Here is a 57,671-nt window from a genome sequence, read left to right as displayed (position 1 = left end):
GTAGTTTCCTCTTCTGTCTAAGATCCAACCTCTTGTAGTATTCACCTGGCTTTTCAGCCATTTCGAGGAATTTTTTAATGACTTTTTTGTTGTTCGACTTTTTTGTTGGTATGCTGTTAAGCATGAGAGTTTTTTGCTCTATCGACTCTTTTATTTTGAGGCTGTGTTTTTGAAAGAACATGCAGTCGATGCGTTGTTGCTCGATATTCAAATGCCAGATATCACTGGAATAGAATTGCTGCAAACGCTCCTTCAACCACCCAAAGTCATTTTCACAACAGCTTATACAGAGTATGCCCTTCAAAGTTTTGATTTTGATCATGTCATAGATTACCTCAATAAGCCTATCCGACTACCACGATTCATCAAAGCAATGGAGCGGCTTAAAATTCAGCTTGATTTGGAATCAAATGCCGCTGAAGCTTCTTCACTCGTAGTGAATAACCAAAAAGTTGGAAAGCTTGAAACCCTTGTGGTAAAAGAGGATAAGGTCACTTATCGAATCCCTGTTCTTGAGATAGACTATATTCAGAGTTGGGGAAATTATGTTAAAATCTTCACTAATAACAATCAGGTTCGCCTTGCAAGAAAAACCATTACAGACCTTGAAAAGGAATTAAAAACCAATGGTTTTGAAAGGGTTCACAAATCATACTTAGTAAATAAGAAATCAGTAAAAGCCATTAACGGCAATCAGTTGATCTTGCAGGATCAAACGCTTCCGATAGGTGGAGCATATCGGTTGTTGGTAAAGGAAAGACTTTTGAAATGAGGCAGTTTCTAAAATTCGACGTGTGTTCTGATTAATAATTTAGAAATTCCAGTTGGAAGTCGTTGCAGAGAAGCTTTAAAAATGTATTTAAATAAAAATAAACTCCAATCATCGGCTCACTTCCTCTTGAGAAACAATCAAACTATATTTTTATACCAGCCGCTGAAATTGAGTTTATTTAGAACACAGCTAAATTATATTGATTGATTCATTCAATAGGTCATTCATATGGTATTGCTAAAATCACACGAAACTGAATTCCAGATGTTTACCAATTAAGTCTTATGTCTTTTATCTTATAGCGTAGCGGTCATAAATCTTAATTGGACAATATTGAAAATTTATCAAAAATGTGAATTATTGGGGGTTTTTATCCAATTCGCAAAAATTCACCAAAGACTCATAGAGGGCACAAAAAATTTTTGTGAACACTGTAACTTTTTGTGGCTTAAATGTTTAACTTTATCAAACCCTCAAAAGAATTAGCCTGTATAAACTAAATCCTATTCTCATCCTCGTTGAGGTATGAAAAAACATTAGTTCAAAATGAAAAAAAGCATCCTATTGGTTTTGTTGCTATTGCCTTTGGTTTTGCTTAGCCAATCTAAGGAGTTGCTGCCTTTGCAAGAAATGGAGAACGATTGGTATTTATTGGAAAATGGCTGGCATTATCAACAAGGCGATAATAAAGATTGGGCAAATCCAGCATTTTACGACTCAACGTGGCCCCAGCTTTCTTCTGGATATTTAAAAGCTCCAGACTCATCTACAAACAATAGCGAAGAAAATATTATTTGGTTTCGCTCAAAAATAGTTATAGATAGTACCTTTAACCAACAATTTGTAATGCGCATTTATCAAACCGGCGCTTCAGAAGTTTATCTAAACGGAAATCTGATACACTCATTGGGTAAAGTGAGTTCAAATCTTGATTCCGTTGTTTATTATAATCCCAGTCGGGAAATTCTTTCGTTTCCACTTGGTACGCAAACAGAGCAAGTACTCGCTATAAGATACGTTGACTCACCAGATCGTTTTCCACTGTATTCATCATCATCGGGCATGATAATTAGGCTGTCCACGCTTCACCATGCTACTGCCGATCCGCCGTTGCTCCAGTATAAAATTAGATACTACATTGTTTTTGGAGTTGCCATTTTTATGCTTATTCTCTTTTTGGCCTATTTTTTCTTTTTCCCGACTGAAAAAATAAACTTGTACTTCGCTATTTGGAGCCTTTTCTTCATCCTATTTATAATCGCTGTTTTAATTTTGTTAAACACCCATGAAAGACCGTTTTTGGCAGAATTTTCTATAGGCTTCTTTTTAACCTTCCAAGCATTTCTGATTCTTTTCTGTATCTACAAAATTTTAAAACAAAAATTCGGATTGCTATTTTGGTCTGTGGTTGTGTTGGCCGCTTTTTTAATAGGCTTACTTTTCTTTTTTGATTATTTGTTCATAACCCAAATTATAGGCACCATTGTTTTATTAGAAATATTGCGTGTGAGCATAAAATCCTTAAAAACAAATAAGCGTGCGGCGCTTATTTTCTTGATATTTTGCAGCATTAACATAGCTTTTTGGGCAGCTATTATCTTGGATCAACTGTCTATAATAGAAGTGCCTTCACTGTGGTTATACCAACCGTTTGCATTTTTATTGATGCCTTTGAGTTTGGCTATCTATCTTGGTTATACCTTCGGAAATAGAAGCAAATCGCTTATAACTAAACTGAAGGAAGTAGAGCAGCTTTCTGAAGAAAACCACCACATACTTTTTACCCAAAATGAAACGCTGGAAAGGCAAGTGAAAGAACGCACTTCAGCATTAAACACTTCTTTAGAAAATTTGAAATCTACCCAAAGCCAACTTATACAGGCCGAAAAAATGGCGAGTTTAGGAGAACTGACAGCTGGCATCGCACACGAAATACAAAATCCGTTAAACTTCATCAATAATTTTTCGGAAGTAAGCAACGAGCTTTTGGCTGAAATGAACGAGGAACTTGACAAAGGCAATATTGAAGAAGCAATGATCATTTCAAAAGATATTAAACAAAACCTCGAGAAAGTAGCGCACCACGGCAAGCGTGCCGATGGTATCGTAAAAGGAATGTTGCAACATTCTAGAAGCAGTTCCGGCATTAAGGAACCTACTGACATCAACAAACTGGCAGATGAATACTTGCGCCTGGCCTATCATGGTCTACGGGCAAAGGACAAATCTTTCAATGCTACCTTAGAAACAGATTTTGATGAAAACTTAGGTTTGGTAAATGTGATTCCACAAGATTTGGGACGCGTTATTTTGAATTTGATTACCAATGCTTTTTATGCAGTTAACGAAAAGGCTAAAGCCGACATCGAAGGCTACCAGCCTACTGTAACGGTTTCTTCCAAACGAACTCCCCTCCTTGGAGGGGCTGGGGGTGGGTCTCAAGTTTTGAAAATAGCTATCTCCGATAACGGAAACGGAATTCCTAAAGACATTGTAGACAAAATATTCCAGCCCTTTTTTACCACTAAACCCACGGGGCAAGGAACGGGTTTGGGATTAAGTTTGAGCTATGACATCATCAAAGCCCATGGTGGCGAATTAAAAGTGGAAACAGAAGAAGGTGAAGGCACAACATTTCGCATCGTGATTCCTGTTACCTAAATAAAATTAAAAACCTTATACCCTATAATTATGTCTAAAACAACCAAAGCAACTAAAAGCAATGAAAAGAAGGTTTCAGCTCTAGAAGAGGCCCTTCAATTATTGGAACAGCGCAATGCAGAATTAGCGGTCATTAGTAGTGTACAGAAAGGTTTGTCTGCCGAGATGGACATGCAGGGAATATACAACCTGGTGGGCGATAGAATCCGAGACCTTTTTGATGCGCAGGTTACCGGAATTTACTCATTTCACCACGATACAAAAATGGAACATTTCCATTATCTCTTCGAAGACGGGGATCGCCTGTACCCCGAGCCACGACCGCTCAATCCGCTGAGAAATTGGATTATTAAAAATCGGGATCTTTTGTTGGTCAACGAAAATGTTCAAAATAAAATATTCGAACTTACCGGAGAGCAAAATGTCGCAATTCCCGGAACCCGGTTACCGCAATCCATGCTTTTCGTACCGCTTATTTCGGGCACGGAAGTAAAGGGCTGCGTAAGTCTTCAGAATCTAGATAAAGAGCATGCTTTCAGTGATTCGGATGTACGGTTACTAAGCACACTTGCCAATAGCATGACGGTAGCCCTCGAAAATGCGCGTCTTTTTAATGAAACTACCCGCCTGCTGGCCGAAACCGAACAGCGCAATGCCGAACTTGCAGTTATCAACAGTGTGCAAGAAGGATTGGTGCGCGAAATGGACATGGAGTCTATTTACAGTTTGGTTGGTAATATAATTTGCAAAGTTTTAAATACCCAAACACTTATTATTCGGACGTTTGACCATAAAGTCGGCATTGAAAATTGGGAATTTGCCATTGAAAATGGAGTGCGTATGTATGTTGAGGCAAGGCCATTTATTTGGGCAAACAAACATCTCATAAAAACAAAAGAATCGCTACTTATCAATGACAATTATATTGAAACTGCTAAAGAATATGGAGATACCCTAGGAGGCGTTAGTAAAGGATTGGCACCAAAATCCGCCATTTTTGTGCCCATGTTACTTGGAGGCAATGTAATCGGCTCTATAAGTTTACAAAATGTGTTGGAAGAAAATGCCTTTACAGAATCTGATGTGCGCTTATTGAACACATTGACCAACAGCATGAGCGTCGCCTTAGAAAATGCACGCCTCTTTAATGAAACCACACGTCTGTTGGCCGAAACCGAGCAACGTGCTACGGAAATGCAAACGGTTAATAATATCAGTCGTGCCTTGGTATCGCAGCTGGAATTTGATGCCCTTATGAACCTTGTAGGTGAGCAAATGCGTGAAACCTTTAAAGCAGATATTGTATACTTAGCCATACACGACACTAAAACCAATATGTTGCATTTCCCATATTATTATGGCGATCAAGCCAAATCCAAACCTTTTGGAAATGGTATTACCGAAAAAATCATTCTCAGCAAAGAACCACTTTTAATCAATCATGACTTAGAAGAAGTGTTTGATAAAATAAAAGCTGAAAAAAGAGGTAAAATGGTGGAGTCCTATTTAGGTGTTCCTATAATCTCAGGGGGGAAATCAATTGGTGTCATCAGTGTTCAAAGTACCGAACAAGAAAACAGATTTACAGACAGCGATCTCAGACTGTTAAATACAATTGCGGCAAACATAGGTGTGGCCATGCAAAATGCTGAAGCCTATCAAAAACTACAGGCTGCACTGACCGATTTAACAGCCACACAACAACAGCTGATACAATCTGAAAAAATGGCTTCGCTTGGTGAACTGACTGCAGGCATTGCCCACGAAATTCAGAACCCGTTGAACTTCGTCAATAATTTCAGTGAAGTGAGCAACGAACTTTTGGAAGAAATGGAAGAAGAAATGGCTACCGGAGATTACGACGCAGCACAGGAAATCTTAAACGACATAAAACAAAACCTCGAAAAAATAACCCACCACGGCAAACGCGCAGACGGCATTGTAAAAGGAATGCTGCAGCACAGCCGAAAAAGTACAGCAGACAAAGAACCCATAAACGTCAATTCACTGGCAGACGAATATTTACGCCTTGCCTATCACGGTCTACGCGCCAGAGACAAAAATTTCAACGCAACTTTGGAGACCAATTTTGACGAAAACATCGGGCTTGTAAATGTTATTCCGCAGGATATGGGAAGAGTTGTTTTGAACCTAATTACCAATGCGTTTTATGCCGTATCGGAAAGGAAAAATATTTCAGAAGATCAAAACTATAAACCCACGGTTTCTGTTTTAACAAAAAAGAAGAAAAATACTTTAAGCATTTCAGTAAAAGATAATGGGAACGGAATTCCGAAACAAGTATTGGACAAAATATTCCAACCATTTTTCACCACAAAACCCACGGGGCAGGGAACGGGATTGGGCTTATCTTTAAGCTATGACATTGTTAAAGTACATGGTGGCGAATTAACCGTAATTACAAAAGAAGGCGAAGGAAGCGAATTCAGCATTAATTTACCAACAAAAAATAATGTTTAAGAAACCACACATACAAACAAAAAAGCAGATGCTTTTGGCACTAACTTTTTGCAGCCTTTTTGCGAGCAGCTTAATGGCACAGCAGCAAGTGGATGCAACTGAAAAGAAAGCCAATGCTTTAAAGGCACAGCTTAATCGGGCAACTTCAGATACATCCCGAGCACGCCTTGCAACCCAACTTTCTACCACATATCGTTTGCTTACTGAAATTGATAGCTCTAAAAAATACGCCTCCAACGCCATTGACCTTACGACCAATATCCTCACTAAAACGGACAATCGAGATTTCACTTTAAAATATAAAACGATACGAGCAAAAGCCATAGAAAATTTCGGTTCGGCACTTGCTTTTAAAAATGCCACAAAGGCATTGGACACCTTAAAGGTTGCCTTAGGTCTATGGAAGAAAATAGGAGACAAATCTGGAATCGCAATGGCCTATTTTTCCATCGCACAGGCCTATGGTTTCAAGAGCAATCAAATTGAAGCCATAGACTACTTTACCAAAAGCCTGAAATTATTCAAGGAAACAAAAAATAAAGAATTAGAAGCGACTACGTTGTATAGTATCAGCCTTGAAAAACGCTACTTGGGCATGTATGGCGATGCTTTGGAATATTCGATAAAATCATTGAAAGTTGCCGAAGAAATTAAGGACACCCTGTTAATTACCGATGCGCTACTTGGAAACAGCTTTAATTATATGCTGGCAAAAAATTATCCCGAGGCTTTGCAAGAACAGATAAAAGCATTGAAATTATTTGAAATGACAAAAGATTCCGTCGGGATTGCAAGGACATATAGTGATATGGGGGTAACCGATATGTTTGCAGGCAAGCTGGATGCCGCATTGATACAACACAAGAAAGCGCTCGAGATGCGCAAAAAACTTAAAGACGCCAACGCCATAGGCATCTCGCATAATTATGTTGCCACGATTTACAAAAGACAAGGCAAATTTAACGAGGCGTTAGCGACTGTAAAAGAAGGTATTCCGTACAACCTTCAGTTTGGCGATAGCAGATTCATTATAGATGCCTATGTTGAAGCTGGCGATATCTACCTGGAATTGAAGGACTATAAAAATGCCATAGCAAATTACAATCTGGCACTGGAAGTCGCCAAAAAGAACAATTCTCAGAACTATCAAGCTAAAACTCTAATGCTCATCGGAAACGCGAATAATAACACTGGAAATATTAGAGAAGCTTTAAATTCACTGCAAATGGCGGACAATATCGTTCTTTCGAATGACTATAAAACGAGGCGATTCATTTACAAAACATTAACGGAAACCTATATTACTAATGATGATTACAAAAGTGCCTATCAAAACCAGTTGAAATACAATCAAATGAACGATTCTGTCAACGCCACCGAGAAAGCTGATAAAATTACAAGACTTACCCAACAACTGGTCTATGAAAACAAGCGCGCACTTCAGAAAGCCAGTCAAGATAAGGAAATAACCATACAGCAATCCCAAATAAAACAACAAAAACTTATACGCAACATCAGCATTGGCGGCCTACTGATAGTCTTTGGGTTTGCTTTTGTGTTTTTTAAGAGGTTTAAGGAAAAAAGAAAACTGAACGTTGCGCTCGAAGAATCTCTTTTTGACCTTAAGGCTACCCAAAACCAGCTTATCCAGTCCGAAAAAATGGCAAGTCTGGGGGAACTCACTGCCGGCATCGCCCATGAAATTCAAAACCCATTGAACTTTGTCAATAATTTTTCTGAAATAAACATAGAACTTATTGAAGAACTACAAGCCGAATTAAAAAAAGGGGATTATGAGGAGGTTTTAACCATTTCTGAAGATGTCAAAGACAACCAGCAGAAAATTAACCACCACGGTAAACGAGCAGACGCCATTGTAAAAGGAATGCTCCAGCACAGCCGTAAAAGCACCGCTATAAAAGAACCTACAGATATCAATAAGCTGGCAGATGAATATTTGCGTCTGGCCTATCACGGGCTTCGTGCCAAGGATAAAAGTTTTAATGCGGAACTGGTAACCGATTTTGATGAATCCGTGGGTCTGCTCAACGTGGTACCGCAAGATATTGGAAGGGTTATCTTGAATTTGATTACCAATGCCTTTTATGCTGTAAACGAGAAAAAGTCGGTGGTCGATGAAGACCTTTTATACCAACCAACAGTTTCGGTTTCAACAAGAAAAATGAACAACAAAGTTAAAATTTCTGTAACAGACAACGCTAACGGCATTCCGCAGAAAGTTTTGGACAAAATATTTCAACCTTTTTTTACCACGAAACCAACGGGACAGGGAACGGGTTTGGGCTTAAGTATGAGTTATGATATTATTACTAAAGCTCACGGAGGCCAATTAACCGTAAAAACCAAAGAAGGCGAAGGCACTGAATTTATAATTCAACTGCCAGCAAATTAAAAAAATGTCCAAAAACGAAAAGAACGATATAGTACAATAAAGATGAAAACTAACATTACCATATTTCGGATTATTTATTTCAGCCTTACGGTAATGTTCGTCTTTTCGTGTAATTCAAACCATGCCAAAAGAGAACAAAGCATCTTTGAAAACCACGACACCATTGTCCCTCCCGTTGTCGTTCCTGCTGGAAAACCGATTGTCAATAAACTTTCCGATACCAAGGCAGCCGAAGTCATTTTGTTGTCCCAAAGACCTGCACCTGTGAAAACTTCATCTGGTTTTTATGTGGAAATGCAAAACTTCAATACCCAACAAGGCTTGGCGATGAGCAGTATACTTTGTGGCTACAAAGACAGTGTGGGTAATCTTTGGTTTGGAACATCAGGCAACGGGGTTAGCATGTACAACGGGAAGTCGTTTACCAATTTCACCTCAGCTCACGGGCTTATCCACAACCTCATCAACACTATAACTGAGGATAGCCAAGGGAATATTTGGTTTGGAGGTTATGGTGGGGTAAGCAAATACAATGGCAAATCATTCAAAAATTTTACCACAGAACAAGGCCTGACGGACAATGACGTTTTAAAAATAATTGAAGACAACAAAGGCACTCTTTGGTTCGCATCGCAAAGAGGGGTTTGTAGCTACAATCCAAATGATACAACTGTGGGGCAAAAGCCTTTCAAAAAAATGGAACTTTTAAAGGGCCAAGTGAACGACATTATGGAAGACAGCCACAACCAGTTGTGGTTCGCAGGTAGCGAAGGGGTTTGGAAAACATCTTCCGATGCCAATGACGAACTGATAAATGTTTCAGATAAATTCAATCTAAAAAACAACGTGGCAATGACCATTGCCGAAGATACCGAGGGAACAATTTGGATAGGCACAAACGTTGCCCTTTGCAGATTCAGGCCGGCTAGTTCTAATGTCACTGAAAAAACATTCGAGCCCCTAACCGAAGCTGATAGCTTGGTAAACAATTCCATTATGTGCATTACCGTGGATAGTCAAGGCACGGTATGGATTGGCACAAAGGGTGGCGTTTCCAAATACAACAAAAAAACAGGCAGCTTTATAAATTTCACAAAGGAACAGGGGCTTGCCTTCAATCGCGTAAATAGCATTACCGAAGATGCTGCTGGCAGCCTTTGGTTTGGCACACACGGTGGTGGGCTCAACAGGTACGATGGACCAGCCGTTTTGGAATTCACGAACAAACAGGGTCTTCCGGGTAATGCTGTTTATGCCACAACCCAAGATTACGACGGCAATATGTGGTTTGCCCCTTCCAACGCCGGCATCGTAAAATACATTGAAAATGATGGCACGCCCTACAGTGGTAGCTATATAAATTATACTTCTGAACAAGGACTTTTAAGCGATACCCAATTTGCTGCGACAAAAGATCATGAAGGCAATCTGTATTTTGGGAGTTACTCAGGGTTAAGCAAATTTGAAGGGAAGACTCTCGTAAATTATACGGAAAGCAATGGTTTGCCGGACACGGAAATCACCACCATTTATTGCGATAAAAAAAACCGTCTTTGGATTGGCACCTATAGCGATGGCATAAGCATATTTGACGGTAAGTCGTTCAAGAATTTGAATACGGAACAAGGTCTCGTGCACAAAACGATTTGGGGGTTTTGCGAAGATAGCCAAGGAAATATCTGGATTGCCACTCGTGGCGGCCTGAGCCGGTACGATGGTGAAAATTTTATGAATTTTACCAAAGACCAAGGTCTGCCGGACAATAAACTTTCATCGGTAATTGAGGACCAAAACGGAAACATAATAATAGGCAGTTGGGGAGGTGGTATTTCCATAATAAAAAAAGAACGGCTTGAAAAACTCAATTTGCCCAATGCCGATCAATTCGAACCCATTTTTGAAAATTTCAGCACTGCACAAGGCTTGGCGAACGATGTGGTATATCAAATTTTGGAAGACTTCAACAAAAACATTATTATTGGAACCAATGTGGGTTTTACGGTTTTAAAAGGCGGCATTTCTTCAGAAAAGGGAAAAATAGCAAAGTATGGCATAGAAAATTATAATGAAGATACCGGATACCCAATAAAAGACATTAGCAATAACCATAGCATGCACGAGGAAGGAAATAGCATAATCTGGGCCGGCACTGGCGATAAACTGCTGCGTTTTGATTATGGAAGCGTCCTTAGAAATACCGAATCGCCGAAGGTTATCCTTCAAAACATCAAAATAAACAACGAGTCCATAAGCTGGCGCAGCCTAGAATGGGCACGGAAAAAAGATACCATTTCATCAGAAAACAATAACAATACCCCTTCCTATATTACCGATGAAATGCTTACCTTCAAAAGAAAACTGCCTGTTAAAGTGCTGGACAGCATGGTACATTCATACCGCAATGTGCATTTCGACGGGGTTCAACCATTTTATGCCATTCCCGAAAATTTAGAACTTCCCTATTCCAAAAACGACATCGGTTTCAATTTTGTGGGGGTTCAGACCACGCGGCCGCAATTGGTGCGCTATCGCTATATGTTAGAAGGATATGACGAATACTGGAACCCTATAACGGAAAACACCACTGCCACTTTCGGCAACATCCGCGAAGGCAATTATACTTTTTTGGTAAAAGCCAAAAATGGAAGTGGGTCCTGGAGCGAACCGTTAAAATATGGGTTTTCTATCATGCCGCCCTGGTACCGCACTTGGTATGTGTACCTGTTCTATATTTTGTTGTTTTTCACTGGGCTGTTTTATTTGGACAAGTTTCAACGAAAACGGGTACTTTTCAAGGAGAGGCAAAAAGGAATACAAAGCGAACTGCAGCATGCCAAGGAAATTGAAAAGGCTTTTACCGAACTGAAATCAACACAAGCCCAACTCATCCAATCCGAGAAAATGGCCAGTTTAGGAGAATTGACAGCCGGCATCGCCCACGAAATTCAGAACCCATTGAACTTTGTTAATAATTTTTCTGAGGTCAGTAATGAGCTTTTGGCCGAAATGAACGAAGAATTGCTAAAAGGAAATATAGAAGAAGCCTTGGCGATTTCTGCGGATTTCAAACAAAACCTCGAAAAAATAAACCACCACGGAAAGCGCGCCGAAGGAATCGTAAAAGGAATGTTACAACATAGCCGAACAAGTAGCGGAAAGAAAGAGCCCACGGACATTAACACTTTATGCGATGAATACCTGCGACTGGCCTACCATGGGTTGCGGGCAAAGGACAAAGCTTTTAATGCGGAACTGGTAACTGATTTTGATAAATCCGTGGGTCTGGTAAATGTGATTCCACAAGATTTGGGACGCGTGATTTTGAACTTGATAACTAATGCTTTTTATGCTGTGAATGAGAAGAAGTCCGCTGGAGTTCATGCTGAGCGCAGTCGAGGTGCGAAAGCGAACTCAACCCAGGTTTATGTGCCAACGGTATCCATCATCACTAAAAAGGAAGATGATACCCTTCAAATAATGGTAAAAGACAACGGCAACGGAATGCCGAAGGAAATAGTAGATAAGATCTTTCAACCCTTTTTCACCACCAAACCTACTGGAGAAGGAACAGGACTGGGCTTGAGTATGAGTTATGATATTATTAAGGCACACGCAGGAGAATTGAAAGTTGAGACAGAAGAAGGAGAAGGCAGCACTTTTTCAATCGAACTACCTACTAAACAATAAAACGATAGCACCAATGACTATAAAAAAAGATGTTTTGCTCGCTAAAGTCTATAAAAATTGGATGGATCTAATGCTAAATGATTTTCCATTGGAACGCATAAAAGAGATTGTGAAAGATGATGTGATGGGTTACGGCACCACCTTGGATGAGAAAATACTTTCTATTGGGGGTCTTAAACAGCTAGTCAACAAGCAACGAGAACAAGGCGTAGGCTTAGATCTAAAATGGGATTTAGAGCCAGTTCTTAGAAAGCGAATTAATGAAAATACTGCTATTTATGTAGATGAGGCTTTAATCACCATGCATATGGAAGGGGTGAAAAATAAACTCTCTGTTAGGCTAAGTACTGTTTTTGGTTTTTCGGCAGATTTATGGAAAGTTACTCATTGGCATGGTTCAGTTGCCGTTCCAATAGAAGGAGATACATGGCACAAGGATGAGCTGAAACTTAAAAATGAAGCCCTTGAAAAATTAGTTGAAGAAAAAACGGCTGACTTGATGGTGAAAAATCGGGAGCTTGAAATTGAAATAGCACTTGAAAGAGTAAGAGCAAGAACTATTTCAATGCAGCATAGCGATGAGTTATCAGAAATTTCTTCTTTATTAGATAGACAAATAAGGGAACTGGGTATTAAAACGAGAGGCTGTGCATTTAATATCTATGATGAAAAAGAGTCCACAGAGTGGTTTAGCTCTGAGGAAGGAACATTACCATCTTATAAAACACCTAGAGAAAATGTGTTCCTCCGCTATTATGATGCTGGCCAAAGAGGTGAATCTTTATATATTGAAGAGTTTGCAGGTGAAGCATGTGCCGCTCATTATGATTACCTCATGTCATTGCCGGTTACAGGTGAGGGTCTCAAGCAGTTCAAAGATAATGGGGGTTCCTTTCCTGCGCGGCAAATAGACCATGCTGCCTTTTTTAAGTATGGTTATTTGTTGTTTATTACATTAGAGCCGGTACCTGAAGCACATACTATATTCAAACGTTTTGCTCTGGTTTTCGAACAGACCTACACCCGTTTCCTTGATCTTAAAAAAGCGGAAGCACAGACAAGGGAAGCGCAAATTGAAGCGGCCCTAGAAAAAATACGATCAAGTTCCTTAGCAATGCACAAGACAGATGACCTAGGGGATGTAGTCAGTGTATTATTTGAACAGTTGCAAAGACTTGATGTCGATATGGATTTTGGCTCGGTGAGCATCTTTGTATTTCAGGAAGATTCCAGAGATTTGACTCAATGGATTCAGTTGCCTGAAGAGGTCGTTCCCATCTCTGTTCCTTACTTTGAGCACCCAATTCTGTCGGATTTCTTCGATGCCAAAGAACAAAACAAAGATTATTTTGAAAAAGTATATACTGTAGAAGAAAAGAATTCTTGGGCCGAAATGGGTTTTGAATTTACAGATTACAAAAATCTTCCTGCTGCATTCAAAACAGCCGTAATGGAGGCTCCTGGTTATGCTATGTCCATAGCTCTAAAAAAGAATTCTGGGATCTGTATTCCCAGTTTTGTGGGTAAATTACCGCCCAAAGAGAATATTGACATTATGAAAAGGGTGAGTATGGTCTTTGAGCAGGCTTATATTCGATTTCTCGACTTGAAAAAAGCGGAGCTACAAGCTCAACAAGCCACAGAAAATTTAAAGATCATTAAAGGGGCAAGAGCCAAAGCAGAAAAAGCGCTCAAGGAACTAAAGGCTGCTCAATCACAACTCATTCAATCCGAAAAAATGGCAAGTTTGGGAGAATTGACAGCTGGAATAGCCCATGAAATCCAGAACCCTTTAAACTTTGTAAACAATTTCTCAGAAGTCAGTAACGAGCTCATTGATGAAATGAATGAAGAACTTGATAAGGGAGATATCGAAGAAGCAAAAGCTATTTCTAAGGATATCAAACAAAATCTTGAAAAAATAAACCACCACGGTAAACGTGCTGATGGTATTGTAAAAGGGATGTTGCAACATAGTCGTAAAAGCACCGCTATAAAAGAACCTACGGACATCAACAAACTGGCAGATGAGTACTTACGTCTTGCCTACCACGGGCTTCGGGCAAAGGACAAATCTTTCAACGCTACTTTAGAGACAGACTTTGACGAAAACCTCGGATTGGTAAACGTGATTCCACAAGATTTGGGACGCGTGATTTTAAACTTAATCACAAATGCTTTTTATGCTGTGAATGAAAAGAGGACCGCTGAAGTTCATGCTGAGCGCAGTCGAGGTGCGAAAGCGGAAAAAGAATACATTCCAACGGTATCCATCATCACTAAAAAGGAAGGTGATACCCTTCAAATAATTGTAAAAGACAATGGTAATGGAATGCCGAAGGAAATAGTAGAAAAGATCTTCCAACCTTTTTTTACTACAAAACCTACCGGAGAAGGAACTGGACTGGGCTTGAGTATGAGTTATGATATTATTAAGGCACACGCAGGAGAATTGAAAGTTGAGACTGATGCCGGGAAAGGGAGCACGTTTAAAATCTTGTTACCAATCAAGGACTAGGTACTAATATGTTATAAATTAATCATGAAATCAAAATCAATTTTAGGAAAATCAATCGAAGTTATTAAAGCCGAATTGCATAAAGCAATGGGAGACGGCTTTAAACCTACACTTGCCATTATTTTTACGTCTGTTGCCTTAGACAGGGCTGCAATTTCAAGACTTTTTGATGCAAACGATATAACTGTTTTTGGTGTCACTACTAATGGCGAATTTATTGACGAACAAACAGAAAAAAAGTCTGCTGCCATTCTTTTAATGGATATGAAAACCGAGCATTTTCAGCTCTACTTTGAAGATATTTCTAATAAAAATTACAGAGAAGTTGCAACCGCTGTTGCTAAAAAAGCAAAAAAGCAGTTCAAAAAACCAGCGTTTTTTATTGGTTTGAGCAACTCTCATACTGATGGTGAAGAAATCCTCCACGGCTTTGAAGATGTCATAGGCAATGATGTCAATATATTCGGCGGTTTGGCCGGTGATGATTACGCGTTTATTGAAACCTTTGTTTTTACGAATACTATTGAAAGTAATCACGGTTTATTATGCCTCGCCTTTGACGAAGATAAAATTGAAATTAATGGGGTTGCCACTTGTGGATGGAAACCAGTGGGAACAGAAAAAATAGTCACCAAAAGTGAAGGCAATCATGTATACACAGTGGATAATATTCCGGTGCTCGACCTTACTGCCAAATATGGCGGTATTGAAAACGTAACGCCAGAGAATAATAGTTTATTGATAGAAATAGCTGCTAATTTTCCTTTGCAATTGCAACGGGAAAAAGGAGATCCTGTCATGCGGCCTGGTCTTATGGTTGATTGGACTGACCGATCCTTTTACACCAGTGGTTCTGTGCCACAAGGTTCCAAAGTACGCTTCTCCCTCCCACCTGATTTTGATGTGATGGAAAAAGTGATTAAGGGATTAGAAAATTTAAAAGCAACCGAAATGCCTGAAGCAGATGCGCTTGTCGTTTTCAGTTGTGCCGGCAGAATACTTTCGCTTGGTCCATTAATGTCACAAGAATTAGAAGGGATAAAAAATGTGTGGAATGTACCAATGGCTGGTATGTTCTCTAATGCAGAATTAGGCAGAGCTACAGGTGGCGATCTCGAAATGCATAATCTAACCACTTGCTGTGTAGCATTAAGAGAGAAATAATATGAAAGCAAAAACGATTAGTGGCGCTTCTACTTTAGAAATTTTAAAGGCATTGGAGAACGCCATGGAAGATGGATATACGCCTACTTTGGCATTGGTATTCATATCAATAAAACAAGATAGGAAAGCAATTCGTGATTTACTATCTTCTAAAGATATTGATGTGGTGGGAGCCACATCGAGCGTAGAGTTTATTGCTGGTCAACAGAGCGATGGAGAAATTGTACTCATGCTGCTTGATGTCAATAAAAATGATTATTGTATTTTATTTGAAGCTATAGAAGAACGAGCATTAAGTGAAGCAGCAACACAGCTGGCACAAAATGCTTTACAGAAATTTGAAGCACCTGCCTTTATTTTATGCACTACTTCAATCACAGAAAGCGGCGAGATGTTAGACGGTGAAAAAATAATAGAAAGTATAGCCCATGTTATTGACGCAGATACGCCAGTATTTGGCGGGATGGCGGGTGATGACTTAACTTTTACAGGCAGCTATGTTTTTACAAATTTACAAGAGACAGATTACGGCTTAACTTCGGTAGTGTTCAATGCCAGGAAAATAGACTTATACGGTGTTGCACTTTCGGGATGGAAACCTTTAGGGCTTAGCAAAACGATTACAAAAAGTGAAGGCAACTTAGTATATACATTTGATGACAAGCCTGCACTGGAAGTGTACTTGCGATATTTAGGAAAAGAAAATGCCGCAACACTTCATCACCTTGAGTTTTTTGATGAGGTTGGGGTGCATTATCCTATGCAAATAGAGAGAACTGGGAGAGATCCTAAGATGTGCAATCCTATAGGGTATGATAAAGAAAAGGAAGCGCTTATTTTTGAATCTGAAGTCCTACAGGGTTCTAAATTTAGATTTTCAACACCGCCAGACTTTGATATTGTAGATACGGTTGTGGCCTCTGCAACTGCGATTAAAAAAGAATCGAATACAGAAGCAGATGCTGTATTAATATTTTCTTGCGCAGGAAGGTTAAGCGCATTGGGGCCGCTGGCAGAACAAGAAAATGACGGGTTAGCTGCCGTATGGAACTCACCAATGGCAGGTTTTTATACTTACGGAGAATTTGGAAAATCGCCCAGCGGGAGGCATGAGTTTCATTCAACAACCTGCAGTTGGGTTGCTTTAAAAGAAAAATAGATATATTACAGGTACATATAAACACTATAATGAACGGTAACCATAAAATAATACTTGACTACATTCTTGCATCGGAGCATATTTCTGAGGAAGAAAAAACGGACTTAATTAAAGTAGTGAATGCAGCAGATAAAGCCTTGGTGGTTTCAGAATTTAAGTTGGAGCGCACTGAAAAAGTGAAGCGAACCACTGCCATTTTACTGGAAGAAACCATTGAAGAATTAGAGTTAAAGCGCAAGGATATCCAGGAGTCCCACGAGGCGCTAAGCAAAACCTTAGAAGACTTAAAAGCCACACAATCACAACTCATACAATCTGAAAAAATGGCGAGCCTAGGAGAACTTACTGCTGGCATTGCCCATGAGATTCAAAACCCGCTAAACTTTGTCAATAATTTTTCAGAGGTCAGTAATGAGTTGATTGATGAAATGAATATCGAGATTGAAAAAGGAGATATGGATGAGGTGAAATTCATCGCAAAAGACATCAAGCAAAACCTCGATAAAATCAACCACCATGGCAAACGCGCCGATGCCATTGTTAAAGGCATGCTGCAACATAGCCGAACCAGTACTGGCATCAAAGAACCGACTGAGATCAATAAACTGGCAGATGAATATTTGCGTCTGGCTTATCATGGGTTGCGGGCAAAGGACAAATCTTTCAATGCTATCTTAGAAACAGATTTTGATGAAAACCTCGGATTGGTAAACGTGATACCACAGGATCTAGGACGTGTGATCTTGAATTTGATAACAAATGCGTTTTATGCGATGAATGAGCAGAAGACCGCTGGAGTTCATGCTGAGCGCAGTCGAGGTGCGAAAGCGAACAAGGAGTATGCACCTACGGTATCAGTCATCACTAAAAAGGAGGGTGATACCATCCAGATAATTGTAAAAGACAACGGTAATGGAATGCCTAAAGAAATAGTACAAAAGATATTCCAACCCTTTTTCACAACTAAACCTACTGGAGAAGGAACCGGACTGGGCTTGAGTATGAGTTATGATATTGTTACAAAAGGTCATGGGGGTGAATTGAAAGTTAAAACAAAAGAAGGCGAAGGCACAACCTTCACTATAATAATACCAAAATAACGATAGCATGAAAATTTTAGTAGTAGATGACGAACAAGACGTAAAAACCCTTTTCCTGCAACGTTTCCGAAAGGAAATAAAAACAGGTGCAATGGATTTTGACTTTGCATTTTCTGGCGAAGAAGCGTTGACCTATCTAAATCAAAATTTAAAAGAGGCTGTATTGATTCTATCAGACATCAATATGCCCGGAATGAGCGGTTTAGACCTGTTGAAACACATCAAACAAGAATTCCGTAAACCGCCGCCAACTGTAATGATGATAACCGCTTATGGCGACGATGAAAATTTCAACACCGCAAAAAGGCTGGGCGCAGATGATTTTTTGACCAAACCTGTGGATTTTAAAGTACTGAAAGAGAAATTATTGCAAAGATGATGCGCCTTAATTATAAAGACAGCATAAAATTAAATATTATGGCAAAGATACTTGTAGTTGACGACGAAGCTGATTTGGAAACGCTCATAAAACAGAAATTCCGAAAGCAGATACGCGAAAAGGAGTATGAATTCTTTTTCGCCATTAACGGCGTGGATGCTCTGGAAAAACTTAAGATGGAACCTGAAGTGGACATCGTTTTGAGCGACATCAATATGCCTGAAATGGACGGGCTTACACTCTTGACCAAACTGAGCGAGCTGAAGCCACTGCTGAAATCTGTTATCGTTTCGGCCTATGGTGATATGGAAAATATTAGAACGGCAATGAACCGTGGCGCATTTGACTTTATTACAAAACCAATAAATTTTGAAGATCTCATCATTACCGTTGAAAAAACGATAAAGCACAGCAACCAAATAAAACAAACATTACAAGCTATTAAAGAAAATAATATTTTAAAAATGTACGTGGACGAAAACGTATTGAATTTTATGGGAAGCCGAGAATATGAAACCACCATTATGGCAAACGAAACCATTGAGGCGACAGTTATGTTTATAGATCTTTGCGGGTTTACAAAAATCAGCGAGACCACTCCAGCCGATACTGTTGTAAGTATGATAAATACTTATTTTGATGTTATGGTACAAGAAATAATGGAACAGCAGGGCTTCATAGATAAATTTATTGGCGATGCGGTCATGGCAGTTTTTCGGGGCGATTATCACTTGGATAGAGCCATTGATGCGGCACTTGCCGTTCGGAACAAAATTAACAGCATTGCAAAAATTGAAGGTTTATCAGATTTTGAACCAAAAGTTTCCATCGGCATTAAAAGCGGTGAAATGATTTCCGGAAACATTGGCTCTGCAAATTTGAAACGACTGGATTATACCGTAATCGGAGACACTGTAAATACAGCTGCCCGCTTGCAGGATGAAGCAAAACCAAATCAAATAATCATTGGCGAAAGCTGCTATAATACGGTAAAAGAAGCCTTCAAATGTAAAAAACTTGACAGCATAAAGGTAAAAAACAAAGCCGAACCTTTAACAGTCTATGAAGTCTTGGAATAAATGGAACACTGAATAAAGGACATCGGCTAAATCAAAATTATAACGAACCATTTCAGGGTAAAAGAACAATCTTATGGAACAACAAGAAAAACAACCAAACTCTCCAATCAAGAACAAACATACTGACGATTTAGTAGACCACTATTGGGGGAGTATAAACTACGTTGCAAGTTTAATAAAAGCTTCCGAATTGAAAGCTGGACTTATCCTTTCGTTTTATGGAATTTTGCTGAATTTTATCTTTCAAAGTATTGACAAATTGTTAGCTACGGTTTCAAATGATATTCCGCTATATATATTTATAGGTCTTTGGTTTTTGGTAACTGCGCTATCAATATTTTTCAGCATACGCTGCTTTATTCCGAAAATCGAAGGAAATTACAGTAAAAATGTATTTTTCTTTGGGGATGTTATAAGCAAGTTTGGCGATGTAAAACAGTTCTCAAATACCTTTTATGAGATTAGTCAGAACGAGGAAGATCTTTTTGAGCAATTGGGGGAGCAGATCTATATTATTTCTACCATCGCCGCGTGGAAATTTAAAAATGTAAAAAAGTCTATTCTTTTTTTGGCAGTAGGCTTGGCATTACTTTTTATAACAGCGGTTTATTATAGTATTCTCTTAGTGATCTGAAACTCTCCAAAAAAAGAATAGACTAGATGTACCACGATTTTTTCAATATGAAACTAGATTAGGATTTTCAACATTTTCGGATAATTTTTAGCTTGGCATATTATTATACAAACTATTTTATTTTGAAAAAATACAGATAGATAAGGACATTTTTTAAAGAAAGTCAAATTATATTAATCAAAAACAAGAACTAATGAAAGAAGGAAAAGAGGATTTAGAATTTGTAAAAGAGGAGAAGGATAAAAAACGAAACTATCTGTTTCAAAAAAATAAATTGACAAAAGTTGGTTTCTATATTATTCTAATTGTAATAGTTGTTTCCTTCTTAGTATTCATTATAACTTCTGCCGACCTATTTTAGAATAGTAAAAATGATAAAAAAAAAATCTTAAAATGACGTAAAAGATGCAATCCAAAATGCTCGATATAATCACAGAGTGTGAAAAGGGTCGTATAATGCTGATGGATAAAATCCATAAAAAAATAATGAAAAAGGAAATGAAAACAACGATGATGTAAATGATGAATGAAAAGAAACCAGAAATCAATATTAAAATTTTAAAAGGATTGTTATGAATTGGTATAACCATTTTTTAGAAAAATCAAATTATTGAAATGAATAAATTTCTTATGAAAACTAACAGACTTTCGGACAAGCTCATAGCGGCATTAAATGAGCAAATGACAAAATAAGAAAATGGGTAGGAGATTTTGGATGGTTTGGACCGTTGATGCTTGTATTATTTATGGTAGCTCAAATGTTCTTGATTATCATACCCTCTGTAGCATTAATGGTGGTTTCAATTTTAGTCTACTGCCCAATATAAGGTAGTATAATTGTCTTTATCTCCATCTTTACCGCTTCCTCAATTGGGTGATGGATAGGCCGTTATTTCGGACCTGTGATCGTAGAGAAATTAATTGGACATAAATCTGAAAAGAAGATCGCTAGTTTTTTGGAAGACTACAGCTTTTGGGTTTATAAACTTGATCTGCAAGTTTTTTTTGGTTGTCATTCAATTATTTAACCCCAAGAACCGAAATATATGTTTCATCATTTGATAGACTTGATTTTGCCAATGCAAAACAGTGTTAGAGTAGCTTATTAGCTACGGCGTTTAAGTCTTGCCTTCATGTCTTGCCTTTGTTCACAATACGCTTGCAGAGCTCTCTACAGGCCTTACGGTGTTTACAGGCGTTAAAAATACACATGGATAATCTGTTACTCAGTTTTTAATTTCCTATTTTATTGATGGTGCTACGTCCATTTAAACTACTTCCACTTGTAAAACGATTAAAGCTATCTGTCAAGATAACCAACATTACAGCTGCTTTATTCCCAATCTCTAATATCGTTTTTAGGTGCATTAAAACCTATTGATGCTCTTGTTTGACTAATACTAATAGGTCGTATTCCAAAGATTTCATCTCCTTTTGAAATTGTTTTAAACTGTTTTCCAAATAGGGGAAGACCTTTATTCAAGTAGTTATTGTTAAAAATAATTACAGATACGAAGATGACGAAAACCTGCGTTTACCTTACAAGGAAAAAGATAAGCGAGTAGTGTTGGTATACATTCGTTGAGTTAGAATCTTGGATGCACTATTTTGATTGTTTAATTAAAAGTCCCTTGGATAAAGTATACAAAAGTGTTAGTTTAGTTGAAAATAAAAACATTATGTTTAATATATATCTTATCCTGAAGATTTGAATAGGACTAATGCTAGCCTTAATTTGAACTAAACTATCAACAGTATAAAACATTATCAAATCAGATAAATTAAAATTAATAACTAAAACTAAATATTTTATTAGAAATCAAACTTAAGATGTATAAAAAATAGGGTAAGTGTATGTTAAACTAAATGGCAAAGGCACTTTTGCAAGAACACCAAATTTTTATCCCGACCATTGGGAGGCTTATTGAAAAAAAATAAACATTTAACTCCGAATTATAGTGATGGATCCTTTTATACTCTTGGTTATATACACAAGCACTTTACAGGTAATTTTAACTAATCAAAAACAAAAACAAAAACAATGAAACAATTAATTATTTTATTTATTACAATTATTTTTCTAGTCCCCCAAAATTCAAAGGCTCAAGATGACGGTGCTATTATAGCCGCCGCCGGAGGTCTACTAGCAATTGGCTCTGGAATTGCTGCAGTACAGCAAATGAAAGAACAAGCCGAACTCACTGCTACCGAATGGTTTTTGACTAATTATCCTAATCAAAATAGATTTTCTCTAAAAACATTGGATTTCGATGGAAAAAAACTTAAAGATATATCTGCGACGTCTGTAATTAGTTTTAAAATACAAGAATTTGATATAGTCGATAATAATCCAGAATTAGGTAAAAAATATGTTTTATTTGGCTTTACTAGTTTTGGCTGGATTAATGAATATGGGATCAATTTCGATAAAGTCATATGGATTTTAATTGATGGTGACGAATGGATGAATATGATGACTTCCTATTCAAAAGTTGCATCTGGCGAAAAAAATGAAGAAATTATTAGAGAAGCACTTAAGGAGGGAAAAGTAGTCAATAGAGGTATCAGAGCGAAAAAAGGGAAGGACATTGACTTTTACAAAATTGAAGGAGATATGTACTTGGTAACTGATTATTCTCCTGACATGAAATTCATTTATAATGAAAGGTCATTTGGAATATATTTAAAAGAAACTATGAATTTAATTCAAATTGGTCGAGGAGATTTAATAGAAATTCATGAGTATTTTTTCGATGAATAGTATCCATGAAAATAACGACGGATATGAAGATGACAAAAACCTATGTATCCCTTATAAGTAAAAAGATCAATGAGTAGTATTTGCAGACCTTCGTTAGGTTATAATCCTGAATGCAGCATTTTTAGCGGTTAATTAAAAGTTCCTTGGATAAAATACACAAAAGTGTTAGTTTAGTTGAAAATAAAAACATTATGTTTAATATATATCTTATCCTGAAGATTTGAATAGGGTCTATATGGATGTTATAGGCAACCCCAATGAACGACCGTGCAAACTTAAACAGACAGTAAAACAGACAAAAAGCCAAGATCACCCACCACCCGAAATATAGAAAATGGACAATAATAATATATCAATTAAATCAATCAACGATTTACTAAAATCTAATTTCTTTATACCATCATATCAAAGAGGTTATCGTTGGACAGAAACACAAGTAACAGACTTATTGAATGACATTAATGTATTTTCGCCAAAAGAAATTCCAAATTCAAATGAAAAAACTTGGTATTGTTTACAACCAATTGTAGTAAAACAAAAAAATGAAAACGAATGGGATGTAATTGACGGACAACAACGCCTTACAACAGCATTCTTAATTTTGCACTACTTAAATCAGGGTTATATTGAAAATCGCCAAAAAAAATTATTTAGCTTAAAATACGAAACGAGAGAAAATTCAGCAGAATATTTACAAAAAGAATTGAACGGGGAAACTATAAATGACCAAAACATTGACTATCATTTTATTTCTTCTGCGTATAAAATAATTTGCGATTGGTTCAAAAATAGAGGAGAACAATTTGATGTAAATACATTTGAATCAAAATTCAACTTTTCTACAAAAGTTATTTGGTATGAAACCTCAAAAGGCGAAGATTCCATTGACATTTTCACAAGAATAAACAGCGGAAAAATTCCGCTAACGAATGCGGAATTGATAAAGGCTTTGTTTTTGAATTGTTCAAATTTTGCAAATTCAGATACAGAAAAGCTTCGTTTAAAACAATTAGAAATAGCTTCAGAATGGGACAGAATTGAATATGCTTCACAAGATGATTCATTTTGGTACTTCATCAACAAAAATGAAAATAACTTGGCAACGAGAATTGAATATATTTTCAATTTAATGTATGAAGTAGCTCAGGCAGAAGACGTAGAAGTTGAAGAACGAAAGAAGCTAAGGATAAAATCCAAAGAAAAAATTGAGGAAAGAAAAAAAGAACATCAGACAATTTCAGAAAGATTTGGAAATGATGAGTATTCCACATTTCGTTTCTTCAATGAAAAATTTAAGGCCAAATCAGAAAAAGAAATAAATGATAATTGGCAGGAAATCAAAAAGTATTCGCAAACACTTGAAGAATGGTATAATAACAGAGAATTGTATCACAAAATTGGCTATTTGATTGCAATAGGAACTAACATCAAAAACATTCTCAAAGGGAAAGAAGAAAAGTCCAAAACAGAATTTGCAAATTGGCTAAAACAAGAAATGGAATCCAAATTTAAAAATACGAATTTGGAAGAAGTAGAATACAACGGAAAAAATGTTCGTGAAATTTTACTGCTTCACAACATACAAACAATACTCAACAACGAAAACGAAACTAATCGCTTTCCTTTTGACCGATACAAAAAAGAATCTTGGGATGTTGAACATATCCACGCTATTGCAACAGAAGTTAAAGTTAAAAAGGAAAATCAAATTGATTGGCTGAATAATAACTTCATCAAAACATACAATCATCATGACAAAAATATAAATAATCAAATTGGACAAATAATAAAATCGGGTAACCAAATTGACGAAAATGAATTTGACGACATTATTGATTATGTGTTGGGAGAAGAAGACAACAGCATACGAAACCTTTGTTTGTTAGACAGTGGAACAAATCGCTCTTACAAAAACGATTCTTTCAAAGTAAAAAGAAAAAAAATAATTGAAAGAGAAATTGAAGGAACTTTTATTCCAATTTGCACTAAAAATGTTTTTATGAAATATTATTCTGCTAATGTAAAAGATATAGAAGTTTGGAATGAAAATGATAGGACATCGTATCTTGAAAAGATACAAAAAGTAATTAATCAGTATTTACCTCAAACAGAATTAGCAGAGAATGAGCAATAATCCGACATCAGAAAAATTAACTTTTCGTGAGTTAATTAGTAAACATAGTATTGAAATTCCAATTATCCAAAGAGATTACGCTCAGGGCCGAGAAGGAAAAACAGACATTAGAACTAATTTTTTGAATGCATTACTTGAAGTTTCCAATGGAAAAATATTAGAGTTGGATTTTGTTTACGGGAGCGTGAAAGACAATGTTTTTCAACCGCTTGATGGGCAACAAAGATTAACCACTTTATTTTTGTTGCATTGGTTTGTTGCAATAAAAGAGGGTAAATTAGACTCTAATTTTAAAGAACTCTTGACAAAGTTCACTTATGAAACAAGAACCAGTTCAAGGGATTTTTGTCGAGAATTAATAAACAAAGGAATTGATTTTAATAATCTAATAGAAACGGATTATTTTGACAAAGAAAACACTAAGCCCAAGAACAATGGATTATCTAAAACTATCATTGACAGTTCTTGGTTTTTCCTAACCTGGAAAAGAGACCCAACAATAAAATCAATGCTTATAATGCTTGATTCTATTTATCATACTTTTATAGATAAACTTGAACTTTTGGAAAAGTTAGATAATATTAGTTTTCATTACATAGAATTACAAAACTTCGGACTTTCCGATGATTTATATATCAAAATGAATGCAAGAGGTAAGCATCTTACCGATTTTGAAAATTTCAAAGCGAAGTTTGAACAGTACATAACAAAAATTAAATACAAAATCGATGATAATGGAAATGCGATTTTAGAAAATGGCAACAAAATTATATTAAAGGACAATTGGGAAAAAGATATTATAGATCCAAAAGAAACATTTTCACATCAAATTGATACACTTTGGACAGATCTATTTTGGAACTACCGTAATTACGGAAATATTTTTGACGAACAGTTTTTGAATTTTTTCAGAACAATGGCTGTGGTAAATTACACGCTTAAAGCAAACGACAAAGATGATAAGTTCAGAAAGAATCTTGATGTATTAAGAGGAAACCAAACACTTTCATTCAATAAATATTTGGAGTTAGAATGTTTTGACAGCAATTATTTTAAAACATTAAAATCCGTTTTAAATAAAATATCTGATAAAAATGGATTGAAAACATTTTTATCTGACACGACTTATGTAAACGAAAAAGAAAATTTTAATGGTGTTATCAAAAACAACTTAGGTTACGCTGAATTATTAAAGCTTTTTGCTTTATACCAATACTTAGGTTGTGAAAATGATATTGACAAAACAAATCTACAAAATTGGATGAGAATAGTCCGTAACCTTTTAGAGGCACACAGATTGTATTATGACAACGCAAACACATTTGCAGATTCATTGTTGTTTTTCTCCAAACTTATTCCACATAGAAACAACATTATTGAATATTTTAAAGATTCCGTAAATCCAGAAGACAAAGGCTTTCCAAAATTTATAATTGAAGAAGAAAAAACAAAAGCGAATCTCATTTTACAAAACGATGATTGGAAAATGGCAATTGTTAAAATTGAAAATCACGGTTATTTTAATGGACAAATCGGTTTTTTATTAGATTGGTGTAAAGACGAAAATGGATTACATAGTTTAAATAACTTCATAAAATACGCAGAAAAAACAAAAGCAATATTTAGCGATGAAGGATTGAAAAACTTTGATAATTTCCTTTTCGAAAGAGCATTATTAGCAACAGGAAATTATTTATTAAGCAAAGGAAGAAATCGTAGTTTCTTAATTAGTAAAGGGCGTGATTTACGTGACATTAGTTGGAAAAGACTATTAAGAGATGACAATGAACAACGTAAAGTTTTAAAATCACTCTTTGATAAAATCAAGCTAACAACTTTAAATCAAGATTTAGAAAATATCATTACAGATTTTTCGGACAAAAATGATTGGCGTTATTATTTCATTAAACAATTTGAAATGATAGATACTTGTGGGGAGCAAAAACTTATACGGATAGACGATAGCAGATTTGACATACTTTTGTTAGGTTCAACTATGACGAGTGGATTTCACAAAGAATATTATTCATACTCTCTTTTTGAAGAATTATCAAACAAACTCTCATTAGAAAAGAGTTCATACAAAGACCAAAAATCAGTAGATCTTAGGAAATATTTTGAATTAAACGGACAGCGAATCGCTTTTGATTGTAAGACGAAAAAATACGTTTGGTCACAAAACGAAGAATGGGATAATAAACAAGAATTTGAAAACAGAAACAAGGCAATTTTAGAACTTACAAAAACGTAATCACAAACATGACAAGAGACAGAAAAGAGGCAGCCTATAACACTGTATAAGCGTAATGCTGGATTTATTGATAAACTGAAAATTTCGTCACTTAATAAAATTTGGGATAAAATGAATATATCGTCTTCGAAAACCCGCACTACACTTATACTTGCCGTTAGTTACGAGCTAAAAAACAAAGATTATGGAAACACACCCAATAATTAATGGATTTATCCCAGAGAAATCTAAAACAATAATAGTTGGAACTTTTCCACCAAAATCTGAATACGAAAATAAACCTGAATTTTTCTTCTATTCTTCTGTTAGAAATCATCTTTGGAATAGAATGGAAAATATATTTCCTCAATATCATCTAAAAAAAACTTCAACAAAACTGAAAAATATTTCTACTGAAGAAAATAAGATGCACAAACAAATTTTTTGCTCAGACAAGAAAATCGGGTTTTTAGATGTTTTTACAAAAATTGAAAGGAAAGTTAACGACAGTTCAAATGACTCTGATATAATTCCAAAAGAAAATATTATAGATAATGGAATATTATTTGAACATTTAGACAACAACAAAAATATCTCGCGAATATGTTGCACGTATAAACTTGCATATGATTATCTTCTTTGTGGAATCAACAAAACACAACTTCAGTTTAAAACAAATGAGCTAACAGCTAATAAAGAAGAATATATATTTACCTACAACTCGCGCAAAATAAGTATTCTCTTATTATACCCAGCAACTAGAAGCCGACAAAAAGGAGAAATCAAAGATGAACAATATAGAAAATTAATTTTCAGTATATAAATAGTAGCTGTCAACAAACCACTCTAACAAAAAACATTAATCTTCACTAAATGAACTTTACGGCCAGAAGTATAAATCAGTGCTTTATTTTATCTCCCAATCAACTCAGCCCAAATTAATTTTTTGGTTCATGTGCAGTTTTAGTGTAGCCAAATCTTCCACTATAGAAGAAAGGATGAATTCTAATCCTGATATTTTTTTAGTTTTCTAAATTGAAATTAACTTATTCTTCGATGAATCTTTTATTCTCACTTCTTGCTCATCAGTAAGTTTAATCACAAGTTATCTCATATCAGTCGGTTAGTTTAATAGTTTTTCAGTTTCTTTCTTAAACACATCATACGGGGTTCTATGTTCATGATCGTATGTTGTGAGTTTAATATTGGGTTTGTTCTCAATAATTTCAATTGTTTTCCTAGGCTCAATGACGTTATCATTTTCTCCAACAATTATTTGGATAGATGGATCATTTTCAGAATGAATCAAACCAGTCATATCAGGTTCGAAGGTTCTCGAATGTAATGCAGGATTGAATAAGAGGGCAGAGATGTTAAGTTCTTTTGCAATATGATAGGCAAAATAACCTCCCATTGAAGAGCCAATGATCAGTTCTGGTTGAAACTCCTCTATTTCAGTTTTTAACTTAGTGTAGATGTTCTCTTCCTTATAATCGATTAAGGGGTCGTAAACAGTAGCTACCGTTCTCAACCAATCATTTTTCTTCCCTGTGTTATTGGATTCTAGACCATGTAGATAAGCAATTTTTATACTCATTTGAATTGTATTTGATGTTTTCTAAACTAATTAAATAATACCGATCCTAAAAAAGTTTCGCAATAAATTTTTCTGTTGTATTAAAATTATATATTTGTATTTAAGTAAAGTAATTTATAATCGGCATTGCCGAAGCATGTTATATGTTTCAAAGTGCCCTAATTACTTTATTTAATGATTACTCTTCAAGAAGTTACTCCAAGGCGTTACGTGTTTCACGTTACTTACAAATTTAATCGAGATTCAATAGTATCCACTGGCCTAAAAGCCAATACTGCTTTAGGGAATAAGGCTGTATTTGCTCACAATAGTAGTGTACCACAACTTTTTTGGTACCCTATTATATTAGATGAATTTGAAGGGATGACATCTAGTAATTATAATGTAAAATTTGAGTCTAACTATGATTATTTTAAAATGAAGTGTATCCAATATGGATATGACTTTTGGCAAATTGACACTTATAAATTATCTGGAAAATGGTATCGTGATAATTTAGGGATGAGTGATTTTATGCCTGATTGTAATTATCCGTTTTTTATATTTTACAAAGGAGATATTCCTTGTAAGGCTATAAAACTTTTTAACTTTTTTGAGTACCCAAAAGTTAGAATTGAAAGAGGTGTATCACATATTATGAGTGACTTTAGGGAAGTAGCCTAAAGCTTTATGTTTAGTTGTGAATAGTGTTTTTAATCCATTAGTTTAAATCGACTATGTATTTTAGTGTGGAATAGTTTTAAAACAGAAGCCTAATCCCCTTAAAGATATAGCTTGTCCAATACTAAAATAGTGGCTTGCTTTTAATTTAGGGGTTTGTTGGTGTATTGTGTTATTTATAAAGAAAGTATTGCATCAGCGTATTATAAGTATATATCTTCAGTACTGTTAGCTTTGGCTAAAAGAAAGTTGCCAGAAGAAGCAATTGAACTGATTTAAAAAGTTCAAAAAGAGGAGCTTTGGTAAATAAGTTAATAAAAGCGATTAAGAATAAAACTTTATAACATGGACAAACCAATAGTTTTTATTGACATGGATGGTGTATTAGCCGATCTTGGTGCGGGTGCAAAGGCCAGTCCATTATTCTTAGAAGATCAATATAAAAATGATCCAGATGATATTCCCGATATTTTCGAAAATTTACCACCGATAAAGGCTTCAATTGAAGCCGTAAACAAGCTGCATGACACGAAACGATTTGACTTATTTATACTAACTACAGCGCCATGGGATAATCCCAGTGCTTGGATGCACAAAAGAACTTGGATCGAAAAACACTTCGGTGATAGGTTTTACCAAAAAATAATAATCACACATCGTAAAGATCTACTAATTGGGGATTATCTTATAGATGATCGTATGGCGAGGGGTGCTGCAGAATTTAAGGGAAAACACATTCATTTTGGTTGGGACTATGTGAATCAAAAAAACAATGAGTTTCCTAATTGGAAGTCTGTTTTGGAGTTTTTTGATTGTAATTGAAAACAGAGTCTTTTGCTTAAAATTAAGCAGTATAGTTTTTAGATATCGGTTAGACTTTAATAAAATTAAATCCTATATTTAAATAATCTCAGTAACGACCTATTTAATTCAGGTTTAAGGTGGAAGGTTATTCTATAAATAGAAATACAGTACCTTTATATAAACGTTCACTGCTTTTTATTCGTGAAATTCACAACAAACCTATTAAGTATGACATGCTTTGGCGTTGTGATACTTTTAATTTGTTGTATTAATAAAAAAAACCAAGAAAAAATGAATGAACTTGATTTGAAGTATAACCAACTTTTGCTGGAGGTTGCCGATTTTAAAAACGAACTTATCTCTTCTGATATATTCGAAACAATGAAAGACAAATTTATAAATTGATATAAAATGAAAAATTTTGATGAAGAAATAAAGAAAGTAGGGAGACATTTTGATAGGCCTGTAATATTTGATGGTATTGTAAATGAAATTGAATATAACAAATCAGATATTAAAATTTTATGGATTTTAAAAGAAGCCAATAGTACAGGTGAAAATGAATCTTGGGATATGCGAGATCATATTAATGAAAAATTGAAAACAGAGACAGGAATCCGTAAGGGTTGGAGCCAAACCTTTAAAAAAATAATCTATGTTACAAACGGTATTTTAAACCACTTATCTTGGTGTGACGAACTATATCATCCTTCCTACAAACCAGAAGTAATAGATGAATTAAAAAAAGTTGCTTACATAAATGTCAAAAAAACAGGTGGAGGAGCTAAAGCAAATCCAAATGAAATAAGTGATTACTATAAATTTTCTAAAACTCTACTCTTTAATCAAATAGAGGAATTTAAACCAAATATTATAATTTTTGGCGGCACTTATAAATTTTTTAAAAATGATTTAAATTTGAAATTTAATGATTTTGGGAGTTGTGTGTCTGCACTTGAAAAGGGCACTTTATATATTGATGCATACCATCCAATGTATACTATTAAAGAAGAAACTTATTTCAATGATATTTTAGAGACTGTTAATCTTAGTAAATCTAAGTTATAACAGATTTTTAATCTTCTCATTAGAAAATGAATTTATAAACCAATAAATTTTAATCACCCTATCACTAAATGATAGACCGCTATATTTAATTTGTACAAAATTAAATAACCATGGATTTATCTAAATATACCGAAGTGGAAGGCTTATTGACAAGAGCAAAAAGTCTGGCTGAAAAATTTGAAATGTTACCAATCTTTAAGCTGAGCCTTGACAAAAAGGCCTACGCTGAGAGCAAGTTGAAAATAATTTGGGTACAACAAGACAAATCAGTAAGCGATTGCTCAACTAGTTTACTAACCAATAAAAACGAATTAAGTAATAAGACTAAAGTGTGGCGTGCTTTAAATACCGATAGTACAGAAGCTAATAAAACGGGATCCAGCATACAGAAAGAAACACCTGTAATATGTATATCAGACCTAGAGAACCAAAATCCTCCTGTCAAGAGGCATCCTTTAGAATATTATAAAAAGTCAAAGCATCTGATTGTTCAAATTTTAGAAGCTCTTAAACCTGATGTGGTGATATTCGGTGAAACTTATCCGTTTTTTGAAAGTGAACTCAAACTAAACCAAATGAACCGCTTTGGTACTTGTTACGCCACTGCAAAATCTGGAAGGATTTATATAAATGCTAATCATCCAAATACAAGGATGAGCGGTCAAGACTATTTTGAAGATTTTTTAAAAGGATACACCGCTTTTAAAAAGCAAATTGATAATAGTTATCCAGATGCGTTATATAAGAATGATCTCGAAATTTTAAAAAATAAGATTTGTGATTCTTTAAACCAAATAGAAAAAATAGAAGCCAGCTTATTAAAAACTTTACATTATGAGAGGCTTGTGGAGATTAAGCCAATTAAAGATAATTTGGAACAAGCTCTAATCGATATTAATAAAAAACCAAAACAATAATGATAAAAAAAGAAGAAGAATTATTTGACGAATGGAAAAAAGAACGACCAGGCTTTGTAAGTGATGGCATAGTCCAACTAGATAATTATTCAGAATCTGATTTTAAAATTCTTTACTTATTAAAAGAGGTAAATGGCGGGAAAAATTGGGATTTACGGGATTTACTAAAAAAAGGAGGAAGAAAGCAAACTTGGGATAATATTGCACTTTGGACATTTGGTATAAATAATTTGAGTAAAAATTATTTGTGGGCTGAATTGAAAGAATTAAGATCTAAAGAATTTAGAATTGAACAACTGCTTAAAATTGCAGCGATTAATTTAAAAAAGGAGTCGGGGAGTCATACCGCCAACAATAAAATCATATGGGGATATGCTAAAGAAGATCAGCTTTTTTTAAAAAAACAAATTGAATTATACGATCCTAAGATTATCGTTTGCTGCGGGACACCTACAGGTGATATTCTAAAAAAGTTTAACCTAGTTGAAGAATTTTACAAATGGAAACTGTCCTTTTGGGGTGTGCGGTACCATGTTTCTGAACAAAATATAATCATAATTAGCTATTGTCATCCTGAAGCAAGGATTGACGATAATTTTAAATATTTTCCATTAATAAACACGATAAGGGAAATAAAAAAAAGCCTGAAATAGTCACTGAATTAAAATTGTCATTCCGACAGAGAAGCCTTTTTGCTTCGACGAGGAATCTGTTTAAGTTATATTCTGTGTTTTACTATTTTAATTGCTCTTTCTTTTTTGCATCGCCCAAAAAAGAAACAAAAAAGACTAGGCTTACGAACTTCAGTCTAAAATTTACATTTGATGTCTAAATTTTAGAAACTCAACCTCCTAAAGTCGGTCTCAGACAGTCTAAAATTTCACGACATCTTCACTTTAATTTTTACGACCTCTTTTCGTAGGCCGTTTTCTAACTATCAAGTAGCTTGTGTGCAAGGCGATAGCCGCGATGCGGAATCTTTTTAATTGATGTTCTTAATATTGAAGAAATCTACCTCAACGTGGCTTCGATACACCCCGCAAAAAAAAAGCGGGTCACTCAGCCACCAATTCATAATTGTCATTCCGTGCAAGGTGATAGCCGCGATGCGGAATCTGTTTAAGTGATGTTTTTAGGCTTAAAGTTTCACTCCTTATTTAAGCTACAGAAAGAATTAATGTTTTCATTCATTTTTTCCATTGATGAAAAAACGAATCAAAAAAATCTAGGCTTATTTTTATGCCTTTGAAAACTACAAAAGTGAATCCTCCACGCAAAGCAAACCGTTTCACTAGCGCTTTGCTCCTTTGTCCTTTCTTCATCACTTTTTTGTTTTCTAATCTCCATAAAAAATAGGCCGTTTTTTAATTATCGTGAAGCTTGCCACCTTGAGGCTGTCACTTCGAGTGATTTTCGATAGAAAATTGTATCGAGAAGTAGTTTGAAATTATGAGCTAAAAAGTTCTCGATACAAATTTCACCTTTTTCAAAAGTAAAATTCACTTGAACTGACAGAGTCTAGATATTTGTCACCTTGAACTTGTTTCAAGGTCTAAGCCTAAGTTAGTGAAGATGCTGAAATGAATTCAGCATGACAAAGCTCATGACTCTCCTCTCACGACTAGTGACTCCTCCACGCAAAGCAAACCGTTTCACTAGCGCTTTGCTCCTTTGTCCTTTCTTCATCACTTTTTTGTTTTCTAATCTCCATAAAAAGTAGGCCGTTTTCAAACTATCGTAAAGCTTGTCACCTCGAGGCTGTCGCTTCGAGTGATTTTCGATAGAAAATCGTATCGAGAAGTAGTTTTAAGTTAATGAAGATGCTGAAATGATACTGGAGCCACTTATAGAACGACAAAGCTTTATGAGGTGTCAAATTCAGCCTATCTCTGTCATCTTGAGGGAAACGCAGTGACGAAAGATCTTTCTCAACGTGGCTTCGATACACCCCGCTATAAAAAAGCGGGTCACTCAGCCACCAATTCATAATTGTTATTCCGTGCAAGGCGATAGCCGCGATACGGAATCTGTTTAAGTGATGTTCTGAGTTTGAAAATGTGATATTTTACTTAGGATTTAGCTATACTTAATGCTTTCATTCATTTTTTCCATTGATGAAAAAACGAATCAAAAAAATCTAGGCTGACGAACTTCAGTCTAAAATTTACGTTTGATGTCTAAATTTTAGAAACTCAACCTCCTAAAGTCGGTCTCAGACAGTCTAAAATTTTACGACACCTTCACTTTAATTTTTACGACCTCTTTTCGTAGGCCGTTTTCTAACTATTGTAAAATTTGTCACCTCTAGGCTGTAACTTCGAGGCTGTCACTTCGAGTGATTTACGATAGAAAATCGTATCGAGAAGTAGTTTGAAATTATGAGCTAAAAAGTTCTCGATACAAATTTCACCTTTTTCAAAAGTAAAATTCACTCGAACTGACAGAGTCTAGATATTTGTCACCTTGAACTTGTTTCAAGGTCTAAGACTAAGTTAGTGAAGATGCTGAAATGAATTCAGCATGACAAAGCTCATGACTCTCCTCTCACGACTAGTGACTCCTCCACGCAAAGCAAACCGTTTCACTAGCGCTTTGCTCCTTTGTCCTTTCTTCATCACTTTTTTGTTTTCTAATCTCCATAAAAAATAGGCCGTTTTCTAACTATCGTGAAGCTTGCCACCTTGAGGCTGTCACTTCGAGTGATTTTCGATAGAAAATCGTATCGAGAAGTAGCTTTAAGTCATCGCAGATACTGAAATGATCCCGAAACCACTTAGAGAGCATAAAAAATATTAATGGGTCACTACGAGCCTTCTTGAATCTCTTGGTAGACAGGTGATTTTCGATAGAAAATCGTATCGAGAGCTTGATTTAATTCAAAATTCTTAATTAAAAATTCAAAATTAGTTTGACAAACCTTTTAACTATGACACATTTTGGCAAGGGGATGCTTTTATTTTGCAGCATAAAACAGAAAAAAACTAAATGATGAAGGAGCCGTTTGTGGATAGTGTACAAGACCTAGTGGCCGACTTTTTATATTTAAATAGTTTAGAAACTATTCCGGAATTGGATACTAGCCCAATACAATATGAAGATTTGGGTTTCGATCTTGAATGCCAAGGACAGGTGTCCAATCATTTAATACGGTTTACGGAACATTTAAGCGCGCACTCAGGAGCAAACCAGCAGTACAATTTGTTGCCTACCTCACAAGTAGGGCCTTGTTTTGAGTTGTTAATTGGCATTGCGAGTCTAGGTTTCGATGCCAAGTATTATCCTAAAAAAAAAGGCGGCTGGTTTTAAATACGTTATGTTAAGCGCCATAAGGACTTGGTTTTATTGTTCTGGCACCAACACTAAAAATTTGATCATCACCGCAGACTGGAATCCCCAAAAGTTTGAAACCCTTTACAAACCTATTATTGATTCCTATTGCCTAAGATTTGATACGGAAGTTCAAATCTACGAGCAAAGCACGCGGGGTTTATGGTTGAGGTACCCGTACTAAGTGTGAAAACTATTTAGGAGTAAAATTCTTTCGTTAAATTCCATATTATCTTGATAGTTCACCTTACAAATTAAGATATTTTTATAATTTAGAGCTATGTATAATATGAGTGCGATTTAGGTGATAAAGATGTTGGAACAGAAAGTAATTATGCAAATTTGTTTGGTGAAAAACTAGGAAAGAGCTACAACATGTTAAGCTCCTACCTTCAGAACAGACAGTAGCCTAGATTAGAAATATTGATGGAGATAGCAATCATACTAGAACATTGATGCAAAAGAATTAATCATCTCAAATAAAGAGGATAAAAGAAATTAAATGAATAATAAATCACACAACCAAATAGTAAGTTTCATCTGGGGAATAGCGGATGATGTGTTAAGAGATGTTTTTGTAAGGGGTAAATACCGTGACATTATACTGCCGTTTACGGTACTGAGAAGATTAGACGCGTTGCTCGTTCCAACTAAAGACAAGGTTTTAGAGACAGTAGAGTTTTTGAAAAAGGAAAATATTGATGACAAATCTGCCTTAAAATCGGTAACTGGTTTTCCTTTTTGGAATACTTCAAAATATACTTTCGAAAGGCTGCTTGATGATGCAGACAATATTGACAGCAATTTAGCTTCATATTTATACGGCTACAGCCCAAACGTGCAAGAAATCATAAGCAAGTTCAAACTGAGGAATCAGTTGGAAACCATGAAGGAAAGTGAGGTTACTTATTTATTGATTGAAAAACTTTCTTCTAAAGAAGTAAATCTAAGTCCAGAAGAAGCACTAAATGGGAAAGGCGAAAAAATGCCTCCTTTGACCAATCTTGGAATGGGCTATGTTTTTGAAGAACTGATTCGAAAATTCAACGAAGAAAACAACGAAGAAGCAGGAGAACATTTTACACCAAGAGAGATCATTAAACTGATGACTCATATTTTATTTACGCCTGTTAAAGACAAAATCAATAAAGGAACACACTTGATATATGACCCTGCTTGTGGTAGTGGCGGTATGTTAACAGAAGCGGAACATTATGCTCATGAATTAACAGAAAAAAAAGCCTCTTTTTTACTCTACGGACAAGAAGTAAATCCAGAGACTTATGCCATATGTACTTCGGATATGCTTATCAAAGGTGAAAAGCCTGAAAACATTGCTTTTGGTTCTACGCTTTCTAAAGATGGTTTCCCAAGTCTAAATTTCGACTTTATGCTTTCTAATCCTCCTTATGGTAAAACATGGAAGTTAGATGAAAATGCCATTGTGGATGATAGAGGTAAAAAAGGAAAACAAAATATAAAAGACTCACGCTTTGAAGTAGGCCTGCCTTCTATTTCTGACGGTCAATTATTGTTCTTATCAAACATGGTAAACAAGATGAAACACGATACAGAACTGGGTAGTAGAATTGCTACGGTTCACAATGGTTCAGCTTTGTTTACAGGAGATGCAGGTGGAGGTGAAAGTGAAATCCGCAGAAACATTATAGAAAACGATTGGTTAGAATGCATTATCGCATTGCCTAAAAACATCTTTTACAACACAGGAATCCCGACCTATGTATGGATTGTGAGCAATAGAAAAACAGCTAATCGAAAAGGGAAAGTACAGTTGATTAATGCAATGGAACTGTATGTGAAATTGCGTAAGAATTTGGGAGACAAAAATTGTGAATTGACAGGAGAACATATCGACCAAATCACAAAGTTGTACATGGATTTTGAAGAAAGTGATATTTCCAAAATCTATCCGAATGAACATTTTGGTTACAATAAAATAACAGTTGAACGCCCATTGCGTTTATCTGCTCAGTTTACAGAAGAAAGAATAGCACCATTGCGATTTGATAAAAAAATATTGGATGAAATGACTTGGGCGTATGAAAAATTTGGAGAAGATGTTTACACAAAGTTGAATGAACTCAAACCTCAAATAGAAGCTCATTTAAAAAAGCATGATGTTAAACTTAAAGCCTCTCAAAAGAATGATTTATTCAGTCAAAAAACTTGGACACAGCAATTGGCACTTTTGAATGAGACGAAAAAGTTGATGGCTGAAATTGGTTCAGACGAACATAATGATTTCAATACGTTCAAAGTACTAGTTGAATCCACCATTAAGAAAGAGAAACTAAAGCTAGACGCTAAGGCCCAAAAACATATTTTTGATGCCATTACTTGGAAAAACGAAGATGCAGAACGTGTCATTAAGAAAAAAGAAAAGGATGGCACCCATGTTTACGAAGCAGATTCGGATTTAAGAGATACTGAGAATGTACCCTTAAATGAGGAAATCCAAACCTATTTTGAGCGGGAGGTATTGCAGCATATACCTGATGCTTGGGTAGATCACAGTAAAACCACCAAAGGCTACGAAATTTCTTTTACCCGTTATTTCTACAACTATGTGCCACCTCGTAGCATAGAAGAAATTACAGCGGAAATTCTGCAACTGGAAAAAGAGACAGACGGCATATTAAACGAAATTGTGAACAACTGATATGAGTAAATTAAAACCATACGAAAAGTATCAGCCTGTTCAATACGATTATGTGGCTGTAATACCTGAAGGCTGGCAGCTGCTTCCAAATATTGCTGTTTTTAAAGAGCGTATTGAAAGAGGTTTTGTAGATGAAGAGTTGCTGTCTGTCACCATTGGTAGAGGTGTAATTCGCCAAACTGATGTTGCTATAAAAAAAGATAGTAGTAATGAAGATAAAAGTAAATACAAGCTTATCAAAATTGGTGACATTGCGTACAATCGTATGCGAATGTGGCAAGGTGCATTAGGTTATAGTGATTACAGAGGAATTACGAGCCCTGCGTATGTAATACTAAAACCTAAGATAAAAATCAATCAAAGGTTTTTCCATTACATGTTCCGTACAGGTTTTTATACTAATTATAGTAAACGTTTTTCTTATGGAATTGTTGATGACCAGCTGAGTTTACGCTATGTAGACTTTAAAAGGATGTACAGCATCTTACCTCCGCTTGAAACCCAAGATACAATAGTTAAATATCTCGACTGTAAAACCAAAAAAATACAGCAGCTTATTCAAAAAAAAGAACGCTTGATTGACACGTTAGTCGAAAACGTCAACTACGTGGTCAATGATGATAGGAATTGGAAGATTGAAAAGGCAAAATGGCTATTTGATGAAGTGAAAATTAAAAATCAAGTAAATGAAGAGCTTTTGGCTGTTACTCAAGACAGAGGGGTAATTCCTAAAAGACTATGTGAAGAAAATTTTGTTTCTCCAAATTCATATGAAGGTCTTAAGTTAGTTGAAGTTGATGATTTTGTTATCAGTTTACGTTCTTTTCAAGGAGGCATCGAATTTTCAGAATACAGAGGTATTGTAAGCCCTGCATACAACATTATCCGTCTAAAATACAAGTTCAACAATTTAATCTATAGACGTTTTTTTAGATACTATTTTAAGTCACCCAAATTAATTTTATTGCTAAACACAGTAATAAGTGGAATTAGAGATGGGCAAAATATTAATTGGAATGACTTTAAAAATTTGGTTCTGCCAATTCCTTCTGAAGAAGAAATAAGACCAATGTTAAAGGATTTTGACAAACTTGAAAAGTTAAAACTTACATACAAAGTTGAGAGAAAAAAAATTCAAGAATATCAAAACGCACTCATTACACCATTAGTAACAGGGGAAATTAGAGTGCCCACAGAAAAAGTAATGAATTAATATTATGGCATTTACAGATACATCAGAAAAAGGTTTTCAAAAAAAAATTGTCAAAGAACTCGTAGAAAAAAACCGATTTGTAGAAAGTGTTTCCACAGATTTTGACAAAGAATTTTGCATCAACCCTAATCAGCTCTGGGAGTTCATTAAAAACAGTCAACCTGATGCGTATGAAATGATTCAACGCAAAGGCAAACGTAGCTTTTTAGTTCGTTTGGATGAAAAACTTCGTAAATTGGGAGTGATAGAGGTATTGCGTAAAGGCGTAAAACACTTTGATAAAACGATAGAACTGTTTTACCGTCAGCCAGCTTCATCTTACAATGCCAAAGACAAAAAGAAATACGATTCTAATATTTTTTCTGTCACCCAAGAGTTGGTTTATAGTAACGACAATCCCAATCGTTTAGACCTTACGATATTTGTAAGTGGCCTTCCAATTATTACTTGTGAGCTAAAAAATCCATTAAGCGGTCAAACGGTTCATAACGGTATTCGCCAATACCAAAACGACCGAGATCCAAAAGAAAAAATATTCTCTTTTTCTCGCTGTATGGTGCATTTTGCTGCCGATACTGAGTTGGTGTTTATGACAACCCAACTAAATAAGAAGAAGACCTTTTTCATGCCTTTCAATAAAGGATTAAACGAAGGTAGACCATCTGGCAATTTTGGTGCGGGCAACCCTATAAACCCTGATGGCTTAAAAACACATTACCTATGGGAAGAAATCTTAACGAAAGATTCTCTTGCTAACATCATAGACAAGTTTGCACAAGTAGTCGAAGAAACAGACGAAGACACTAAGAAGACCAAACGAATGATGATATTCCCTAGGTATCATCAAATTACTGCTGTTCGTCAAATCTTGGCTCATGCCAAAAAGAATGGCGTAGGCAATAAATACCTTATTCAGCATTCGGCAGGTTCAGGCAAATCAAAATCCATTGCATGGTTGGCACATCAACTGCACGGTTTGTTTGACACATCAGGAGAAAACCATTTATTCGATTCAGTAATTGTAATTACCGACAGAATTGTATTGGATAAACAATTAAGTGAGGACATTAAACAGTTTTCGCCTAAAAGAGGAATTGTGGAACACATCACTAGTGATGGTGGTAGTAAGACTAGTAATTTACAAGAGGCCCTAGCCAATCGTAAAAAGGTCATTATTTGTACTGTTCAAACGTTCCCCTTTCTATTAAATGAAATGGGTGAAATGCCTGTCATGAATTTCGGAATCATCATTGATGAAGCTCATAGCGGACAAAGTGGCCAGACATCTTCAAAAATGAATGCTGTACTAGCAGACAAGGATGAAGAAGATGAGGACATTCCTCAAGAAAAATCTTTAGAGGACAAAATCAATGACTTGATTGAAAGCCGTAAAATGATTACCAATGGTTCTTACTTTGCCTTTACGGCTACACCAAAAAACAAGACCTTGGAAACTTTTGGTGTAAAATCAGATGAAACATATGAAGATGAAAACGGAGAGGTAAAGTCGAAATTCTACGCTTACCATGTTTACAGCATGAAACAAGCCATTGAGGAAGAGTTTATTTTAGATGTGTTAAAGAATTACACCACTTACAGTTCTTTTTACAAACTCATCAAAGCCGTTGAAGACAATCCAGAATTCGACACCAAACAAGCTCAAAAGAAATTGCGTGCATATGTAGAAGGTCATGAATTTGCTATTGCTGAAAAATCTAAAATTATGCTTGACCATTTTCACAGAGATGTGAAGCAACTCATTAATGGAGAAGCTAAAGCAATGGTCGTTACTAAAAGCATTATTTCAGCTATCAAATACAAGCAAGCTTTTGATGATTATTTGAAAGAAATAAAATCGCCATACAAGTCAGTTTTAGCTTTTTCTGGCAAAAAAGTATACAAGGGTGTTGAATATGATGAAGTGAGCATGAACAGCTTTAGTTCATACAAAACGGATATACCAAAGAACTTTAATAAAAGTGAAAACCGTTTTTTAATTGTTGCTGATAAATACCAAACAGGTTTTGACCAACCGCTATTGCATACTATGTATGTAGATAAAAAATTGTCAGACGTTCAGGCTGTTCAGACTTTATCAAGATTGAATCGAGCAAAGAAACCCTATAAAAAAGACACCTTTGTTTTAGACTTCTTCAACAAAACTGAAGACATTCAAGAAGCTTTTAAGCCATATTACACTGCGACCATTCTAAGTGAAGAAACCAATCCAAACAAACTCAACGACTTGGTGGACAACCTTGAAACTTTTGATGTATATAATGAATATAATGTTGAAGATTTCTTTGGAAAATATGTTGACGGAGCAGAACGAACGCAACTAGATCCGATCATTGACCGTTCGGGAGAATTCTTTAAAAATGACTTGACCAAAGACCAACAAATTGAATTTAAAAACAATGCCAAATCGTTTTTAAGAGTTTATAGCTACTTAGGGAAAATACTAGACTTCAAGAATCAAGATTGGGAAAAATTATTCTGGTATTTAAAATACCTTGTTCCAAAACTATTCATAGAGCGATCAGAGGATTTGGCAGATGGTATTTTGGAAAGTATTGACATGGACAGTTATCGCCCATCAAAAGAAGGCACTGAAAACATCGATTTGGTTGCCGAACCAGGAGAGGTTAGAGGAATTCCTGTTGAAGTTGGTGGTGGACAATCAGAACCCGAATTAGATACGCTAGAGAACATATTAGGAGCATTTAACCAACGATTTGGTGATATTGATTGGACAGACACAGACAAAGTTCGTCAGATATTAACAGAGCAACTTCCTGCTGAAATGAAAGCGAATAAAGAAATAATGGATGCAATACAACATTCAGATAAACAAAACGCTAAAATTTCATCAGATAAGAAACTTGAAGAATTGATGCAACAATACTTGTTTAGTCAAACTGAAATATTCAAGAAATTCACGACAGACAAAGACTTCCAAAGACGTTATAAGGAGTTCGTTTTTGACACTTTGATTGATGCGAACAAACAAACTGGGATTAATCCATAGGCCGTATGATTGAAAGTTATACAAATAAGAGGGCTCTCATGGTTGTTAATGGTTCGAATTGTCTAGAAACTAGTTAATCATTTATTTGGGGGATTCGTCTGCAAGATTTGTTAAAGGGTGAGGTTCGGGTTAGTGTAGATTAGAAATATATAAAAAAAGAATTATGAAAAAACCAATTACAATTCACACCACTTTTCATGATTATAGTAATACTTACAATGGCGAGTATTTTGATTATTTTCAAATACATATTTATAGTATGGCTCAGGTTATTTCTACTTATTACCATCCAGAATTTGCAACTATAAAAACAGTAACAAATGCTGCTGAGATAATTTTAGAGACTATTAGAGAACGAAGTGACAGAAGAAATAAAATTACACTATTTCAAAAAAAGGGTAAGTTCTTAATTGCAGAAGATTCTGAGCTTATAGATCAAGGAGAAGTTTTAGTCTTTGATGCAAAACGCATGTGTTATGAGTATTCAGATGAATATGTTGATAGCCAATATTTTTTAAGCAATATAAAAATAGATGATTTTTTAAAAAATAGCTTTTTAACTATTGGTGCAGAACATCTCTTTGAAGTGGTTGCACCTTTTGCCAAAAAGATGAGAAAAAACAATGATGACTTGGAACTTAGAAATGAGGAGTTAAGACTGCTTAATGCTTCTGATCCTAATTTCACATTAGAGATTTATACTATTGAAAAAAATTACAAGCCAGTTTTAAAATCATCTTTTCTACTACACAGCGAAGAAGGGCTATATTTGCCAGAATATTTTTCAATAATTCATTCTAATGAACGTATTACTTATTTACTTAAAGAAATAGCAACTGGTAAGGTAATAGATGGTAATTTGAAAGAAGATATAGAAAGTATTAAATACTTCAAATGGCAACGAAAAAATCCTTCTATTATAGATTTAGAAGCTTTAAATCGCATGGAATTAGATAGCGATGATCCAGATTTTATAAGTTATGATGATTATGTCGCTAATGAAGATGAGTATGAAGAAGGTGATGATGAGTATAGTCCAAGATTTTAGTTGTAGAAAGTTAGGGTAATAAAGAAGAATGAAAATTTGTGTTGCTACAAAAGCTTTGAGTGTTGTGGTTGGGGTTGTTGTGTGTTGAAAAATAGAAATAAAATATGGAAGGAGAAAAAATATTAGCGTTCGTAGATTTACTAGGATTCAGTAGAATGGTTAGTCTTGATAAGGCAAAAGCAAGAACGGTTTTAAGTGATTTCTATAATATTTCATGGAAAAATATTCGAAATAACCAATTGGTTAAAGGGACACTAATGTCAGACAGTCTCTTAATTTATAGTGATAATAGAACATCAATTTTAAACTGTCTTTCTGATATTTACAGAGAATGCTTTAAGAAGAATGATACATATGAAAATCTAGGCAAAGATTTTTTCTTGTTATTACGAGGGGCAGTTAGTGAAGGGTTTGTTCAATTAGAAGATAGAACCACATCTCCTAATTTAAATAAAAATTTTATAATAAGTCCTGCATTAGTTCATTCAGCTAAATTAGAGTCATTAATTAAGGGTTCTCGTTTGTTAGTAGCTGTGAATAATGATTCTGAAGAGCAAAATAAAGAATACAAGTGGAACAACGATTTGAAAAGTTCGCTATATCCTGCTTCTTCTATTAAATACATGGAAGATTATAAATATACAGATGCTTTATGGTTTAGAGATGAGAGTAAAGAGTTGGATCTGCAAAGAACAGAAGTTAAAGATTTATTAACCATCGCTTTTAAACTAGTGAAAGAAAATGCTACAAATCCCAAAGTAATAGAACAACACATACAAACGCTACGGATAGGACTTTTAAGCTATATTAAATTTTTAGATAGAGATAATGATCCTATTTTAAAAGAGTTACTTGATAACTACACTTCAAGTCAATATTGGTTACTCTGGATAACGATGATGGAAATGATTACTGGAGGATTTGATTCTTGGTGTTATGAAGGTTCAAAAGAAATAGTGAATTTTTATACTAAAGCATCCTTAGAAACAGGATGGATAGAAGTAATTAAAGAACTTAATAAAGAGGAGCAAAAACACCTTAAAGGTACTTTTAAAAGGTTTTTGAAAATGCTTGAAATACATTAAAAATAATAATATGAGTCAATTAGTAAATATCTATACTTTTTTAATTACAAATCGTAAACATCTTCGACAATCATGGCGAAATGAATATGAAGATATTGTAACAAGAGTAGCAAGTTTAAGAGCAGAATTAGCTAAAGATGGTAGCTATGATTTAAACAGTCCAGAAATTTATATCACAGCTACTTTTAATGACAAAGAAGATTTGTTTAATCGCCTGTTTGCAAATACAGGCAATGGTGTTTCTAGTAATGGACGATCAATTTTTAGTGGAAATAACAGAAGTAATTTGATAAATGACCCTGGATTCTTACTTGCGCTCAAAAACTTAATTGTTGACCCCAGTTTTAAAAACCATAATGATTTCGAGATTATTTGGAATCAAAAATTAGGTCAAAACAATCCTGTACTAACAAACCGTACTACAGCAGCTTGTACGATAGATGTAACCAGTACAGTAGACTCTGGTAAGTTTAATCAAGTATTTAATTGGCTTATTCAAAAAAACTTAATTGCATATTCAGGTGGAAATACTTGGTATGAAAAAAACAAGTTCGTGGTTGCTGAAATAAGGAAAGTCCTTACTAATGAAAAACACTACGATGTATTTTGGTGTAATATCTTTTATTGGGAGATGTATGAGAATCTAGCAAATCCTTTCAATTTAAAAAAACAATTGGTTAAATATGGTGCGCCTGGTACAGGTAAAACATATATAGCTAAAGAAGTGTCTAAATTGCAATTTGATATTTGGAAAACAGAACACGCTACAAATAAAGAGACGTATGATGATGTGCATAAAGTGGTACAGTTTCATCCATCATATTCGTATGAAGATTTTATCGAAGGTTTACGTCCTGTGCTAGATGCTAATAACCAAGCTCAATTACAATTGGTAAATGGAATTTTTAAAACCATGTGTATTGCTGCTGGTAAGTGGGAGGTAGATGTTGCGGGATTAACAACTGTTGGTAAACTGCATAAAACATGGGAGCAATTAACAGTTAATGATTTACTTCCGTTTAAAGAAGAATTAAAAAAGTCACATTGGGATTACATATTTAATATTTCTAATAAAACAATTAAAGTAACAGAAGCAATACCTCCTTATTTTATAATCATAGACGAGATAAATAGAGCTGAATTAAGTCGTGTTTTTGGAGAATTAATGTATTGTTTAGAGTATAGAGGTGTTAATGGTGCTATTGAGACACAATATAATCAACTAAATACAAAGCAAACAGGAATGATAAAATTAGGTGGAACATATAAGTTTTTTGTTCCTAATAATTTATATGTTATAGGTACAATGAATACCGTAGATAGAAGTGTAGAAAGTTTTGATTTTGCTTTGCGTCGTCGTTTTAGATGGGAAGAAGTTAAACCAAGTATTGGTTTATTAAAATACCATTTACAAAGCAATAGGCCTAATTGGATAGGATTAGCCGAAAATCTTAGTAAACTCAATGAAGCAATTAGAAAAGAACCTTTATTAGGTAAAGACTTTTGTATTGGACACGCTTATCTAATGGATTTAGGATACGCAACAGATACTACCATTACAGAAGTGCGTAAATTAGTGTGGGAAGATAGCATTTCACCTTTATTAGAAGAGTACGTTAGAGGAACAGGAAGAGAAAGCGAAATTTTAGAAACGTTTGTTAAAAATTTTGGAGTCTAGTTTATGGAGAATTGGATTTCAAATATAATTAAGAATGGAACTTTGGTTGACAATCAACAGTACTTTGTGCGTGATGGTCTATTAATGTCTACTGGATATAATTCTGAAATAAGATTAAAAGCAAAAGCACCAGGAGAGCACAAAAAATCTTGGAATGATAATGAAAGTGTTTGGTGGTTTTTAATAGAAAAGACACAAGCTATAAATACCCAACTTTCCGAAGATAAAGAATCAAAACTTGTGTTTTTTAATGAAAAAGAATATGAGCATAATAGTGATAATGATTTTTTAAGTGTTTCAGGATATAATCCTTATAATTTCACTGCACGTTCTGGTAATATTATAGGTTATGTTAAAAACAATAATTATTCCTTAAAGATAAGTTCACGTTTTGGTGATCAATTTTTAAAATACATTATAGCTGATGCAGATGGTTTTTTAGAAATTGAAAATTATGGAGGTCAAGAAAACAATGAAGGCTTTGAGTGGCTGTTAATTTATCTCTGGAAAATTAAATTGAAAAGAGCATTGAGATTAGGTTTGCCTAAGCATTATGTTTCAAAGACTCAAACTTTAAGTAAAGTTAAAGGAACAGTGGTTACGGTAGATTATTTCTTAACAAAGGAGCAGGCAAAATATAAATGTACATATCGGGAACATAGCTATAATAACTTAACCGTACGTTTAATAGCTTCAGTTTTTGAGTTATTAAAAGGAAATTCACTTGTAAGCGATATGCATCAGATACGAAGTTCGTTTTTAATTGCTACAGAAGGTAAAAGAACAAATATAAAGGAATTGTTGGCGACCAAAAAGGAATCAAATCCTTTTTATCAAGAGTATAATGAGGTCATTTCGCTCTCTAAACGTATAATCAAAAATGATGTAGCGACTTTTGGGGAACTATCAAGTACCAGTGCTTTCTTATTTGATGTTTCTATGCTCTTTGAATATTTCATTAAAAAACTTCTTACAAGGAACAATTTCAAGATGCTTTCAAAATTCAATAGTGCTTTATCTATTGAAACAGGAGCATATGAAAGAAAGTTGCAGCCAGACTTGTTATTTGAAGATGCTAATGGGTTTTATGTTTTTGACGTAAAATATAAAGCTTTTGATGAAAGATATGGAGTAAAGAGGGAAGACCTGTTTCAATTACATACCTATATTGGCCAGTATGGTAATAATAATAAAGTTAGTGGTTGTGGCTTTATTTATCCTTCACGAGAAAAAGAAAACAAAATAATAACGAAAACAATAAATACGATGGGCATAGGCATTCCTTTTCATATTTGTTTATTAGCAATTCCTGATGAAAAAGATGGAACTAATTTTAATAAGTTTTTTAAATTAAAGTGCGAAGAATTCGTTATTTCATTAAAGGAAAAATTGAATACGATATAATATGGCAGAATGCAAAAATGTAGAAAAGCCCTTTTCAGAAAAGTTAAAAGCCCTCAATTGGCGTTTGATACGCTAAGGTAGTTTTCGTATTCCAGAAGATCCTGGCAAAAGTTTACGCAGTAATTTTAAAGAAGACACTCTTAAGAAAGAGTTTATAAAAGCAACAAAAAAAATAAATGTAGTTGATAGTGTGGCTAAACTATAATCAGTTAGAAGACCTATAAACTGAAACCATAGCTACTGAAAAAGCAAACCTATCGCTTTTAGATGCCAACAAACAAGTTTTGAAAAACTCATAGGCGTTACTAAAACCACAGTAGCAATGAATGAAGTTACAGGAAAAGAAACCCATTAGTAAAACTGATTGATTTTAAAAACTGGGTTAACAATAAGTTTATAGCTATAAACCAGTTTAAAATTTAACTCCTGATGAACCACGAGAAAGGATTATTCCAGATATTGTAATATTTTTAAAGAGAAATTAAATAGTAAAATTCATCCAATAATCGAAAGATATAAAAACCAATTAGGAGTAAATCCGAATCAGATTAAGGTAATGGAATTACAGAACCGTTGGGCATCGTGCACACCAAGCGGCAATGTAAATTTTCATTGGAAATGTGCAATGGAGCCTATTGACGTATTACACTATATGGTGGTTCATGAGTTAGCACATCTCATACATAATAATCATACCCAAGCCTTTTGGAATGAAGTAGATAAAATATTACCTAATTATAACGAGCAAGTAAATTGGTTAAAGATTAATGGATCTGGTATGGATTTATAGGTAATATAGTAAAGTCTGTTTTTAAGAGTATTCATTTAGTCCAAAGAAATTAGTTTACCTGTGTTTAGAAGATCTTTTTTGATTTTCAAACTCTCTCCTTCACCTAAAAGTCTCAATTAAATCCTAGGTCTATCATCTTTTGACACACCCTGTCTATTACTTTGTATCCTAATCAAAAAGATATGGAACAAACCTCAAAATTTAAACTACTTGACAGCATTGGTCAGCTGTACGAAAAGTCTAAAAAATGCAAACTGAAGGAGGTGTTTTTTATAGAAAAAGACACTGAGTTAAGCACTCTTTCTGACTATTTCAAAACTTCTAAAAGTCAATCCTTATTTATCGCTACTATTTTTGCCCTCAACTATAAAGGAGATTCTGTAGACTTAAATGATCTCATTAAGCACTTCGATTGTAATCCAATGAAAATTCTGGAGTTTAATAAAGATTTTGCCGATTTACATACTAAAGGTATTTTAAATAAAAAAAAATCGACCCATAGAGTTAAAGTCGCTGGTGCCAACGACCAATTTACTGTAAACGAAAGTGTGTGTGAAGCCATCTTAAACAACGACCCAATGCCAGAAATTCAAGATGAGATTACAGATATTTTTGAATTGCTGGATGAGGTTTATCAACTAGGACAAAAACGCGATGATAATGATATAAGCACCTTGCAGCTTTATTATTACACAGAACAATTGCTAGAACAATACGGTGAGTTTATACTTCTCCAAAAGATTAAGGACTTTGAACTTTCTATAAACGATAAGCTCCTGTATCTATATTTAATTTGGAAAACAGTAACAAACAAAGAAACCGAAGTCTCAAGAGCTTTAGAAGGGTTTATGGATAGAGCCACCAAGCGGGTGAATTATATGCAGGATTTGTTGGTTGGTAAAAACGCGCTACTTCAACAACAACTTATAGAATTGGTTCCTTCCAGTTTCTTAAACGACACCATAATAAAACTCACCAGTGTTTCTAATGATCTGTTGAAGGAAAGTGGTGTTGCTATTTTCAATAAAGAAAAACGCAAAGAGAACATCATATTTCCTAAGGATATTATAGCTCGAAAATTGGTGTTTAGCCCTTCAGAAATGAAGCAGCTCTATTTATTAAAAGACGTGCTTCAACCTATTCAATTTCAACAAACACAAAAGCGCTTACAAGAAAAAAACTTGCCTAAAGGCATAGCTGCTTTATTACATGGAGCACCTGGAACTGGTAAAACAGAAGTAGTAAAACAAATTGCCAAGGAGACCAATAGAGAACTTATGAAAGTGGATATAAGCCAATCTAAATCGATGTGGTTTGGGGAAAGTGAGAAGGTGGTAAAAAAAATATTTACAGACTATAAAAGCTTTATGGAAGGTAGCGAAGAAACTCCTATCTTGTTTTTAAATGAGGCAGATGCCATTATTTCCAAACGTGGGGCTGTCGATAAATCGAATACTCGACAAACTGAAAATGCTATTCAAAACATTATTTTAGAAGAGCTTGAAAACTTTGAAGGGATTTTAATTGCCACTACCAATCTTGCTGATAATCTAGATTCAGCTTTTGAGAGACGTTTCTTATTTAAGATCCTTTTTAACCTCCCCTCCAATTCTATAAGAGCTGAAATATGGAAAACTAAATTGCCTTCTCTTTCCACGGAGGACTGTGAGTTCTTAGCGGGAAAGTTTAATTTTTCTGGCGGGCAGATAGACAATATTATTCGCAAAAGTGAAATTAATGAGATCGTACACGGGGAGGCCGTCTCTCTAGAAAATTTACTAGTCTTCTGCTCAGAAGAAACCCTTGTGAGTCAAAGAGCAAGTATTGGTTTTATGAAACTATAAAACACATGTCAAAAAAAGAAATTTTATAGACTAGCGGATTTTAATACGAATCCGTATTTTACCATTGGTTTCTAAGAATAAATGCCTCCACATGCTAAAGGATCAGTCTAGCATCTGGAGGTTTCTATTTTATGAGTCTTTGGAAGTAGTGGTTGAAATTAGATGGCTTTCCTTATCATAATAGCAATCCTTAGGCTCCAGAGGATAGCGCTTAAGGTCATAGAGATTAAAAAACTTCATGTTGTTGTAGCTGTCAGTTTCTGTAGTATTAAAATGGAGAGCTTGTTGGGTATAGTTGAGAATATTTCCAAGATCTTGAGGCAAACTCTTGATTTTTGAAAATTCATGTTCCCACTTCAGAAAAAATATAACGTTGTATTCGTTAGCTAAACTTAAAAGTAGCTCGCCTAAACGCCGAAGCCTATCTTTTGAATTTACAGCTGAATCTGTTGAAAGTGTTATCAATGAATTATCATCGATATATATAACTTTAGGTTGGTGTTTGTTTATTAAATAACTCAACTGATAAAGAAATGAAGACTGATCTATATTTAAACTAAACTCCACGTGGCATCGGCTCATCTTGAGTTGTGTTAAGCTTGCATTGTAATTTAAAACTTCCTTTGGGTTATTGATTTTGATGCCTTCAACCAAATTATCGTACATAAAATCGTGCTTGGTTTTTTCAACAAAACAAAGTAAAGGTAGCTTTTGGTTAACGGCCAGATCAAACATAATATGCTGATAGAGTTCTGTAGATAAATTAGCATTTGTACTGAGTAAAAATATTTGTCCCTCATTAAATTCCCAAGTAAAACTCCCTACCGTAAACGTTCCTGTTTCAAAGTGATGGGTTGGGGTTGTTATCCTCTGTATGGCTTGGTTTACAGCAGTTCTTGAGTCTATCAAATTATGATCGAATTGTTCTTTTGTCTTCTTAATGAGTAAAGCTAAAGCTTCCTCTGCAGTGTCGCAGGAATTCATACCTAGGCGAATTTCTTTTGAAAAAAATTCATGATCAACTTTACTAGGATTGAGATCTTCGAAGTAGTGATGAAGCTCTTCACAAAGAGATTTGATTTTAAAAAAGGAATTGTAGTTCATTGTGTTTTGGTTTGACACAAAGAAAAGAACAAGCTCTATCAAATGATGACTGACTCACCATTCAATAGGCTTCGTAAGCAATTTTTAATTCTTTTTTGATTTGGTTGGCAAGTGATAGCGGATCTAGGACTTTTACAAGACTCCCATATTTGAGAATATGTTGTCTTAATTCAAAATTATCAACCAGATAATATTCATAAGTCACCGTTTTATTGGTTTCGCTTATAAATTTTTGACTAGAATGTAATGGCAAGTGCTCTAGATATGGTTTTTGAGACTTATCAAATTTTAGTTGAACTATGTCTTTTTCTTTCTCAAATTGGGATACTCCAATATGACCTAAAAATTCGTCTTTTAAATTTATGGAGTTTGGTTTGAATTTATCTTCGGATACTCTAAGATTAAGCATTCTATCAATTCCGAAAATTCTTATTTGTTCTTTTGAGTTAATTGGTGTTTCCCCAATCACATACCATCGGCTTTGATATTGCTTTAGCAAATAAGGTTTTACAACATAAAGAATAGGGTGGGGATTGCTAAATCCTTGGTGTTCAAAATATATGAATTGATGATGCTGAGTAGCCATGAGGAGTCGATCTAAAAACTCAATGCCTTGAAGTTGATTTTCATTTTCGAAGTCAACATAATCCAGTGTCTTTTTTTGGTTTTCAAAACTTTCTTGAAGTGTTTTCGAGATCTGATTGAATTGAAGGAACTGGATGAGTTGGGCAACATGCTGGTGATCCATTTCATTCAATTGGTATGTTTTTGTTGAGGCCTCGTAAATCAATTCAATTCCAAAATCGTATTTCAATGTTCTTTTATCCCTTTCAAACGTAGCCAATTCAATGCGTATGTCGTGCGTTTCTAAAAGTCTGAGGAGCTCTTCTCTTGTTGAATTTTTATGCTTAAGATGGCTAATGATAATAAAGAGACGTTTGAGTTTATTATAGGATTGAGTGGCCATAGCTATTGAATTACCGAAAGGTTAAGAAAAAGTTTACTTCATTATACGATTCCTTACTCATAAACAGATCTAAGGGCATCGCTATAATTTGAGCTGATGTAATCTTTAAGTGTTCTAGGTTTTGTTAGTTTGATCTCACCTAAAGAGGATACTATGAGTTTAATTAAGTCGAGGTTAGGAATTAAAATGAATTTGACAGTATTAAAGCCGTTTTCATGACTATCAGTCACATCCTGAGTGAAGTGTATTGGCTTAGATTTCCAGTATTCAATTAGAAAATCGGATACCTCTAAGACAATTTCTTCTTTCTTTTTTTCATCAAAAATTGGTTTGTTAACCCCCAAACAGAACTTTTGAATTTCTAAATCTTCAAAAACCGACTTGTCAATTTCCTTTGGATTAAATTCAGATCCAATTTTAAGTTTTTTAATACGATCCAGACCAAAAGCTCTAAAAGCATTTTGATCTATATCCAAGCCAAGTATATACCACCTGTTTTGGCTAACTTTCATTTGTAAAGGACAAACTTCCCTATTTGAAAATTCATTATTGAACTTTTGATAATCAAACTTTATCGTAAGGTCTTTATCCAATGCATCAAAAATATCGGTAATTAAGTCAACACCTTCACTTTTCGACTCGTGATCGATGACATATTTCTGATAATAATCGGAATAGTTTTCTTTAAAACTCTTCAAGGTTGTAAGTTCTATATATCGGTCTAATAGATTTTTTTCATCGGCATACTCATCAGTTATGATGTGTCCTTTTCTTTGCGATTCATACACTACGCTAAAGCCAAATATTTTTAAATTATCAAAATCACGATTGAGTGTTCTTTGGGAAATATCAATTTCTTTGGAATGGAGGAATTCTATAAATTCTTCTTTGGTTTTGTATTTATTTAGTCCAAAATTTCTGATGTAGGCAAGGCGTTCTAGAAAAGGATAACTTAAGGATGGCATAAAGCATGGTTTTGTTACCCTGCAATTTAATAATTATTAGACTTTAAAACGAATGTATTTTAATACTGAAAAACCATAAAAAAAGGAATTGGGATTTTACAAAATCACAATTCCAAACAACAGCCTAACTTTATTCAAAACAGGTGATAGTATCCAGCCATCTGTGACGACATAGAAGGGATAGTCAATTCCTCCTAAAAAATCTTCTGTAGCCCACAGATCTATATACCAGACCATATCATTGATTTTATGGGTATCTATTTCCCAAACCTCATAACCCTTTGTAATATTTTGATATTTAAATAATTATAGTTAGATTGTACTTCAAGATTGTAATTATTTCTATCAGTCCAATCCCAAGAATCTAAAACATAGGGAAAGCAATCTATATGTGGAATAGGCCTATTATGAACAAAGATGGCCTCACTGAGGTTTGGCTAATTTCCTCAAACTCTTATTTTTTTTGAAATTGATGTTCTGCAATATTCATAAGTTACGTGGTAGACATAACGTTGCGGCTTTGCTTTTTTGAGATTCATTCCTGAAAATGTGTACATAAGACAATAGAGTTTTATACAGTATTTTTTTACTGCTGCTTTATATATCTCTGCTTACGTATGGGTTCAGGCTGTCAAATCATGTCATGATAAAAAATAAATTGGATTGATTTGACTTTTGTTATCTCAATATTAGTATTGTGGTGCATTAGAAAAATTATTCGCAAAGATTTTAAAAAGCTTTGAATTGAATTTCATCTATTAAATACCAAGGTAAATTAAGTATACAAATGAAGTTTGTGTGTCTTGATCATCTCTAGTATTTTATGCCCAACTCTTTCAGAATTTCAGAGAGTTCTTTGTCTTCTTCAAGACCCCAAGATTCTATTGTATGTAAGAGGGTATATCCAGAGGACATATCTTCGGTATCTTTCAAGCACAAATAATCTATCTCACCTCTCAAATTGGTAAAAATTTGAACTTTAGAATTTTGTCCAAATCTTTTATCTAATAGGTAGGCTTCTTTTGTAGCCTCTTCTACTATTTCTTTAATATCATCCATGACACGTTAGTTTTTAGTTATTCATATTTATTTAGATTTTTAAAAATATTATTATGGGCTGTCAAATCATGTCATGATAAAAAATAAATGGTGTGGACATGATTTGTCATAACTCGCTATTAGTTTTGGAAATATTATGAAAATTATTAACTTCATAGAAATTAACCTTTAATCCAAACCAATCTTTTAATTTCATCCTATGTCAAATCTTAAGAAGCGTTACCTTACTAAATCAAGGTATAAACTGGGACTTGAGTGTCCTAACAAATTATACTATACCAAGAAAAAAGTATACTCCAATCAAAAATTAGAGGATTCCTTCTTACAAGCTTTAGCTTCAGGTGGTTTCCAAGTCGAGGAACTAGCTAGGATGCATTATCCTGAAGGCATTCTTGTAGAGGATAAGAAATCCGATGAGACTTATAATTATGAAGATAAGGTAAATCAAACGACAGAATTATTAGAAAATAATGACGAGGTCGTGATTTTTGAGGCTGCTTTTTGTTTTGAAAATTTATTTATTCGAGTCGATATTTTAGAGAAAAAAGGAAATCAAATTAATTTGATTGAAGTGAAAGCAAAATCATTTGACTCTACTAATGCCGAATATGAATTTGAAAGCAAAAAAGGCAATCTTAGTTCGTCATGGAAGTCTTACCTTTTTGATGTAGCTTTTCAGAAATATGTTATCAATAAGGCCTTTCCTAAATACAATGTCAAACCTTTTTTGATGCTGGCAGATAAATCTAAAACTACGAGCATCAAAGGACTCAACCAATTATTTCGGATTACAAAAAACAATAATAACCGAACAGGTATAGAGCGAAGAATCCATACCCTTACCGATATTGGTTCTGAATCTATACTCGGTAAAGTTGATGTGAGTCGAGAAACTAGCGGCATAGAAACTGGCAAACACAGGATTATAGAAGAATTTGATTTTGAAGAATCTATTCAAATTTTATCTAAAACTTTTAAAGAGGATAAATACTATAATTATCCCTTAGACTATTCTTCTTGTAAATCTTGTGAATTTAAAACAAATGGAGTAGCTGATTCCAATTCAAAATCTGGTTTTAAAGAATGTTTTACAAAACAACTAGGCTGGGAGGAGCCTGACTTTAATGAACCTAATATTTTTGAAATATGGGATTTTAGACGATTGAATAAATTGACAGAAACAGGCGAGCTAAAGTTGAAAAATATTCCTGATGAAGAATTTGGAGAGGTGAAAGACAAAGATGATAAGATGTCTAGGGTACGAAGACAACTTATACAAAAGCACAAAGCACTTGATAATGATTATACACCAGAATTATATCAAGACGAATTGAAGGACGAGATAGAAAGTTGGACGTTCCCTTTAAATTTTATAGACTTTGAAGCTTCTGTGGTGGCTTTGCCATTTTATGAAGGACAATCACCTTATGAGAAAGTGGTGTTTCAATTCTCTCATCATATCATTCATGAAGATGGGAAAGTTGAACATGCCAACGAATACATCAATGTTCAACCAGGCGAATTTCCAAATTTTGAATTTGTAAGAGAACTCAAAACAGCTCTGGAACAAAATGTAGGTACAGTTTTTCAATATTCGAGTTACGAAAACTCAACGCTCAATCAAATTAAACAACAACTAGAAAACTCAGCTGAAACAGATAGGAAGGAATTGATCAATTTCATAATCACTTTAACAACACCTCCAAGAAATTATGCAGGATCGCCATGGTTGCCTATTCGTCCTTTAGTAGATTTGAGAAAAGTTATCGTTGATTATTATTATAATCCATACACAAAGGGAAGTAATTCTATAAAAGCTGTGCTGCCTGCTATTTTTGAGACTAGTGAGCTTATAAAAAGCAAATACACGAAGCCGATAAGCGACATCAATATGACTTCAAAGAATTTTAGAGATAATCATATTTGGTTAAGGCGAAAAGAAGATGGTACTATCGAAGATCCTTATAAAAGTCTAGAACACCCTTTTAAAGATTGGGACCCTGAATTTGAAAGGAAAAGTGAAATAGAAGAGATCAATAATGGAGGTGCAGCCTTAACGGCTTATGGCCTTACACAGTACACCGACATGGATGATAAAGAGCGAGATGAAATAAAAAACGCCCTGTTGAGGTATTGTGAGCTGGATACCCTAGCTATGGTTATTGTTTATGAGCATTTAAAGGAGATCACAGAAGATGATTACAAGGTCTAGCTAGCATTTATAATTTAAAAGGGTAATACGGTATGTACTAACAATTTAATTTTAGAAAAATGGAAGAAGACAACACACAATCAGTACAGAATATCCTTGATATTGACTTTAAAAAAGTTGGATATTGGAAATTAAATAATGCAGATGAATTAGAATTAGTTAAAAACAATGAAAACAGCTTTATAATAAATAATGTTTTATATGCTTTCGTTCTAGAGGGAGAAGCTGATGATTTGATAAAATATATTGGTAAGACAACACAATCATTATCAAAAAGGTTTGTTGGTTATGCAAAACCAGGAAAAGATCAACAAACAAATTTCAGAGTAAATAAAAAGATAATGCATGAATTAAAAAATAATAAGAAAATAATTTCAATTTGGTCTTTTAAAGATATTGAACCATTAAAGTGGGGTCAATTTAATCTTAATTTAGCTTCAGGATTAGAAGATTCATTAGTTTATAATGTTTCACCTGAATGGAATAAAGCTGGCAAAAAAGCAATTACATCAACAGAGGAAATGGAAATTGAGGATCTTGATCTTTCATTAGATGGGACTATTAATTATGAATTTCAAATTATTCTTGGAAAAACTTATTATAATCTTGGATATATGAATCCTGGAACAAAAATTAGTGAATTTATGGGTGGTGAAGGTAAAATTGTAGAATTGAAAATTGATAATCAATTAATGACTGCGAAAATAAATAGGACAGCTAATTTTTATGGTGCAGTTAGACTTAATTTTGGAAAAGATTTAGCGTTATGGTATCAAGAAAATTTCAAGTTAGGAGATAGAGTTAAAGCTATCCTAGAAGTCAATAACGATAAATCATTGATTAAATTAAAGAAATAGTATACAATCAAAATACTTTTCACTTAATAACGGAAATAAACTATATAAAAAGCTCTTTGTTGAGCCATTATATGGTTTATTATAAGGATTAGTTATATTAATTGCTAAGGAGTCTGAAACCCCTTAGGATTAAATGAAACAATAAAGAGAGCTTAACTTTAACCTGGCAAAAACACCTTTAACAGGTGGTTT

41 protein-coding genes and 1 pseudogene (1 of these 42 running past the window's edge) are annotated in these 57,671 nt (G+C 34.6%); 35 read left to right on the top strand and 7 right to left on the bottom strand.

Annotated features, from left to right (window positions below; genetic code table 11):
- A pseudogene (locus PGOND44_RS15685) lies at window positions 1-124 on the bottom strand (hypothetical protein) (its annotated part extends 232 nt beyond the left edge of the window); the annotation flags it as partial.
- A 45-nt stretch (window positions 125-169) separates the two neighbouring features.
- On the opposite strand from PGOND44_RS15685, the gene PGOND44_RS13995 reads away from it, so the two are divergent.
- The 17 genes from PGOND44_RS13995 (at window position 170) to PGOND44_RS13920 (ending at window position 27,995) form a co-directional block, all read left to right on the top strand.
- Complete coding sequence (locus PGOND44_RS13995) at window positions 170-772, top strand: LytR/AlgR family response regulator transcription factor (protein ID WP_051044089.1); 603 nt, start codon at window positions 170-172, stop codon at window positions 770-772.
- Window positions 773-1,318: 546 nt separating this feature from the next.
- Window positions 1,319-3,433 carry an ATP-binding protein gene (locus PGOND44_RS15965; protein ID WP_003444354.1) on the top strand — a complete coding sequence of 705 codons (2,115 nt, stop codon included), beginning with the start codon at window positions 1,319-1,321 and terminating at the stop codon, window positions 3,431-3,433.
- Between the two features lie 30 nt (window positions 3,434-3,463).
- Window positions 3,464-5,914, top strand: coding sequence for a GAF domain-containing sensor histidine kinase (locus PGOND44_RS15425; RefSeq protein WP_003444352.1), 2,451 nt, complete (start codon window positions 3,464-3,466; stop codon window positions 5,912-5,914).
- A 34-nt stretch (window positions 5,915-5,948) separates the two neighbouring features.
- Complete coding sequence (locus PGOND44_RS15420) at window positions 5,949-8,327, top strand: tetratricopeptide repeat protein (RefSeq protein WP_162138437.1); 2,379 nt, start codon at window positions 5,949-5,951, stop codon at window positions 8,325-8,327.
- Between the two features lie 42 nt (window positions 8,328-8,369).
- Entirely contained in the window at window positions 8,370-12,014 is a 3,645-nt protein-coding gene (locus PGOND44_RS15415) for a two-component regulator propeller domain-containing protein (RefSeq protein WP_003444348.1), read from the top strand.
- A 13-nt stretch (window positions 12,015-12,027) separates the two neighbouring features.
- A complete protein-coding gene (locus tag PGOND44_RS15410) occupies window positions 12,028-14,532 on the top strand; it encodes an ATP-binding protein (RefSeq protein WP_003444346.1) in 2,505 nt (834 codons plus the stop codon).
- Window positions 14,533-14,556: 24 nt separating this feature from the next.
- Window positions 14,557-15,696, top strand: a complete 1,140-nt coding sequence (locus PGOND44_RS13965) for an FIST signal transduction protein (protein ID WP_003444344.1) — start codon at window positions 14,557-14,559, stop codon at window positions 15,694-15,696.
- Window position 15,697: 1 nt separating this feature from the next.
- A complete protein-coding gene (locus tag PGOND44_RS13960) occupies window positions 15,698-16,855 on the top strand; it encodes an FIST signal transduction protein (protein WP_003444342.1) in 1,158 nt (385 codons plus the stop codon).
- A gap of 29 nt (window positions 16,856-16,884) precedes the next feature.
- Window positions 16,885-17,955: a sensor histidine kinase gene (locus PGOND44_RS13955; protein WP_003444340.1), complete on the top strand. Its 1,071-nt coding sequence runs from the start codon at window positions 16,885-16,887 to the stop codon at window positions 17,953-17,955.
- 7 nt (window positions 17,956-17,962) lie between these two features.
- Window positions 17,963-18,334, top strand: coding sequence for a response regulator (locus PGOND44_RS13950; protein WP_003444337.1), 372 nt, complete (start codon window positions 17,963-17,965; stop codon window positions 18,332-18,334).
- Between the two features lie 38 nt (window positions 18,335-18,372).
- On the top strand, window positions 18,373-19,413 hold the full coding sequence (locus PGOND44_RS13945; RefSeq protein WP_081606535.1) for an adenylate/guanylate cyclase domain-containing protein: 1,041 nt from the start codon (window positions 18,373-18,375) through the stop codon (window positions 19,411-19,413).
- 73 nt (window positions 19,414-19,486) lie between these two features.
- A complete protein-coding gene (locus PGOND44_RS13940) occupies window positions 19,487-20,047 on the top strand; it encodes a Pycsar system effector family protein (RefSeq protein WP_003444299.1) in 561 nt (186 codons plus the stop codon).
- Window positions 20,048-20,240: 193 nt separating this feature from the next.
- On the top strand, window positions 20,241-20,408 hold the full coding sequence (locus PGOND44_RS15615; protein ID WP_003444296.1) for a hypothetical protein: 168 nt from the start codon (window positions 20,241-20,243) through the stop codon (window positions 20,406-20,408).
- Between the two features lie 1,680 nt (window positions 20,409-22,088).
- Window positions 22,089-22,808, top strand: a complete 720-nt coding sequence (locus tag PGOND44_RS13935) for a hypothetical protein (RefSeq protein ID WP_003444293.1) — start codon at window positions 22,089-22,091, stop codon at window positions 22,806-22,808.
- A 334-nt stretch (window positions 22,809-23,142) separates the two neighbouring features.
- Window positions 23,143-24,942: a DUF262 domain-containing protein gene (locus PGOND44_RS15070; RefSeq protein ID WP_003444290.1), complete on the top strand. Its 1,800-nt coding sequence runs from the start codon at window positions 23,143-23,145 to the stop codon at window positions 24,940-24,942.
- On the top strand, window positions 24,932-27,193 hold the full coding sequence (locus PGOND44_RS13925) for a DUF262 domain-containing protein (protein WP_003444288.1): 2,262 nt from the start codon (window positions 24,932-24,934) through the stop codon (window positions 27,191-27,193). The genes PGOND44_RS15070 and PGOND44_RS13925 overlap by 11 nt, the downstream gene beginning before the upstream one ends.
- Window positions 27,194-27,377: 184 nt before the next feature.
- The gene (locus PGOND44_RS13920) at window positions 27,378-27,995 is read left to right on the top strand and encodes a uracil-DNA glycosylase family protein (RefSeq protein ID WP_003444286.1); all 618 of its coding nucleotides are present in this window, start codon (window positions 27,378-27,380) and stop codon (window positions 27,993-27,995) included.
- 300 nt (window positions 27,996-28,295) lie between these two features.
- Here PGOND44_RS13920 and PGOND44_RS13915 read toward each other — a convergent pair whose 3' ends face one another.
- Window positions 28,296-28,769, bottom strand: coding sequence for a YqiA/YcfP family alpha/beta fold hydrolase (locus PGOND44_RS13915; RefSeq protein ID WP_003444284.1), 474 nt, complete (start codon window positions 28,767-28,769; stop codon window positions 28,296-28,298).
- 174 nt (window positions 28,770-28,943) lie between these two features.
- Between PGOND44_RS13915 and PGOND44_RS13910 the strand changes: the two genes are divergently transcribed.
- The 16 genes from PGOND44_RS13910 (at window position 28,944) to PGOND44_RS13840 (ending at window position 50,315) form a co-directional block, all read left to right on the top strand.
- Window positions 28,944-29,432 (top strand): hypothetical protein, encoded by a 489-nt coding sequence (locus tag PGOND44_RS13910; RefSeq protein ID WP_003444282.1) that lies wholly within the window; start codon window positions 28,944-28,946, stop codon window positions 29,430-29,432.
- A 342-nt stretch (window positions 29,433-29,774) separates the two neighbouring features.
- Window positions 29,775-30,251, top strand: a complete 477-nt coding sequence (locus tag PGOND44_RS13905; protein WP_003444280.1) for a 5' nucleotidase, NT5C type — start codon at window positions 29,775-29,777, stop codon at window positions 30,249-30,251.
- 393 nt (window positions 30,252-30,644) lie between these two features.
- On the top strand, window positions 30,645-31,301 hold the full coding sequence (locus PGOND44_RS13900; protein WP_003444276.1) for a hypothetical protein: 657 nt from the start codon (window positions 30,645-30,647) through the stop codon (window positions 31,299-31,301).
- A 110-nt stretch (window positions 31,302-31,411) separates the two neighbouring features.
- Entirely contained in the window at window positions 31,412-32,218 is an 807-nt protein-coding gene (locus PGOND44_RS13895; RefSeq protein WP_003444274.1) for a hypothetical protein, read from the top strand.
- Window positions 32,218-32,871: a uracil-DNA glycosylase family protein gene (locus PGOND44_RS13890; RefSeq protein ID WP_003444268.1), complete on the top strand. Its 654-nt coding sequence runs from the start codon at window positions 32,218-32,220 to the stop codon at window positions 32,869-32,871. The genes PGOND44_RS13895 and PGOND44_RS13890 overlap by 1 nt, the downstream gene beginning before the upstream one ends.
- 2,332 nt (window positions 32,872-35,203) lie before the next feature.
- A complete protein-coding gene (locus PGOND44_RS13885) occupies window positions 35,204-35,524 on the top strand; it encodes a hypothetical protein (protein WP_003444266.1) in 321 nt (106 codons plus the stop codon).
- A gap of 523 nt (window positions 35,525-36,047) precedes the next feature.
- Complete coding sequence (locus tag PGOND44_RS13880) at window positions 36,048-38,225, top strand: type I restriction-modification system subunit M (RefSeq protein WP_003444250.1); 2,178 nt, start codon at window positions 36,048-36,050, stop codon at window positions 38,223-38,225.
- Between the two features lies 1 nt (window position 38,226).
- Window positions 38,227-39,438 (top strand): restriction endonuclease subunit S, encoded by a 1,212-nt coding sequence (locus PGOND44_RS15065; RefSeq protein ID WP_003444247.1) that lies wholly within the window; start codon window positions 38,227-38,229, stop codon window positions 39,436-39,438.
- Between the two features lie 4 nt (window positions 39,439-39,442).
- Window positions 39,443-42,466 (top strand): type I restriction endonuclease subunit R, encoded by a 3,024-nt coding sequence (locus PGOND44_RS13870; RefSeq protein ID WP_003444242.1) that lies wholly within the window; start codon window positions 39,443-39,445, stop codon window positions 42,464-42,466.
- Between the two features lie 163 nt (window positions 42,467-42,629).
- Window positions 42,630-43,514 carry a hypothetical protein gene (locus PGOND44_RS13865; RefSeq protein WP_003444239.1) on the top strand — a complete coding sequence of 295 codons (885 nt, stop codon included), beginning with the start codon at window positions 42,630-42,632 and terminating at the stop codon, window positions 43,512-43,514.
- A 104-nt stretch (window positions 43,515-43,618) separates the two neighbouring features.
- Window positions 43,619-44,599 (top strand): hypothetical protein, encoded by a 981-nt coding sequence (locus tag PGOND44_RS13860; protein ID WP_003444237.1) that lies wholly within the window; start codon window positions 43,619-43,621, stop codon window positions 44,597-44,599.
- A 10-nt stretch (window positions 44,600-44,609) separates the two neighbouring features.
- On the top strand, window positions 44,610-46,277 hold the full coding sequence (locus PGOND44_RS13855) for an McrB family protein (protein ID WP_003444233.1): 1,668 nt from the start codon (window positions 44,610-44,612) through the stop codon (window positions 46,275-46,277).
- Window positions 46,278-46,280: 3 nt separating this feature from the next.
- Window positions 46,281-47,681, top strand: a complete 1,401-nt coding sequence (locus PGOND44_RS13850) for a 5-methylcytosine restriction system specificity protein McrC (protein WP_003444230.1) — start codon at window positions 46,281-46,283, stop codon at window positions 47,679-47,681.
- 360 nt (window positions 47,682-48,041) lie between these two features.
- Window positions 48,042-48,104: a hypothetical protein gene (locus PGOND44_RS16105; RefSeq protein WP_155943846.1), complete on the top strand. Its 63-nt coding sequence runs from the start codon at window positions 48,042-48,044 to the stop codon at window positions 48,102-48,104.
- A 43-nt stretch (window positions 48,105-48,147) separates the two neighbouring features.
- Window positions 48,148-48,471 carry a M48 family metallopeptidase gene (locus PGOND44_RS13845; RefSeq protein ID WP_316928555.1) on the top strand — a complete coding sequence of 108 codons (324 nt, stop codon included), beginning with the start codon at window positions 48,148-48,150 and terminating at the stop codon, window positions 48,469-48,471.
- A gap of 182 nt (window positions 48,472-48,653) precedes the next feature.
- Window positions 48,654-50,315: an ATP-binding protein gene (locus tag PGOND44_RS13840; RefSeq protein WP_003444224.1), complete on the top strand. Its 1,662-nt coding sequence runs from the start codon at window positions 48,654-48,656 to the stop codon at window positions 50,313-50,315.
- Between the two features lie 129 nt (window positions 50,316-50,444).
- On the opposite strand, the gene PGOND44_RS13835 is transcribed toward PGOND44_RS13840, so the two are convergent.
- The 5 genes from PGOND44_RS13835 to PGOND44_RS13820 all read right to left on the bottom strand — a co-directional run bounded on the left by PGOND44_RS13835 (window position 50,445) and on the right by PGOND44_RS13820 (window position 54,410).
- On the bottom strand, window positions 50,445-51,419 hold the full coding sequence (locus tag PGOND44_RS13835; RefSeq protein ID WP_003444220.1) for a hypothetical protein: 975 nt from the start codon (window positions 51,417-51,419) through the stop codon (window positions 50,445-50,447).
- A gap of 61 nt (window positions 51,420-51,480) precedes the next feature.
- The gene (locus PGOND44_RS13830) at window positions 51,481-52,386 is read right to left on the bottom strand and encodes a helix-turn-helix transcriptional regulator (RefSeq protein WP_003444218.1); all 906 of its coding nucleotides are present in this window, start codon (window positions 52,384-52,386) and stop codon (window positions 51,481-51,483) included.
- A 53-nt stretch (window positions 52,387-52,439) separates the two neighbouring features.
- Window positions 52,440-53,351: a WYL domain-containing protein gene (locus tag PGOND44_RS13825; RefSeq protein WP_003444216.1), complete on the bottom strand. Its 912-nt coding sequence runs from the start codon at window positions 53,349-53,351 to the stop codon at window positions 52,440-52,442.
- A gap of 96 nt (window positions 53,352-53,447) precedes the next feature.
- Window positions 53,448-53,588, bottom strand: a complete 141-nt coding sequence (locus PGOND44_RS15605; protein WP_155943845.1) for a hypothetical protein — start codon at window positions 53,586-53,588, stop codon at window positions 53,448-53,450.
- A 576-nt stretch (window positions 53,589-54,164) separates the two neighbouring features.
- Window positions 54,165-54,410 (bottom strand): hypothetical protein, encoded by a 246-nt coding sequence (locus PGOND44_RS13820; RefSeq protein WP_003444213.1) that lies wholly within the window; start codon window positions 54,408-54,410, stop codon window positions 54,165-54,167.
- 199 nt (window positions 54,411-54,609) lie between these two features.
- Here PGOND44_RS13820 and PGOND44_RS13815 point away from each other — a divergent pair, with 199 nt between their 5' ends.
- Together PGOND44_RS13815 and PGOND44_RS15060 are read left to right on the top strand one after the other, a co-directional pair.
- On the top strand, window positions 54,610-56,622 hold the full coding sequence (locus tag PGOND44_RS13815) for a DUF2779 domain-containing protein (protein WP_003444209.1): 2,013 nt from the start codon (window positions 54,610-54,612) through the stop codon (window positions 56,620-56,622).
- A gap of 59 nt (window positions 56,623-56,681) precedes the next feature.
- Complete coding sequence (locus tag PGOND44_RS15060) at window positions 56,682-57,479, top strand: GIY-YIG nuclease family protein (RefSeq protein WP_003444206.1); 798 nt, start codon at window positions 56,682-56,684, stop codon at window positions 57,477-57,479.
- Window positions 57,480-57,671 lie beyond the last annotated feature (192 nt).

The sequence above is a fragment of the Psychroflexus gondwanensis ACAM 44 genome, from assembly GCF_000355905.1.
In the GTDB taxonomy this organism is placed as follows: Bacteria; Bacteroidota; Bacteroidia; order Flavobacteriales; family Flavobacteriaceae; genus Psychroflexus; species Psychroflexus gondwanensis.
This window is presented reverse-complemented; position numbering and strand designations above follow the sequence as displayed.

Coding starts and splice junctions, on each gene's coding strand:
- PGOND44_RS15965 (WP_003444354.1), top strand. CDS start 1,319: ATGAAAAAAAGCATCCTATTGGTTTTGTTGCTATTGCCTTTGGTTTTG.
- PGOND44_RS15425 (WP_003444352.1), top strand. CDS start 3,464: ATGTCTAAAACAACCAAAGCAACTAAAAGCAATGAAAAGAAGGTTTCA.
- PGOND44_RS15415 (WP_003444348.1), top strand. CDS start 8,370: ATGAAAACTAACATTACCATATTTCGGATTATTTATTTCAGCCTTACG.
- PGOND44_RS15410 (WP_003444346.1), top strand. CDS start 12,028: ATGACTATAAAAAAAGATGTTTTGCTCGCTAAAGTCTATAAAAATTGG.
- PGOND44_RS13965 (WP_003444344.1), top strand. CDS start 14,557: ATGAAATCAAAATCAATTTTAGGAAAATCAATCGAAGTTATTAAAGCC.
- PGOND44_RS13960 (WP_003444342.1), top strand. CDS start 15,698: ATGAAAGCAAAAACGATTAGTGGCGCTTCTACTTTAGAAATTTTAAAG.
- PGOND44_RS13955 (WP_003444340.1), top strand. CDS start 16,885: ATGAACGGTAACCATAAAATAATACTTGACTACATTCTTGCATCGGAG.
- PGOND44_RS13950 (WP_003444337.1), top strand. CDS start 17,963: ATGAAAATTTTAGTAGTAGATGACGAACAAGACGTAAAAACCCTTTTC.
- PGOND44_RS13945 (WP_081606535.1), top strand. CDS start 18,373: ATGGCAAAGATACTTGTAGTTGACGACGAAGCTGATTTGGAAACGCTC.
- PGOND44_RS13940 (WP_003444299.1), top strand. CDS start 19,487: ATGGAACAACAAGAAAAACAACCAAACTCTCCAATCAAGAACAAACAT.
- PGOND44_RS15615 (WP_003444296.1), top strand. CDS start 20,241: ATGAAAGAAGGAAAAGAGGATTTAGAATTTGTAAAAGAGGAGAAGGAT.
- PGOND44_RS13935 (WP_003444293.1), top strand. CDS start 22,089: ATGAAACAATTAATTATTTTATTTATTACAATTATTTTTCTAGTCCCC.
- PGOND44_RS15070 (WP_003444290.1), top strand. CDS start 23,143: ATGGACAATAATAATATATCAATTAAATCAATCAACGATTTACTAAAA.
- PGOND44_RS13925 (WP_003444288.1), top strand. CDS start 24,932: ATGAGCAATAATCCGACATCAGAAAAATTAACTTTTCGTGAGTTAATT.
- PGOND44_RS13920 (WP_003444286.1), top strand. CDS start 27,378: ATGGAAACACACCCAATAATTAATGGATTTATCCCAGAGAAATCTAAA.
- PGOND44_RS13915 (WP_003444284.1), bottom strand. CDS start 28,769: ATGAGTATAAAAATTGCTTATCTACATGGTCTAGAATCCAATAACACA.
- PGOND44_RS13910 (WP_003444282.1), top strand. CDS start 28,944: ATGATTACTCTTCAAGAAGTTACTCCAAGGCGTTACGTGTTTCACGTT.
- PGOND44_RS13905 (WP_003444280.1), top strand. CDS start 29,775: ATGGACAAACCAATAGTTTTTATTGACATGGATGGTGTATTAGCCGAT.
- PGOND44_RS13900 (WP_003444276.1), top strand. CDS start 30,645: ATGAAAAATTTTGATGAAGAAATAAAGAAAGTAGGGAGACATTTTGAT.
- PGOND44_RS13895 (WP_003444274.1), top strand. CDS start 31,412: ATGGATTTATCTAAATATACCGAAGTGGAAGGCTTATTGACAAGAGCA.
- PGOND44_RS13890 (WP_003444268.1), top strand. CDS start 32,218: ATGATAAAAAAAGAAGAAGAATTATTTGACGAATGGAAAAAAGAACGA.
- PGOND44_RS13885 (WP_003444266.1), top strand. CDS start 35,204: ATGATGAAGGAGCCGTTTGTGGATAGTGTACAAGACCTAGTGGCCGAC.
- PGOND44_RS13880 (WP_003444250.1), top strand. CDS start 36,048: ATGAATAATAAATCACACAACCAAATAGTAAGTTTCATCTGGGGAATA.
- PGOND44_RS15065 (WP_003444247.1), top strand. CDS start 38,227: ATGAGTAAATTAAAACCATACGAAAAGTATCAGCCTGTTCAATACGAT.
- PGOND44_RS13870 (WP_003444242.1), top strand. CDS start 39,443: ATGGCATTTACAGATACATCAGAAAAAGGTTTTCAAAAAAAAATTGTC.
- PGOND44_RS13865 (WP_003444239.1), top strand. CDS start 42,630: ATGAAAAAACCAATTACAATTCACACCACTTTTCATGATTATAGTAAT.
- PGOND44_RS13860 (WP_003444237.1), top strand. CDS start 43,619: ATGGAAGGAGAAAAAATATTAGCGTTCGTAGATTTACTAGGATTCAGT.
- PGOND44_RS13855 (WP_003444233.1), top strand. CDS start 44,610: ATGAGTCAATTAGTAAATATCTATACTTTTTTAATTACAAATCGTAAA.
- PGOND44_RS13850 (WP_003444230.1), top strand. CDS start 46,281: ATGGAGAATTGGATTTCAAATATAATTAAGAATGGAACTTTGGTTGAC.
- PGOND44_RS13840 (WP_003444224.1), top strand. CDS start 48,654: ATGGAACAAACCTCAAAATTTAAACTACTTGACAGCATTGGTCAGCTG.
- PGOND44_RS13835 (WP_003444220.1), bottom strand. CDS start 51,419: ATGAACTACAATTCCTTTTTTAAAATCAAATCTCTTTGTGAAGAGCTT.
- PGOND44_RS13830 (WP_003444218.1), bottom strand. CDS start 52,386: ATGGCCACTCAATCCTATAATAAACTCAAACGTCTCTTTATTATCATT.
- PGOND44_RS13825 (WP_003444216.1), bottom strand. CDS start 53,351: ATGCCATCCTTAAGTTATCCTTTTCTAGAACGCCTTGCCTACATCAGA.
- PGOND44_RS15605 (WP_155943845.1), bottom strand. CDS start 53,588: ATGGTCTGGTATATAGATCTGTGGGCTACAGAAGATTTTTTAGGAGGA.
- PGOND44_RS13820 (WP_003444213.1), bottom strand. CDS start 54,410: ATGGATGATATTAAAGAAATAGTAGAAGAGGCTACAAAAGAAGCCTAC.
- PGOND44_RS13815 (WP_003444209.1), top strand. CDS start 54,610: ATGTCAAATCTTAAGAAGCGTTACCTTACTAAATCAAGGTATAAACTG.
- PGOND44_RS15060 (WP_003444206.1), top strand. CDS start 56,682: ATGGAAGAAGACAACACACAATCAGTACAGAATATCCTTGATATTGAC.